The sequence below is a fragment of the Hornefia porci genome (assembly GCF_001940235.1).
Lineage (GTDB): Bacteria > Bacillota > Clostridia > Peptostreptococcales > Anaerovoracaceae > Aminicella > Aminicella porci.
Window position 1 is genome coordinate 2706619 of sequence record NZ_MJIE01000001.1, and the last position, 57671, is coordinate 2764289.

Consider the following 57671-nt stretch of genomic DNA (forward strand, 5'->3'; position numbering starts at 1 on the left):
CGCGCTGTGCCGACCGGGCTCCCGACCTGGGCGAAGGTCGTCATTGTGGTTGCGCTGGTGCTGGCGGCGATCTTTTTCCTTACGCTTGCGCTGGGCATTCTGCAGTACATCCCGGATGGGAAGGAAATAACCGAAATCAGAATATAAGGAGCAGACTTTATGGATTATAACAGACTTGCGGAGCTTTTGTTTCCGCAGATACAGAAAACGCCGCAGGAGTATGAGGCGATGTACCCGCCGAGGACTCTGCCGGAGGGGGCCAAAGTGACCAGACTGGGACCCAGTCCGACAGGCTTCATTCATCTGGGAAACCTCTACGGAGCCTTCGCAGATGAGCGGCTGGCGCATCAGTCCGGCGGCGTGTTTTATCTGCGGATTGAGGATACGGACGATAAGCGCTATGTGGATGGCGCGGTAGAGACTATTATTGACTCTCTGCGCTTTTTCGGAATTCAGTTTGATGAGGGCGCGACCCGCAGCGGCGATGTGGGAGACTACGGTGACTACACCCAGAGCCGTCGGGGACCGATCTATCAGTGTTTCGCGAAAAAACTCGTCTCGGAGGGAAAGGCGTATCCGTGCTTCCTTACTGAACAGGAAATCGGAGAGATCCGGGCGCAGCAAGAGGAAGAAAAGGTTACGCCGGGGATTTACGGCAGGTATGCCCGCTGCAGAGACTGGTCTCTGGAACAGGTGCAGGAGGCGCTTCAGGCAGGACGACCCTATGTAATCCGGCTGAAGTCCGACGGACGGGAGGCGGTCTCTGCGGAGTCAGGAGAGACCGCGGAGGTTCGGCGTGTGGAGGTTGCCGACGCGATCCGCGGCAGGCTGACTATGCCGGAGAATTTCATGGATACCGTGATTCTCAAAGCGACCGGGATTCCCACGTACCACTTCGCCCATGTGATTGACGATCATCTGATGCGAACGACGCACGTGGTGCGGGGGGCGGAATGGCTGTCTTCCCTGCCGGTGCATGTGGAGCTGTTCGAGAAGCTGGGCTGGGAAATGCCGGTGTACTGCCATACGGCGCAGCTGATGAAGCTGGACGAGCAGGGGAACCGGCGCAAGCTTTCCAAACGCGAGGATCCGGAGCTGTCTCTGGACTACTACCGCCGGCAGGGCTATCATCCGGAAGCCGTCCGCGAATATCTTCTGACGATCCTGAATTCGGATTTCGAGGAGTGGAGAATCGCCAACCCGGATGCTCCCGTCGATGATTTCCGTTTCACCACAGAGAAAATGAGCAGCTCGGGAGCGCTGTTCGATCTGAATAAGCTGAACGATATCAGCAAGGACGTGCTCCTGAAGATTCCCGCGGACCGGATTTATGAGTTCCTCGCCGACTGGAGCAGGGAATTCGCTCCGGAGTACAGTAATATGTTTGAGGATCGGGAGTATATGCTGAAGATTCTGGACCTCGGACGCGGCGACAAAAAACCGCGCAAGGATCTGGTCTACGCCCGTCAGATCGTGGAGTTCATCAGTTACTTTTTCGACGCACAGTTCAGGCGGGAGGATCCGCTTCCCGCGGAGGTTCCGCAGGAGGATGTGAACAGAATTCTGTCCTCCTACCTGTCCACATATGACCATTCGGACGATCAGAGCCGGTGGTTTGACAAGATCCGGGAGATCGCCACAGAGCTGGGATATGCGGCAAAGCCGAAGGATTTCAAGAAGCATCCGGAGGAGTACAAAGGCCATGTCGGACACGTTTCCACCGTGATTCGCATCGCGCTGATGGGACGTGCCCAGTCTCCTGATGTCTGGACGATTCAGCAGATTATGGGTGAGGAAAAGGTCCGCGCCCGCATTTCGGATTACATGAAGTAGCGGAAAGCACCGCGCGCCCGGCTGAGAGTCATGAAGCCGGAGGCGCGCAGAAAATAAACGGCCGGCGCATCGGGGCGGGGGAGCCCGCCTGATGCGCCGGCCGTCCTGTCAGTGCGCCCGACGGGCGCACGCTCCGGTTCCGGCAGTCGCGGCCGATTACATTTTCTCGTGGCCGATATGCTCGAACTTAGCGCCGACTTCATAGTCGCTCAGCGCTTTATGCAGAATCTCGACCTGCGACTTGATGTAAGAAACGATCTCACCCTCAGTCGCCTCTACATTGTGTCCCTTCAGATAGAGCTTCATGGATTCTCTGATGACGATATAGCATATCTCGTTGTCCAGTCCTGAAATGACCATGTTATCAACCGCATTGATATAAGCTTTTTTCATCATTTCCTGCTTGTCTTTTGTGTCCATAATAATAAACCCTCCTAAATATTGCGTATTAGTTTTACATATTGATTCTATCATACTGTTCCGAATTGTGCAATTAATTTTGGCGCAATCCGGGTACACATCTGATTCAGGTATAATCCGGATACACGAAGTCTACCCAGAAAAGCCGATGTGTGATAAAATAGAGAGAACAAACGGAGGAAACTATGTCATTTACACATCTTCATGTACATACGGAATACAGTCTTCTGGACGGCGCGGCCAGAATCCGGGACGTTGTGGCGCGGGCGAAGGAGCTGGGAATGGATTCTCTGGCCATTACGGATCACGGCGTCATGTTCGGCGTCATCGATTTCTGGCGGGAATGCAGGAAACAGGGGATTCATCCCGTTATCGGCTGCGAGGTATACACGGCTGCGCGGGGGATGGAGGACAAAGAGCCGGACAAGGATAAATATCAGGGCCATCTGGTTCTGCTGGCGAAGGACAACGACGGTTACCGGAACCTGATTAAAATCGTCTCCAGAGGCTTCACGAAGGGCTTTTATTACAAGCCGCGTGTGGATAAAGATCTGCTGCGGCAGTACAGCGGCGGCATCATTGCGCTGTCGGCCTGTCTGGCAGGGCGGGTGCAGAGCTGCCTGCTCAACCGCGATTATGAGGGCGCGAAGGCAGAAGCGCTGGAGCTGAGAGATATTTTCGGCGAGGATAATTTCTACCTCGAGATTCAGGACCAGGGACTGGATGAGGAAGCCTTCATCAATCCGGAACTGATACGTCTCAGCAGAGAAACGGGAATCCCGATGGTCTGCACCAATGACGTTCACTATGTGAACCGGGAGGATGCGGAAGCGCACGATATTCTTCTGTGCATCCAGACCGCGACGAATGTTTATGATGAAAACCGCATGCGGTTTGCCAACGACCAGTTCTATCTCAAGAGCGAGCAGGAAATGCGGGAGATTTTCCGTGAGCTGCCGGAGGCGGTGGAGAATACTCACAAGGTTGCTATGCGCTGCAACGTGGAATTTACCTTTGGCGAATATCATCTGCCGGAGTTCCTGCCGCCGGAAGGGAAGACGAATAAGCAGTACCTGCGGGAGCTCTGCGCGGACGGCCTTCACGAGCGGTATGACGAGGTGACGGAGCAGCTGCGCGGCAGACTGGATTACGAGCTGGGAGTCATCGAGTCCATGGGTTATGTGGAATATTTTCTCATCGTCTGGGACTTCATCAACTACGCGAAGGAGCACGGAATCATGGTGGGTCCGGGCAGGGGCTCCGCGGCGGGGAGCCTGGTCGCCTACTGCCTGCGGATTACGGATATCGATCCGATACGGTACAATCTGATTTTCGAGAGATTCCTCAACCCGGAGCGGGTGAGCATGCCGGATATCGATATCGACTTCTGTATTGAGCGCCGGGGCGAGGTGATCGATTATGTCCGGCGGAAATACGGCGAGGAGAATGTTTCCCAGATTATCACCTTCGGAACCATGAAGGCCAAGGCGGTTGTCCGGGATGTGGGCCGGGCGCTGAACCTCCCCTACGCCGATGCGGACCGGATCGCCAAGGCGATTCCCTTCGATCTGAAGATGACTCTTGACCGGGCGCTGGAAATGAGCCCCGACCTGAAAAAAATGTACGATGAGGATCCCACTGTCCGCAAGGTGATTGACATGTCCCGGAAGCTGGAGGGAATGCCGCGTCACGCTTCAACGCATGCGGCGGGCGTGGTGATCTCGCGCCTTCCGCTGGATGAATATGTGCCGCTCTATATGTCCGACAAAGGCGTGGCGACGCAGTTCAACATGACCACCATCGAGGAGCTGGGTCTTCTGAAGATGGATTTTCTGGGGCTGCGGAACCTGACCGTGATTCGTGACGCGCTGGCGATGATCCGCCGTAACCACGGGGTGAGCATCGATTTCGCCAGGATGGGATACGACGACAAAGCCGTGTACGAGATGATCGCCGCCGGAAATACGGAAGGCATCTTCCAGCTGGAAAGCGGCGGCATGACCGGTTTCATGAAAAATCTGAAGCCCACCTGCTTCGAGGATGTTGTTGCGGGAATTTCTTTGTACCGGCCGGGACCGATGGATTCGATCCCGCGATACATCGACAACAAAAAAAACCCCGACAGGATTCAGTATGTGACGCCGGAGCTCGCGCCGATTCTGGACGTAACCTACGGCTGTCTGGTCTACCAGGAGCAGGTCATGCAGATCGTCCGTGATCTGGCCGGCTACAGCTACGGCCGTTCCGATCTGGTGCGCCGCGCCATGAGTAAAAAGAAGCGGGACGTGATGATGGAGGAGCGTCAGTACTTCATCTACGGAAAGGAAGACGAACAGGGGAACGTGGAGATTCCCGGCTGCCTGCGGAACGGCATCAGCAGAGAAGCGGCAGAGGCGATATTTGCGGATATGGAGACCTTCGCGCAGTACGCGTTCAATAAGTCCCACGCGGCGGCCTATGCGGTGGTCGCTTATGAGACAGGATATCTGAAGAAATATTATCCGGTGGAATTCATGGCGGCTCTCCTTTCCAGCGTGATGGGAGATACGGGTCAGACCTCTAAATACATCCGCAACTGTGAGGAGATGGGGATCCGGGTGCTGCCGCCCGATATCAATGAAAGTGAGAAGAAGTATACTGTGGTGGACGGAAAAATCCGCTATGGTCTGCTCGGCGTCAAGAATGTGGGAGAGCATGCCATCGATGAGATCATCCATGCCCGGGAGACAAAGGGGCTCCCGAAGGATATCTTTCAGTTTATCAGCAACATCGATGTCGGCATAGTGAACAAAAAAGCAGTGGAATCGCTGATCAAGGCCGGCGCTCTGGACTGTCTGAATCCCAACCGGGCCGCACACCTGGCCGTTTACGGTCAGCTGATGAGTTCGGCGCAGAACGAGGCGAGGAAGAATCTTGCGGGACAGATTTCCCTGTTTCAGATCAGCGGCGAGGAGATGTCCGCAGGCATCGGAGGGCGGAGTCTCCCCGACGTCCGCAATTTTGAGCCGCGGATGCTGCTCTCTCTGGAAAAGGAAATGCTGGGGGTCTATATCACCGGTCATCCTCTGAACGCTTACTCGGACCGAATCCGGAAACTGGTGACCGTAACCAGTCAGGATCTGGAGGCAAGCGTTGCAGGAGAAGAGGAGCAGGAAGAGGGCGCGATACGGGAGGCGGGATTCGACAGCGGAGCTGTTTCGGATCTTTATGACGGCATGAAGGTGGTTATGGCCGGCATGATCGCCGGAAAAAAGAATCTTGTAACCAAGAACAACAAGCTGATGGCCTTTGTGGATCTGGAGGATCTCTACGGCATCACTGAAGTCGTCGTATTCCCGAACGTCTACGAACGGTGCCAGGACAGCATTGCGGACGATGCCGTGGTGGTCGTCAGAGGAAAACTGAATTTCAAGGAGGGAGAGGTTCCCAAGGTTCTGGCGGATTCTGTGGTGAGCATGGATGAGGTGGAACGGCGGGCGCGCGGAACAAAGGGTCCCATGGTGAAGATCCGGATTCCCGCGGACGTCCGGGAGCCACGTGTTCTGAAACAGCTGGAGCAGATTTTCCGGGAGGATCGGGGAGACACCGAGGTGCTGATTTATTTACAGAACGGAAAGATCGTGCGGAGCAGTGCAGGCGTTAAAATGAGTGATTATCTGATTGAGGAGCTCAATGGAATCGTGGGAGCGTCCAACGTCAAGATGAGCACAGGAAAGGAGCAATAGATAAATGAAGAGGATAGGAGTTCTGACGTCCGGCGGAGACGCGCCGGGAATGAATGCCGCGATCCGGGCGGTCGTGAGATGCGGAATTGAGCGCGGGCTTGAGGTGTACGGAATTTCCCGGGGATATTCCGGCCTGATCGACGGAGAGATCGAGCAGATGAACCGGCGCTCTGTAGGTGATATCATGCAGAGGGGCGGTACGATTCTGAAAACCGCGCGGAGCAAAAGATTCATGACGGAGGAGGGAATCAGACACGCGGCGGCCATGCTGGACACCTTCGGCATAGAGGGACTGGTGGCCATCGGCGGCGACGGGACGCTCCACGGGGCGCAGGAGTTGTCAGAGCTGGGCGTGAAGGTCATGGGACTGCCGGGAACCATCGATAACGATCTTGCCTATACGGATTACACGATCGGTTTTGATACAGCGGTGACAACCGTTCTGGACGCCATCTCCAAGGTGCGAGACACATCCTCCTCTCACGAGAGAAACACCATCATCGAGGTGATGGGCAGGCGCTGCGGCGACATCGCGCTGTACGCCGGCCTCTGCGGCGGAGCCGAGGAGATTCTGGTACCGGAGATTCCGTATGATATCAACGCACTCTGCCGGAAAATCGTCATGTCCGCAAACCACGGAAAACTGCACAGCATCATCATCAAGGCGGAGGGCGTGGACATCGGCTCCCAGGAGCTGACGCAGGAGATCCAGGAACGCACCGGCCGGGAGACCAAACTGGTTGTCCTGTCCTATCTGCAGAGGGGCGGGAGACCGACGATGCGGGACCGCCTGCTGGCGACGATGTGCGGTGCAAAAGCGGCGGAGCTTCTGGCAGAGGACTCCGAGAGCAAGGCGATCGGCACGGTGGACGGTCAGATTGTCGCTTACGACCTGGCTGACGCGCTGAAGATGGAAAAGGAATTTAATCAGGATATGTACCGCCTGATCGAGGTGCTGAGCAAATGAACGCGGTCGTCGTCTATTATTCCCGCTACGGGTCAACGGAGAGGTACGCCCGGTGGATTGCGGAGGAGCTGGACGCGGATCTGATTCCCGCAGGGAAATGCAGGTTCAGGGATCTGGAGCCCTACGATACGATTGTGTACGGAGGCGGGATATACTCCGGAGGCATCCGGGGAATCGAGCTGATTACAAAGAACTGGTACAAAGGGCTGAACGAAAAAAGAGTGCTCTGCTTCGGCGTCGGAATCACCATTGAGGAGGAGGCCAACAGGAAGCAGGCGATGGAGATCAACTTCGGAAAACGTTTTGTGACAGATGCGGAGGAAGATAAAGACCGTCCGGAAGAAGCCGATCCCGACCTGAAGGAGCTGCTTCGGGTGAAGCTTCTGCCGATTCCGTGCTGGTTTCTTCCCGGGGCGTTTGACCCGTCGCGGCTGCGGCGTTTCGACAAGGGCGTCATGAAACTGGTGCGGAAGATGATGGCGGACGATCCCGCGAACGCGAAGATTCTGGAGTATATCGACCGGGGCTGCGATCTGGTGGACAAAAGCCGAATCGGGGAGATTGTCGCCGCCGCAAAGGACGGGCGTGAGGACGAATAGACGGAACAGATGGTGCGGGCTGCCGAAGCCCCGGGATTTTCGATGATTTCCGTCTTCCGGGGGCTCCGGAATCTCCAGCGGATCCGGACTCCCGGGCCGTTTTACAGATCGATGCCGATATCGTTCCCGATGATCTGACCGAAGCCTATCGCATTGTCACCGAACCGGCTGCGAATCGCGTCCATCGTGCGCTCCACAGATTCGGCTTTTTCACGGGAGGCGTTTTCCTCCCGGAAAAGAGAGAGCTGTTCTTCTCCTGTTTCATCGCACAGGCTGATGGCAGTCAGCGTGATGAGGCGGATCGGTTTCTGCGAGGGCCAGAAGCTCCGGATCAGTTCCATGGCGGTTCTCCGCAGCTCGTCGGCCAGGTTGGTGGGGTGCGTCAGCTGAGTCTGCCGTGAGACTGTTTTCAGCTGTGTATCCTTAATGTCCACCCTGACGCCGCCGGCCCTGAGCTGATATTTTCGCAGACGGCCCGCCACGGTGTCGGAGAGACGGGTCAGAGCGGTGAGGATATCGTCCTCCCCTGTCAGATTGCGGCGGAAGGTGATGCCGTTGCCTACGGACTTGATTTTGTTCCTCTGATCATAACGCCTTACCGGAGAGTCGTCATCTCCTCGCGCGTAGGAGCGGAGCAGGGGTCCCTGCTTTCCGAGAAGCCGCTCCAGCGTGCGTGCGTCGGCCAGAGCAAGATCGCCGATTGTGTGGATATCAGCGGTTTTCAGGCGTTCCGCGGTGGCGAAGCCGACAAAGAACATTTCGTTTACCGGCATGGGCCAGAGAAGCTGCTGATAGTTGTCCCGGGTGATTTCTGTGGTAGCGTCCGGCTTCCTGTACTCGCTGCCCATTTTGGCGAAGATTTTGTTGTAGGAGACGCCGGCGGAAAGGGTGACGCCCAGCTCTTCCCGGACCCGCTGCCGGATGCGGTCCGCGATCTGCGTTCCGGATCCGAACAGGGTCTGGCTCGCGGTGACGTCCAGCCAGGATTCGTCGATACTGAAGGGCTCCACCATGTCCGTGTACTCCTGGTACAGACGGTTCAGACGGCGGCTGTATTCCCGGTATTTTTCGTGGTGGGGAGGGAGCAGCACCAGATCAGGGCATTTGCGTCTGGCCTGCCAGACGGTTTCCGCGGTGACCACGCCGCAGGCCTTTGCGGCCTGGTTTTTGGCCAGAATAATTCCATGACGAAGCTCCGGATCGCCGCTGACGGCTACCGGCATATCCCGGAGCTCCGGATGGTCCAGAAGCTCGACGGACGCGAAAAAACTGTTGATGTCACAGTGTAAAATAACTCTATCCATGCTTTGATTATAGCACAAAGAACAGGAAGGAGACAGACCATGCTTGTGTTAAAGGTAAAATATACGGCGAAGCCCGGAATGCGTCAGGCGTTTCGTGACGCGGTGGAGCGCGAGAAAATCGACGCGGCCAGCCGCGGCGAGGAGGGCTGCCTTTTGTATGAATATACGGAGCCGGACGGACGTCCCAACGACCTGATGCTGGATGAGGTATGGGAGGATGAGGAGTCGCAGAAGGCGCACTGCGCGACGGCTCATTTCAGGAGACTGGGAGAGCTGAAGGAGCAGTATGTGGAGAGTACGCAGCTGGACCGCTATGATCTGGACCTGGAGACTATGCAGATGAATCTTGCGCGCAGAGGGTATATCGTCAGCGTCTTTGATACTGCGGAGGAAGCCGCAGAATATCTGGACGGCAGAATCGACGGAAAGAACGTCGGCATCGGCGGCTCCGTCACGCTGGATAAAATGGGGATGTACCAGAGGCTTTCCGCGCATAACAATGTGGAGTGGCACTGGCATCTGAAAGAGGGTGAAACTGTACAGGAGGCCCGGACGGCGGCGATGACGGGAGACGTGTATCTGTCTTCTGTGAACGGAATCAGTGAGGCAGGAGAGATCGTGAACATCGACGGAGCCGGGAACCGGCTGGCGGGAACGCTGTTCGGTCACAGCAAGGTCTATTATGTTCTGGGGATAAACAAAATCCGTCCGACTCTGGAGGATGCGATCGGCCGCGCCCGAAACATCGCGGCTCCGCTGAACGCGAAGCGCCTCGGATGTGAAACGCCCTGCGAGAAGAGAGGCGTCTGTTACGACTGTCAGGGGGCGGACCGGATCTGCCGGGCGATGACAATCACCTATGCGCCGATGATGGGGCAGGAAACAGAGGTCGTCATTATCAGAAAATTCCTGGGGCTGTAAAGCGCGTCGCACAGGAAACAATAACGCGGGAACAAATAACGATAATTTTTTCACAATATTACTGTTCCGGAACGGATAAGTAGTGTAAAATATAGGAGGGGACGATGTCGGGCATCTGCATTATAGGCGGCGGCGCCAGCGGAATGGCGGCCGCGATTACGGCAAAGAAATATGCGCCGGACCGGACGGTCATCATTCTGGAAAAGATGAAGGAACCCGGGCGGAAGCTGAAGGCCACGGGAAACGGCAGATGCAATCTGTCAAACGCGGAGTGTGACGGTTATATAAGGATATTGGATTTCTTCGGCGGAATCGGTGTGATGACCCGTACAGAGGAATCGGGCAGGATATATCCGTACAGCGAGGATGCGGCAGATGTGGTGGAGGCGCTGCGCGGACAGCTGAAGGACATGGGCGTCCGGACGGTCTGTCATGCAGAGGTGACCGCGGCGGAGAAGACTGCGGACGGGTTTCAGGTGTCCTGGAACGGCGGACGGCTTCTGGCGGACCGTCTTCTGATCGCCTCAGGCGGGAAGGCCGGACCGAAGTTCGGGAGCACCGGCGACGGATACCGCCTTGCCCGCGGGCTGGGACATACGGTGACCCGGCTGGCGCCGGCGCTGACTGCCGTTGAAACGCGGGAAAACCTGCGCGGACTTTCCGGCGTGAGAGAGAAGTGTGTCGTCCGTCTGCTCCGGCAGGGAAGTGTTCTGTGCGAGGAGCGAGGCGAAATACAGTTTACGGACTACGGCATTTCCGGAATATGCGTGTTCAATCTTTCCCGGTTTCTGGAGCTTCCGGAGGGACGCAGCCGGAAGGACGGATTCGACGGCTATGAGATCCGGGTCGACCTCCTGCCGGAGATTCAGGACGCGGAAGCGCTTCTGGCCCGGCGGGCAGGCACGGGAGTGCCGGCGGACAGGCTTTTGTGCAGCCTGATAAAACGGCCTCTTGCGAGGGAAATCAGCGCAAGGGCCGGAGACAATCTCCCGGAGCTGGCGCGTCAGCTGAAAGAATTCACGGTGCACCCTGCGGATCTTCGAGGATGGCAGTATGCGCAGGTCACCCGGGGCGGGGTGCCCTATAGCGAAATCGACCCGGAGACGATGGAGTCGAGGCTCTGTCCGGGGCTGTTCTTCGCGGGAGAGATTCTGGATTATGACGGCCCGTGCGGAGGGTATAATTTGCAGCACGCCTGGGAAACAGGAATCAGAGCAGGAAAGGGACTGGCAGGATGAAGGTAAAAAGATACAGATTAACACAGTTGAAACTCAGACTTGACGAATCACCGAATGTGATCCCCGAAAAAATCGCAAAGAAATTCGGCCACAGGGACATGCAGATCAGTGATCTGACCATCGTCCGGAAATCGGTGGACGCCAGGAAAAAATCGGATATCCGCCAGGTGTTCACGGTGGATTTCACAACAGACCGGGAGCTGGATCTGCCTGTGCCGAAGGATGTCAGTTACCGGCCTGTGCCGTCGGGGAAAGAGCCGATGAAGCACCGTCCTGTCATCGTGGGCCTCGGACCCTGCGGGATTTTCTGCGGAATGACGCTGGCGGAACGGGGATACCGTCCGGTGATCGTGGAGCGCGGATACGATATGGATACCCGGATCAAGGTGGTCAATGAGTTCTGGAACCGAGGAATCTTCAATCCGGAGTGCAACGTTCAGTACGGCGAGGGCGGCGCGGGAACCTTTTCTGACGGAAAACTGACGACGGGCATCCGGGATCCGCGGAGATTCAAGGTTCTGGATGAATTCATCGAGGCGGGCGCGGATCCGGAGATCCGCTATGTGCAGAAGCCGCACGTGGGTACGGACATTCTGCGCCATATCGTCCGGAACATGCGTTATAAAATTGAGAATATGGGCGGCGATGTGGAATTTGACGCCCGCATGAACCGCATTACCACGGAGGGGGACCGGCTGACCGGACTGGTGATTCAGCAGGGATATCAGCTCCGTCACATCGACGCGGACAATCTGATTCTGGCGATGGGTCACAGCTCGCGGGATACGCTGCGCAGCCTGCTGAAATCAGGTCTTCACATGGAGCAGAAACCGTTCTCCATCGGCGTTCGGATCGAGCATCCGCAGCAGATGGTGGATGAATCGCAGTACGGCAGCGAGGCGGGAAATCCGTATCTGCCTCATGCGACCTACAAGCTGGTGCATCACTGCGAAAACGGACGCGGCGTGTATACCTTCTGCATGTGCCCCGGCGGCGAGGTTATCGTGGCCTCATCGGAAACCGGAAGGGTGGTGACCAATGGAATGAGCTATCGACAAAGGAACAGCGGCGTGGCCAACAGCGGACTCCTGGTGGATGTGCGCACCTCGGACTTCGGCAGCAATCACCCCCTGTCCGGCATGGAATTTCAGGAAAAATATGAGGAAATCGCCTTCCGCAACGGTGGAGGAAACTACAAAGCGCCTCAGACGACATGGGCGGATTTCCGCGACAATACCGCAGCCGCACAGCCTGTCGTCGAGAGTCTTCCGGCCTTTGCTGTCGACGCGATCCGGGAAGCGATGCCGCATCTGGGACAGAAGCTGAAGGGCTTCGACGCCGATGACGCCAGGATGACAGCCGTGGAGACCAGAAGCTCCTCCCCGGTCCGCATCCTTCGCGATGAGCATTTCGAGAGCAATATCAAGGGGCTTTTCCCCGGAGGCGAAGGCGCGGGCTACGCCGGCGGCATCATGAGCAGTGCCGTGGACGGAATCCGGCTGGCAGAGGAGATAATCCGCCGCTATGCGCCGATGGAGTGAGCTCCTGCGGAATCTGAATATACAAAAAGAACACGCTGCAGAATACAGCCGGATGACCCGGCTGCTGCAGCGTTTTTTTTCTGAGTGCGCCCGGCGGGCGGCGCTGCTGACAAAGTGCCGTCAGAACCCGTCAAATCCGACGGGAGCTTAATGAGCAAATGAACGGATACTATTTCACCAGTACGTTTCCGGTCATTTCAGGCGGAACCGGGATGTCCATCAGCGTCAGCATGGTGGGTGCGATATCGGCCAGCTTTCCGCCGTCGGCCAGTTGGCGGGGCTCTCTGGAAATATGGACCAGCGGAACCTGATTCAGGGAGTGGGCGGTGACGACGTTGTCATCGTCGTCCAGCATGACGTCCGCGTTTCCGTGGTCCGCGGTCAGCAGAATCTGGCCTCCCTTTTCGAGAACCGCGTCTGCGATGCGGGGAACACAGTCGTTCAGTGTTTCGATAGCCTTCACTGCCGCCGGCATAATTCCGGTGTGGCCGACCATATCGGCGTTGGCGAAGTTCAGAATGATCACATCGTATTTATCTGCGGCGATCTGCTCCAGCACCTTGTCCGTAACCTCATACGCACTCATCTCCGGCTGGAGATCGTAGGTCGCCACCTTCGGCGAAGGCACGAGGATCCGGTCTTCTCCCGGATTCGGCGCTTCCACGCCGCCGTTGAAGAAGAACGTGACATGAGCGTATTTCTCGGTTTCCGCGATGCGCAGCTGCTTCAGACCCAGTGAGGAAATGTATTCGCCCAGGGTGTTTCTGTAGGTTTCAGGCGGATATGCAACGGTGACGTTCGGCATGGCTGCGTCGTAAGTGGTCATGCAGACGTAACTGAGATCCCGGATGATTTTCTCTCGTCTGAATCCGTCGAAATCCGGATCCACGAAGGTACGGGTGATTTCTCTGGCTCTGTCCGGCCGGAAGTTGAACATGATGACAGAATCGCCGTCTCTAACGACAGAGGGATTTCCGTCCTGATCCAGTACGGCGGCGGGTTGGACGAATTCATCGTTTTCGTCTCTGGCGTATGCGGCGTCGACGGCCTCCGCGCCGGAGGGAGCGGTGAGCCCGTTCGCGAGTGTCATGGTGTCGTAGGCCTTCTGCACTCTGTCCCATCTTTTGTCTCTGTCCATCGCATAATAGCGTCCCGCGACGGATGCGACGCGGCCGACTCCGAGAGACGCGAGCTTCTCCTCCAGCTGAGCGATGTATTTCTTCGCGCAGCGGGGCGGCACATCGCGGCCGTCCAGGAAACAATGGACGCTGATGTCCGTCAGACTCTGTTCCTTCGCCATATCCAGAAGGGCGAACAGATGGTCGATATGGCTGTGTACGCCGCCGTCCGACAGCAGACCGAAGAGATGGAGCGTGCCGCCGTTATTCTTCGCATGCTCCATGGCCTGACGCAGGGCCGGATTTTCATACATGTGCTTCGATTCGGCGTCCTTTGTGATGCGGCTCAGTTCCTGAAAGACGACGCGTCCCGCACCGATATTCAGATGACCCACCTCGGAGTTTCCCATCTGACCCGCGGGCAGACCGACCGCCTCTCCGCAGGCGTCCAGCCTCGTCGTCGGATATTCCCTGAAAATCCTGTCCAGTGCCGGCTTGTTCGCCTGTGCGATGGCGTTTCCGTGGACCTTGTCATTCAGGCCGAAGCCGTCCATGATCAGCAGCATTGTCGGTTTTTTATTGTTCATATCTGTCACCCCTTCATCGGAGCCGTCAGAGACTCCGGTATCTGAGAAATAATGGTCTTTTTCGCATTCCTGTAACAGTTGTATGATAACACAGCGGAGGCAAATCATCAATGTATGAACAGGAAAATTGTGATATACTATACAATGTAGGGAAATGCAGGAAGACGTCAGTAACACGGAGGAGCCATGACAGACTGGACACCACAGCAGAAGACAACCATTGACGAACGGGATCGGAACATCCTGGTGGCGGCAGCCGCAGGATCCGGCAAGACCGCGGTCCTTGTGGAACGAATTCGAAAGATGGTGACGGAAGAGAATGTCTCCATTGACTCAATGCTGATCGTCACGTTCACTAACGCGGCCGCGGCGGAGATGCGGGAGAAAATCCGAAGGGCGCTGAAGGAGAAGGCCGCCACGCATCCGGAGCTGCGCCGGCAGCTGGAGCTTCTGCCTCAGGCCAGCATCAGCACCTTTCATGCCTTTGCTCTGGAGGTGATCCGGCGATTCTTCTATCAGATCGACCGGGAACCTGATTTTACCATCTGTGATGAGGCACAGAGCGCGGTGATTCAGGAGGAGGCGCTGGACGAGCTTCTGGAGGCGGCCTTCGACGGAGCAGAGAAGGAGTTTTTCGAGTTTCTGGACTGGTACGGCTCTGAGCGCGGCAACGATGCGATTCGCGCTATGATACAGAATCTGTACCGAAGCCTGATGGCGCTTCCGGATCCGTTCGGAACGCTCGAGGAAAAGATCCGGGAGCTGTCTCTGTCTCCGGAGGAGTATCGTCAGACGAAGGCGATGCAGTTTCTGAATGCTGTTATTCTGAAGGATATGGAAGAGGCGGAGGAGGCGACCCTCGCGGCGCAGGAGTTGCTGGGGCAGGCGGGACTCGAGCGCCTGGCAGATAAATTCCGTCCGGACACTGAGGCGCATGAGACGATGCGGGACATGGCGGAGCACGGGGACTACAAAGGACTTCGGGAGCATCTGAGCGGTTTCCGGTGGACCTCGATACGGGCGAAGAAGGAGGAAAAGGCCGACTTTGACATGCTCAACGACGAGTTCAAGGCTTACAAGGAAAAAGCGAAAAAAGCCCGGACCCGTGTGGCGGATTTCCTTAAGGAGGATGTGGACAGCCGGATTGAAAGCGTGCGCCGGGCCGTCCCCGTAGCGCGGACCCTGCAGAAGCTGCTGAAGGAATACGACCGTATTTTCCGGGAAAAGAAGGCGGAACGAAAGCTCCTGGATTTCAGCGATATCGAGCACGACTGCCTGAAAATACTGAAAAACCCTGAAACCGCGGCGTTTTACAGAGACAGGTTCAAGTATATTTTCATCGACGAATATCAGGATACCAGCGTTCTGCAGGAGACCATCATCGGAATGATCCGCAGGGAGAATAATCTTTTCATGGTGGGAGACATCAAGCAGAGTATTTATAAATTCCGACTGGCGGAGCCGGAAATTTTCCAGTCGAAGTACGACACTTACGGGAAATGCCGGGACGGAAGCTCGATGAAGATCGATCTGAACCGTAATTTCCGCAGCAAGCCTTCCATTCTGAGCTGGATAAATGAACGGTTCCGGTCGATTATGGAGGGCTATGACGAAGACGCCTGTCTGTATCCGGGACTGGAGGCCGACGCCCGGTACTGCTTTGAGCCGGAGGTGAAGCTCATCGACACCTCGACCAGGGAGTACCTGGAGGACGAAGCCATCGCCGACCTGAAGAACAATGAGCTTGAGGCACTGGAGGTCTGCCGTCTCATCGAGGAGAACCTGGGGCGTGAGTATTGCGATTCCCGCACCGGTGAGCATAAGCGCCTGCGGTATCGGGATATGGTGATTCTGATGCGGTCGGTCAGCAGCAATGCGGCTGCGTATTCTGAAATCCTCCGGAGCCGCGGCGTACCGGTCTTTGTAGACGACAGCGACGGATATTTCGATACGATGGAGATTAACGTGTTCATGAATCTGCTGGCACTGATTGACAACCAGTATCAGGATGTTCCGCTGATCAGCGTGCTGCGCTCGGAGATTTTCGAATTTTCCACCGACCAGCTTGCAGAAGTGCGTAAGCGTCAGCCTGAGGGAAGCTACGCGGATGCTTTCCGGGCCGTTGCGGACGGAGACGATGAGTTCGCGGCGCGCTGCGGGGCGGTACTGCAGAAGCTCCGGCGCTGGAAGATCCTTTCCCGGGCGGTTCCGCTGACCGACCTCGTCTGGAGACTTCTGCTGGAAACCGGCTATTATATCGCCATGGGGGCAATGCCCAACGGAACGCAGCGTCAGGCTAATCTGCGCGCCCTCTGCGACCGGACAGAACGCTTCGAGGAGAACGGTCAGAGTTCTCTGTACGGATTCATGCGCTATATCGACAATGTGAAGAGAAACCGGGTCAGCATCGGTCAGGTCCGCCTGCTGGGTGAAAACGACGACGTGGTGCGGATTATGACTATCCATAAGAGCAAGGGCCTGGAATTTCCGATGGTCATTGTCAGCGGCATGGGAAAGAAGCTGATGTATTCCAGAGCGGGGGACAAGGTTTTGTTCCACAAAGACATCGGTCTCGGAATGTATCTGGAGGATCCGGAGCACAGCCTGGAGCAGCGTTCACTCCCTTATGACATTATCATCAGCAAGATGCGGCAGGAGGAATATGAGGAACATATCCGTGTCCTCTATGTGGCGCTGACCCGCGCCCGGGATATTCTGTATCTCACCGGGACGGTCCGGAGCGAGGAGGATTATGAGAAAGGGAAAGCTGCGGGCGCCCGGGGGCAGACGGATTATCTTTCGATACTGGACAGGATGCCCCGCACGGAATTCATCGACTGCAGGAAGCTGACGGAGCTGAGGGTGCAGGCGGAGGCGCCGGAGGGAACAAAGGACGATTCGGCGGCGGGGCCCGCTCTTGCGGAACGGGTGGAACAAAAGCTCTCCTACCGGTATCCGTATCCGGCAGCCCGGAAGCTGCGGTCCAAATATTCAGTGAGTACACTGAATGAGGAGGCGCACCGTCCGGTAGCGGCCCGGTCGGACGCGGACGAAGATCTGTATGCGGGAGATGGGGAAACTGAAAAGCCGGATCGGGACAGGGAGCCGGAGACGGTTCTTCCGGTTCCGAAATTTCTGCAGGAGGAGCAGAGGCTGACTGCGGCGGAAAAGGGAACCGTCTGCCATGGAATAATGGAACGGATTGATTTTCTCCGGGCTGCGGAGGAAGGGGAAGAATATATCCGGAACGCAATCGACGGGTTTGTGGAGGCGGGAATCTTCCTGGAAAACGAGCGGGAGGCGGTTCCGGTGTCTGAAATCGCCCGGTTTTTCCGGACCGGTCTGGGGGAACGGGCCGTCGCGGCCGCGAGGAGGGGAATGCTTTACAGGGAGCAGCCCTTTGACCTGATGATGGAGCGGGACGGAGAGAATATCATCGTACAGGGAATAATAGACTGTTATTTTGTGGAGGATGGAAAGATCGTTCTTCTGGATTACAAGACGAACCGGGTAAATCCCCGCGTACCGTTTGAGGAAGAACGGAAACGTATTTCAGAAATGTATCGGGAACAGCTGAGAATTTACGCCCGTGCGCTGGAGGAAGGCGGCGGGCGCAGCGTCGGAGAGGCGTATCTGTATCTGTTCTCAGTGGGAAAAGTGATAGGAGTGAGTCTATGAGCGTTGGTTTGGTAGTGGAAGGCGGCGGCATGCGGGGCATCTTTGCGGCCGGAGTGCTGGATTATCTGATGGATCAGGAGATCGTTTTTCCGAACATCATCGGCGTGTCGTCCGGAGCGACCCACGCGTGCAGCTATGCGTCGGGACAGCGGGGCAGAGCCTTTGAGGCCTTTACGGATTTCCTGGATGATCCGGAATTCTGCAGCGTCAGGAATCTGCGGAAAACAGGAGATTATTACAGCGTGGATTTTGTCTACCATAAAATCCCGGAGGAGCTGTATCCCCTGGATCAGGAGGGGATGGAGAAGAGAGGCGTCTGTTTCCGGGTCGTGACGACCAATTGCATCACCGGAAAAGCGGAGTATCCGCAGGTGAGTGACCTGCGGACGGATCTGGAATATATCCGGGCCTCCAGCGCGCAGCCGCTGGCGGCCAGAATGGTGCCGATAGACGGTTATGTCTATATGGACGGCGCCGCGGCGGATGCGATTCCGGTTCGCTATACGCTGGAAAACAATGAAAAGGCGGTAGTGATTCTGACGCAGCCGGAGGGCTACCGGAAAAATCCCCTGCAGCCGCTGATGCCGATGCTTAGGGCCAGGTACCGCCGGTATCCTCGGTTCCTGGAGACGCTGGCGGAGAGTAACAGGAATTATAACCGCACTCTGGACTATCTGGACGAGCAGATTGAGGCCGGAAAGGCGTTTGTCATCGCGCCGATGGGCCCGCTGAATATCGCGCCGACCCAGAAGGACCGCAGGAAGCTGAAGAGAGCCTATGACGAGGGATATTTTGTTGCGGAGGGCCTGGGCGAAAAACTGAAGGAATTCATCGGTGATATGTGAAATGGACAGGACAAATGAGCGCAGCAGCACGCGCGACGGCGGGCAGGGCACGAACGACAGCAGCACGCGCGACGAGCGCGGGGAACTGATGGAACTGACGCTGAAGCCCGTCGCTTATATCGAATCGGATTTTCATGAGAAATTCGGTATTCCAAGGCAGTCCGGACTGGCGTCTGAACTCACGGCAACGGTTGTGTTTACGTCGGAATTCCGATCGCCGGAAGCGGTACGGGGGCTTTCGGAATATTCGTATCTGTGGCTGATCTGGGGATTCCACGCGAATTCCCCGCGAAAGGACGGGAAGATGTGGTCGCCTACGGTGCGTCCGCCGCGCCTGGGCGGAAATACGCGAGTGGGAGTTTTTGCCACCCGCTCTCCCAACCGGCCCAATCCCATCGGGCTGTCTTCTGTGCGGATCCGGTCAGTAGACGCCGCCGCGGGGCGGATTCTGGTGAGCGGCGCGGATCTTCTGGACGGCACGCCGATTTATGATCTGAAGCCCTATGTTCCATATGTCGATTCTCATCCTGACGCACCGGGAGGATTTACCGACCGGATAGAATACAAAAAGCTGTCGGTGAATTTTCCGCCCGAACTGCTGAACAGAGTTGAACCGGAAAGACAGAATGGACTGATTCAGGTTCTGGAGCAGGATCCCCGGGACGCGTATGAAAAGAAGCCGGGGCACGTCTACGGAATGAGCTTTGGAGAACAGGATATTCGATTTACCGTCAGCGGAGACCGTCTGACGGTTGTGGATGTGGCTGACCGCGGCAGCCGCCGTGTGAAGCAGAGGCCTGCGGCGCACCGCAAAAAGTGACTTCTGCGGCAAAAAACAGAGCCGCCGCATCCGCGATGAAGGTTTATGACTCTCATCATTCATTCGCGTGATGCGGCAGCTCCGCTGTTTCAGTGTGTGCTCGACAGATGAATATACCTGAAGTGCTCTGTGACAACCCGAACCCCGAAGCACGGGCGATTTACATAAAATAATGCGAGGCGTATTCAAAGAATTCATCCTTCAGCGGTTTATCGGCAACCGCTTCATTGTTTTCCAGATAGATGGTCCGCTCGCATTGAGGTCCGTCGATGGACAGCAGGTGCACCTGGTCAGACTTCTGTGACCAGCTTCTGACCGGCCAGAACCCGATTCCAAGTCCGGAGGCGATCATCCCCTCCAGCGCCTCCACGCTGCCGGAGGAGTAGATGATGTGTGGCCGGAAGGACACCATCTGGCAGTATCCGTTCAGGAACGCGCTGAACTGACCGTTCTCCTCGGGGAAGATGAAATCCATTCCCTTCAGTTCATTCAGGCTGACTGAGTCCTGATGTGCCAGAGGATGACTTTTACTGACCGCGATCATCACCGGCTCGGAAAGGAGCGGTACGCTCTTCACGTATCTCAGTTTTTCCGAAGCTGAGGTAATGCGGATATCCCAGCTCATATCGTTTTCGCCCGCATCAGACAGCCGGAACATCGCCTGTGTATGGCTGGTGCGGAAATCGTTGATTACATCCAGAAACAGCTGGGGGACAGACTGGAGATTCAGGTGAATAACGCTGTGTTCAGTGTTCTTTTCACGTGCGATACTTTCGGACATATCGTCCAGCGCCCGGATCAGAGGAGCAGCCTTCTCATACAGCCGTTTTCCGTCTGCCGTCAGAACGATATTGCGGCCCTTGCGCTCGAACAGGCGGATTCCCAACTCGTTGCTGAGACGCTTGACTGCCTGGCTGATGGCCGGCTCGGCCACATGCAGTTCTTCGGCGGCGCGGGTCATGTTCTGGTATTTCGCAACTGCGATAAAATATCGGATTCTGTTATACTCCATTGCTTCTCTCCACTTTTTCTGCTTTTTCCTGACGGACTTCAGCGATACCGGAACATTCGGTTTCCGCGTTCGCCCGGCGCTGACGACAGTTTGGAAGTGCCGGAACAGACGTGATTATCGTCCGTGTCGTTTTTTGGTTGTCCTCGGATTAATTTAATTATGTCATAATGTTCTTAATATGTCCTTATCTAATTATTAATAATTCTTAATTAGTGCCTGCCCATCAGATCCGTCGGACCTGACGGGCGCTGACGGCAGGCCGCCGGCAGTGCCGCGGCGCGTCATTCAACGGCAGTGTGCGCCGGCAGCATTTGAACTGTCGATATGACAAAAAGAAGAGGACTGCCGTTATGACAGTCCGCCTTCTTTGGATTTTCTTTTATTTTACTTGCGACTGATAAATTATGCTTCCAGGTTGGCAAGAGCTTCCTGCTTTTCCTTCTCTCTGGCCTGCATAACCTTTTCGTATTCTTCGTCGGTCATCTTCATCATGGTGATGCCGGTGAATCCGTAGAAGATGGAAACGAGCGGATTGATCAGGTTCAGGAACGCATAGCGTCCATAGCCTCCGCCCGGGCCGCCCCAGGTCTTGACGCCCAGGAACTTCTGCATCGTAGCGCCGCAGGTGTTCCACGGGACGAGGCAGGATGTGATTGTACCGGAGTCTTCCAGTACACGGGAGAGGTTTCTCGGTGCCAGACGTCTGTCCTCATAGGTTTCCTTGTACATTCTGCCCGGCAGAACGAGGGACAGGTACTGGTCTCCGGCGATAACGTTCATAATGATGCAACTGATAACGGTAACGGTAACCAGTCCGCCGGTTCCCTTTGCAAAGTGCAGCAGGGACTGTGCGATTTCGCCCAGCATTCCGGAGGCGTCCATGATGCCTCCGAAGCACATTGCGCAGAGGATCAGGTTGATGGTCCACATCATGGAATCCATACCGCCCTTGTCGTCAATCAGTTTATCAATATTGTATTCGCCGATGATGGCGTTGCTCAGACCCTGCTCTTTAGCAAGAGCTGCGAAGTCTCCGGCGTCCATTGCCAGGAAACTGTCCGCATCGTAGGATGCGATCTGATCCGCCAGTTTGTCCTGTGCCTGTGTGTAAGCGTCGGTGAATCCCGGTACGGAATAACCGTAGTGCAGGAGTCCCGGCCACTCAGCCAGACTGATTCCGTTGAAGATGGAGCCGATCAGCATACCGGCAACGATACCGCCCATGATGCCCGGGATCGCAGGGATCTTCAGAGCAACGATGATGATAACCAGAATCGGCGGGATCAGCATCCACAGGTTCAGCTTGAAGTTGATCAGGCAGGCCTGTCTCATCGGTTCAACGATGTCCAGGTTGTTTCCGCTTGCTCTCATACCCAGAATCAGGTAGATGACCAGAGCGATGATCAGAGACGGCGTAACCGTGTAGACCATGTGGCGAATGTGATCGAACAGCGTGGCGCCCGCCATGGCAGGAGCCAGATTGGTGGTGTCAGACAGCGGCGACATCTTGTCTCCGAAATAAGCGCCGGAGACGACAGCGCCGGCTGCCATGCTGGACGGGATTCCGAGACCCGTCGCAACACCGATCAGTGCGATACCGATGGTTCCGGCGGTGGTCCAGGAAGAACCGGTCGCCAGAGATACGATACAGCAGAGCAGACAGGCTGCGAACAGGAAGATGCTCGGCTTCAGAATCAGCAGTCCGTAGTAGATCATCGCGGGAACGACGCCCGCGGCGACCCAGCATCCGATCAGCAGACCGACCTCAGCGAGGATCAGAATGGCCTGCATGGAGCGGTTGATGGAAGCCAGCATGCCGGCCTCCAGGAATGACCATTTGTAGCCGTTCAGAGCGGCCACAATCGCGGCAAATGTCGCAGAAGTAAGAAGTGCGATGTGTACCTCGCCATAGTCACAGGCGAGTGCATCCCCAAATAATTTTCCAAGGATGCCCAGACAATACATTAATACGATCAACGTGAAGAAGAAACATAATAATGCTTGCCATAGAGGTATCTTTCTACCCATAATAAGTCCTCCTCAATAAGACAAGTAAAATAAAAAACCCATAAACAATTACAATACTAAGTATATTCTCATGGGTTTTCATATTCCAATATCAATTAATAATCAAAGTTTTCTGAACGGTAATTTTCCGTTATTATTTTGTCACGTTTGGGAAACAAAGCGTAATGGAATAAAGGATTCCGTCGTTGTGAATCTCGCAGCTGCCGTTCATTTTCTCCATCATCGCGCGGATGTTGAGGACGCCGATACGGGTGCTTTCATGACGCTCCTCGTGCCTGCTGATCGTGTTTTCAAAGGTGATGAGGGAAAAGCCGTCCTCCTCTGCGACCCTGAGTATGACGGGTCTGTCGGCGTCGGCGTATTTCAGTATGTTGGAGAGAATATTATCTGCGATTCTGCTGATGTATTCGAAGGATACCTGTGCGGTGGCCGCCGGCCAGTCTAGCTCCGCTTCAAGACGAAAGCCGTGAGAAGTAAGGTTTTCGGAGATGTCCGACAGCAGATCCTCGAAAATAATGCGGAAGGGCTCCGGATTTTCCAGATTGACATGCTCCTCTCCGGTCACCAGGAAGCGCTCAAAAAGCTGATCGGACAACGCCTTGATCCGCTCGGTTTTTTCCAGTGCAACATGGAGATAATGATCGTGCTGCTGCTCGCTGCTGTACTTTTTCTCCACAAGAAAACCCAGATAGAGGAGCAGTGTGGTCAGAGGCGTCCGCAGGTCATGCGCCATCCGCGTGACCAGCTCGTTGTTGGCGTGAACCAGATTTTCCTCACGGATCATGTTGTCCCGGAGCGTAATGCGCATCTGATCCAGGCCGCGGGCGAGCAGCGCCAGCTCGTCGTTTCCGGGAACCGTGATTTCGTGTTCCATCCCGCCGCTTTCCAGAATGCGGATGTCCTGCTCCAGCCGGGTGATGTGGTTTATTTTGCGGCGCACAAAATAAAGGAACAGGGCGATGAACACGATGGAGCAGAGGATCAGCTCCAGAATCATGGCCAGAACATAATACTGATAAGTGACCGCATAGAAAAGGTAGAGATCCGCCTTTCCGTCTGCGAAATTCAGCGAGTAGTGCCGCAGATTCCGGTAGGTGACGCCGCCGGAGCTGACGTTCCCCTCTGAATTGTAAATCTGTTTATGACCGTTGTAGATATAGGCGAAGGTACTGCGCTGCGTGTTGTCCCACTCTTTAATCGAGCTGACGTCCTTCAGCTGAAGGTCGCGGTCTGTGACAAAATGCTGCAGGCTGGCCGCCTTTTCCGCCGTTTTCTGATCCCAGAGTCTGGTGTCGTTCAGATGCTGATCCAGAAACGCGCTGCTGATTTCATGCATACAGAAATACAGAAATCCCGATACCAGAAGAGCGATCAGAATACCAAAAAAGGCTTCCCTCTGTAATCCGTTGTTCAGTCTATTCAAAACGGTATCCCTTTCCCCAGACGGTTTTTATATGCTGCGGATTCTGCGGATCCGCCTCGATTTTGACTCTGAGCTTTCGGATGTGCACCATGACGGTGCTGTTGGAGGAGTAATAGTAGGGCTCGTTCCAGATGCTTTCATAGATATTCTGCGCGGAAAATACTTTGTTCGGATGCTTCATCAGCAGAAGAAGGATCTGGTATTCTTTGTCGGACAGATCCACCTTGTCCTCGCCGACAAAGGTCTGGTTGAAGTTTTCCGAGATCCGCACTCCCGAACGTTCGATGTACCGTGCGGAATCCTCCGAATCGGCGGAGTCCTTTCCTTTGTACAGATGATAACGCCGCAGCAGCGCCTTGACTCTTCCCAGCAGCTCTGAATAGGAGAACGGTTTGACGAGATAGTCGTCGCCGCCGGCCATGAGACCGATGAGCTTATCCGACTCCTGCCCCTTCGCGGTGAGGAAGAGCACGGGAACAAAGGATTTTTTGCGAATCTCCTCGCAGGTTTTCAGACCGGAGATTCCCGGTAGCATAATATCGAGGATGACCAGGTCGGTTTCCTCAGACAGGAGCTTCAGTCCGTCTTCGCCGCTTCCGGCTTCCGCTATCTGATAATCTTCACTTTCCAGAAGGATGCGGACGCCTTCGCGGATGTCGGCGTCGTCTTCAATCAGCAGAATCTTGGATGGCATAGTACTTTCCTCCCTCAGTTTGTTTTTTTCCGTGAAGCGTCGATCACAATGGTTCTTACCTTGCGGCAACGCCGCAGAGACGGCGGATTGCCGGGCTGTCGAATCCGCCGGCATATTAATCAGTCAGAACCATTATACCACAGCTTCCCGGAAACTGCGCAAGGATTCTTTTGTGCCCTGTGAAAAACGCATCACGATCCGCGAAGACGCCGGACGGACGATACAGCAGAAGGACAGGAAAAAGACCTGTGAAAAACGCCGTCCCCGGCGGTGCGCCCCTTGTTTTGTGGCGGAATAAATGTTATCCTTGAATCAGAGTGATATGCCGGAGTGAGGAGAGGAGCAGTATGAGAGGAAAGAGATTAGTGGCGGCGCTGACCGCGGTCATGGTGGCGGTTCTGCTGACGGGCTGCGAAAGTGTAGGGGACAGGATAGGAGCGGGAAACTATGTGAGACCCTATTCAATGACAAAAAGTGAAAAGGAGCTGACGCAGCTTCTGAAGGGTGACGATGATTATACCGTTATCGGGCAGTTCAAGGTGGGCGATGAGTATAAATCGATTCAAATGGGCGCCGATGTATATAAGAAGGGAAAACTGTCTGAGACGAACGGAAGCTCTTTTTCTGCGCCTCTGGATTCAAAGGATTCACGGAGCGGAAAGCTTGCTGTCGTGGTGAGGGATCGGATGGTGCATCTGGCAGAGTCCAACGGAGAGGGCATGGCCGGAAGTTCGCGGGATGCCGCGATTTCAAAGAAGGCGACGGAGAAGGACTGGGGCGAAAGCAGCAGTGAGTTTACAGAGCCGGCAAAGGTATCGGACGGCAAAAAGATCTACCTGATGAGTCTGGTTCTGACGGATTCCGATCAGGTGGAAACTTATTCGCCCGAGGATATCGCGCAGCATCCGGAAAAGGTAAGGGATTATCAGTATGTTTATCTGTTCTACGTTATTTTCAGTAAAGACTCGACAGGGAAATCAGCGGACGGAACGGATAAAGAATGAGGCTGCTGCGGCATCGCTGATTATCCACACCGCCATGTGGATTTGATTGTATACAATTTCGGCGAGCCCTGTGGAAAAGTGTATGAAATGTGTTGACTGAGCGGATTCAACGATGTTGAAAGGAAGAGAATGAGAAAAAATCTGAAACCGAATATCGAATATGCTGAAATTTTCTGGACGCATTGGAGCGTGTATTGTGTGGTCGCCAGCTTCAGCTCGGTGTTTCTGCTTGCCAACGGATATACGAATACGGAAATCGGGACGATGATCGCGGCCGGAAACCTTGTATCTGTAGCGGTCCAGCCGGTTCTCGCCAGTGTGGCGGACCGGTCCGAACGGTTCGGTGTTTTTCCGGTCTCCATCCTTGTCACTGTCATTGTAATGCTGTTTGAAGCAGTCACGCTGATTCTCAGCGGGAGGAGTTTCCTCCTGTCGGCGGCGTACGTTCTGATGTTCGGTTTTCAGGCCAGTCTGCAGCCGCTGCTGAATTCTATGGAGGCCAAGCTGGCGCGCCGCGGGATCGGTGTGGATTACGGAATCTGCAGAGCCATGGGGTCTCTGGGATATTCAGTGATGTCCGCAGTGCTGGGCGTTCTTGTGGTCAGCGCGGGTGTCCGTGCGCTTCCGGTCGCCGGAGAAATCTGTCTCCTGCTGCTTCTGGGCGGGCTGCTGCTTCTGGGCGGCCGTTTCCGGAAAGCGGGCTCGACGGCTTCCGCGGGCTCTCCGGACATAAAGGAAAAGGGCAGTATCTCCATGGGGGAGTTTATCCGCAGGCACAGGGTTTTCCTGGTCATCAACATCGGAATTCTCCTTATCTTCTATGATCATCAGATTATCAACTTCTTTATGCTGCAGATCTTTCAGAATGTAGGCGGAGACAGCGGGAACATGGGTCATTACTATTCGATTATGACGATCCTGGAACTGATTCCGCTCATTGGATTTACCTGGCTGACAAAACATTTCCGGTCATCTTTTCTGCTGAAGGTCGCTACGATAGGCTTTGTGCTTCGCGGTGTTTTCATGCTCCTGGCACATACGCCGACGGCGATGATGCTCACTCTTGTGGTGCATCCTTTCGGATTTCCGCTTTTCCTGCCCGCGGTGGTCCGGTATATCAATGAGATAATGGATGAGCGGGAGGCAGTGCGCGGCCAGTCTCTGTATGTGATTATGATTACTGTCAGTGCGGTCGCTGCGAGCTTCAGCGGCGGCGTGATACTGGATACCCTTGGCGCTGACGCGCTGCTGTGGATCTGTGCGGTCACCTGTGTAATCGGAGCGGCGATCATTCTGCCTCTGCTGGACCGCGCAAAAACTGACAGCGCAAAAACTTTGTAAACAAAATGCAAATCGGAGGTTGAAAAAAACTCTGATCCGTCGTATAATAATTCAGGACGCGTTTCGGTCTGCTAGCTCAGCTGGGAGAGCACCTGGGTCACAACCAGGTTGTCGTGGGTTCGAGCCCCGCGCAGACCACCACTTGAAACCCCTTGCAATTTCAACAGTTGCGAGGGGTTCTTTTGTATTTCCGCCGGCCCGTTGACGAACATGTGCGTCAACGGGTCCGGGCTTCTGCGCATTTCGGGGTTTTCGCGGGAGATCGCGGGAGATTTTGTCGCCGGGAAGATGCTCTTGTCAGCCTGCGGCCCGTAATATATAATATTCAGTACAAAAACTGTTCTGATGCAGACGGCCCCTGTCCGTACATGCGGGCCGGAGCATGGAAAGGGGAAGGCGTATGGATATGCTGGATATACTGAGAGAGAGACGCAGTATTCGTAAATATACGGGGGAACCCGTACCGGAAGAGGCGCTTGAGAAGGTTCTGGCGGCCGGCCTGCTTTCCGCATCGAGCAAAGGCAGGAAACCGTGGGAATTCATTGTGGTGAGAGACCGGGAACGACTGAAGCGTATGAGCCGGTGCCGTGTCGGCGCCGCAGGGATGCTGGCAGGGGCGGACTGTGCCGTGGTCGTGATCGGCGATGAACAGAAAAGTGATGTGTGGATTGAGGACTGTGCGGTCGCCATGAGCAACATGCACACGACGGCGGCGAGTCTGGGACTGGGAAGCTGCTGGATTCAGGGGAGAAGCAGGGAAGCCGCGGAGGGCGGCACGACGGAGGATTTTCTTCGTTCAATTCTGAATTTCCCGGAGAACTTCAGACTGGAGGCGGTCTTGTCTCTCGGAATGCCCGCGGTAAAGCCTGCGGCGTATGAGCTTGAGACGCTGCCGACGGACAAAATCCACCGCGAGGTTTTCGGTGGATGAGTGCCGGAAAAACTGACAGCGGTGAATCATATTTGTCAGGAAAAAACGAGGAGGAAAACGATGAAGAATATGAAGAAAATGCTTGCGATACTGATGACTGTGGCGCTTGCGGCCGTTCTGTGCGCCTGCGGCGGACCTGAGCCGACGGAGGTGGCAGATTCGTTTATGACGGCGCTGCAGAAGAACGATACAAAGACGATTAAAACGGTTTACGCGGGAGAAAGCATCGATCTGGAGCTGGCGTTTGAAGACGAGAGCGGAGATGACGGCTCGTCCGGCGGTTATTCGTCAACTCTGGAGAAAATTGTGGGAAACAAGCTGACCGGCTTTGACTATAAACTCAGCGATGAAAAAATCGACGGAGACAAGGCTTCTGTGAAGGTGAAGGTCACGACTTATGCGTTTGGAGACGCGCTCGAGGGCTTCTATCAGGATTACCGGGACAAGGTGCTGAAGCAGGTTCTGGCAGGGGCCTCCGACAAAAAAATAGGGGAGATGTCCCAGAAACTCCTGGAAAAACGTCTTAAAGCAATGAAAAAGAATTACACCGGGACATTTACACTGCATCTCACAAAGAAAAGCGACGGATGGGTAATCGACAAATTCAAGGACGACGGAGACTTTTACAACGTCATGACCGGCGGGACTGTAGATGCGCTGAAAAAGATTGAAGAGATGTTCAACAATACGACGGAATGACCGGAACAGACAGCTCTCGGGATTGAATCAACTGAACCTGAAAGGACTGACTTTCCCGAAATGAATGGTATCGGACGGGAATCCGCCGGAGGCCGGGTTGACGCGCAATATAAAAAGTGCAATAATTTAAGTGGAATTGATAATGTTTTCACTATCCGGATTTTTTCAAATGCAGGGCGCGGTCGTTGACCCGGTTTTCGTTATGGCCCGACGTCACGGCGTACCCGGGGAGGAGGGAAGTATGGTAAGTTTTATTGTCTGTCTGACGGTTCTTATTATCGGTTATTTCACCTATGGCAAGGTCGCGGAGAAGGTCTACGGACCGGATGAGCGCGAAACGCCTGCTGTGCGCATCAACGACGGGCTGGATTATGTCGTGATGCCGAAATGGAAGCTTTTTCTGATTCAACTGCTGAACATCGCAGGACTGGGTCCGATTTTCGGGGCGCTGGCCGGCGCTGAGTGGGGACCGGCGGTGTTCCTGTGGATCACCCTGGGAACGATTTTCGGCGGCGCGGTTCACGATCTGGGCGTCGGATTCATGAGTATGCGCCATGACGGTCTGTCCATTTCCGAACTGACCGGAATGTACCTGGGAAACATCATGAAGCAGGTCATGCGCGTGTTCAGTGTGATTCTTCTGGTCATGGTCGGAACAGTTTTCGCAGTCGGGCCTGCCGCGCTGATTGCGCTTCTGATCGGAAAGCAGATTGACGGTGACAGCATCTGGACGAACACCTATTTCTGGCTTGCTGTCGTACTGATTTACTATTTCATCGCAACCTTTGTTCCCATCGACAAAATCATCGGAAATCTGTACCCGGTTTTCGGCGTGTGTCTGATTATCATGGCACTCGGAGTTTCTGTTGGGATTTTCACCCACGGGTATACGATTCCGGAGATTACGCTGAGGAGTATGCATCCCGCCGGCACGCCGATCTGGCCGGTGATGTTTGTGACGGTCGCCTGCGGTGCGATTTCCGGATTCCACGCTACACAGTCGCCGCTGATGGCGCGATGCTGCGAAACAGAGAAGGAAGCGCATTTTGTATTCTACGGAGCCATGGTATGCGAGGGGATTATCGCTCTGATATGGGCTGCCGCCGGCTGTGCGGTCTATGCGCGCACAGGCGGACTGATGACCGGACTGTTTCAGATTATGAACGATCAGGGACAGGCCGGCACTGTCTATGATGTCTGTGCGAAAACGATGGGCGGCGCGGGAATCGTCCTCGCCATGATCGGCGTGATCGCCTGCCCGATTACCTCCGGGGACACATCTTTCCGGGCGGCCAGACTGGTAATCGCAGACTGGTTCAAACTCGATCAGGATTCGTACAAAGTCAGGCTGGCCGTTACTCTGCCGCTGCTGACGGCAGGCGCACTGATCAGTCAGCTCAACTATGATGTGGTGTGGCGGTACTTCAGCTGGTCCAACCAGACACTGGCGATGATCGCTCTCTGGACGATCGCCATGTATCTCTATAAAAATCACCGGTTTTACTGGATGGCAGTGATTCCGGCGACGTTCATGTCCGCCGTTTCGGTCACCTACTTCTGTTTCGCGAAGGAGTGTCTCGGCCTTTCCACTGCGATTTCCTACCCGGTCGGAATTGTGGTCGCGCTGATTTTCCTGGGGATCTTCCTCTCAAAGAGTGTGTTCGGCAGGAAGGACGACAGACTTGCGGCGTAGCGGAAAACTTCGCGGCTCTTGCCGGACTCCGGCTTAATCTGCCGGCCCCTTCGACAAAAGCTTTTTCGCGCACAAAGAAAAGAAAGATATAGAGAGCGGAGCATATAAAAAGCCCTGATATTGTTGAAATACCAGGGCTTTTCAGGCGGCGGAGAATAAAGTGCTGCGTCTGCCATCATCTCATTGGCAACATCAGTGATGTGGATATTGAAATGTGTCAGTACTTCTTCGCCGCTCTGAACGCAGCAAAAGCTTCCTTGGCATTACGAATCTTGCCTTCCATTGCTTCCTGATATCCTCTATCGAGTTTCGCATGGATCTCTTCCTCTGTCATCTGTGTTGCATCTATATTCGCAGGCGTTTTTGAAAAGCGAACTGGACAAGCAGCTCCAGCAGGGGCTGATTGCGGGAAAGCATCCGCAGGTTCTGGCCAGAGACATCCGGAAGGCGTTCAATGTCTCCCGATCCGACGCAGAACGGCTCATGAGAACGGAACTCGCCAGGGTACAGACGGATGCGCAGATGAGATCGTTTGAAGAAAACGGCTTTGAATGGTATATGTTTCTGTCACTGGGAAGCGGGGCTTGTGAGGTGTGCCGGGCGCTGAACGGAAAGAAGTTCAAAGTGAAGGACATGCTGATTAGCGAGAACGCTCCGCCCATGCATCCGAATTGCAGATGCAGCACTGCGGCCGCAATGGGCGATGAGGAGATTGCAGAGATACGAGGCGGCGAGAAGTCGGGAAGCACCGGAACGATAAGTAGTACCAGCGAAAGAGAACGCGCATATGCATATATTCAAGATGATGGTAAAAGGGAGCCGGGGCATGTCAATTTGCCGTTAGTAAGTACAAAGAAATATCATGATAAATATGATAATCTTACAAGGCAAAAGGATGTAAATGAAAGTCTTTACAGCGAATCGATGAAAATTCTCAGGGATCGTAATAACACTGAATTTGAAGATATTGTTGCGATTGATGCAAGAACCGGAGATAGGCTTGTAAAGAATTGCGCTGCCTTTGCAAACGGAGTAAAACATCGGTGTGGCTTTAGTCGGAAGGAGCAGAACTGGCTTGAGGGAGAGGAGGGTCGTATGAGGTGTTGCACAACCATCCAAACAATTCGCTTCCATCTAGAGACGATATTCATAAGTTATTTGAACGAGGTAAGCAGTCTGCATCAACAATATGCAGCCATAATGGGGACGTGTATCGGCTTGAGAAATTAAAACCGTTTGAAAATATTGCTGACATAGAGAAAAAGATGTATACTTACACTAAAGAAAAGTTTAATGTTTTTTCTGATGACAAGATTGAATATAAATGTTCGATGACGATGATTTACAAGTTATCAAGGAAAGGCTATTTAAAATTTACGAAAAGGTGATTATATGGTAATTCAAAAAACTGAGGTAAGGCCTGAAGATATATGGGATGATTATATCGATGATAGTAAAATGCCATCGCCGGAAGAGGTTGAGAATTTTCCGGACACAAAGGAACTTGATAAAAACTATCATGAGGGTGTTGACCAAATACTAAAGGAATTTGGGCTTTAATAGGCACGGCAGCACAGGCACCGTGTTTTTTTTCGTGGAGACGAGGAACAAACGAATTGTCCAGCTGTGTTTACAAGATATTTAAGAGGAAATATTATGAGATCGCTGATGCCTGAGAAACTATTAGAAGAACAAGATCGGCTATACCATGAATATATGGACAGTACCGAGGATTGTACGATACTCGAATATATATTAAAACATGGGACCGAAGAAATGAGAAATTATTTAGAAAATGAAATAAAAGAAAAGAAAGAAGCTCGCGCAAAGGGTGTGATTTTGAATTGAAAGAGAGGCGCGTAAATGGCATACGATGACATGGAAGTTGCAATGTATAAGATTCTGGCGTATCTTTAGAGGAAAGAGGAGGGCAACGGCATGTTAGAAAAATCTGATCTTAAAGAAATTGGGAAGAAGGCGTTGGCTGAAATGTTTGGGATAGAATTTGTTAAGAAATATGGTCAAAATATTTGCCTATGCATGGACAGGGTCGTGGCTGATGAGCCTTTCAGTGTTGCAGCTACCGCAGATACAAACCCACCCAAGGACTTTAGAATTGGAGACGAGAGCGAGAGCGAATATGTTGCCTTTGTTACGATAAACCCTAAAACCGGGGAGGTCTATAAGGATTATTCCAATAGTCGGTTGCCCCAATTAAAGTGATAAGAAAGCGATTAGGACTGGGTGCGGCGGCACTCTACGGGTAATCAAAGTTTTTTAGGGTTTGTCAAAGTTTTTTGGGGGAAAGCATTAGGGTCAGATGTCATTCGTTATGGTCTGTCGTTAGGGACAGTCTGTGGGGTCGTTCATTAGGGGCGAACTATGGGGTCTGAACAAACAAGAACTGAACGGAAAATCAAGCGGAGGATCGATAAGTGATCTCCGCTTTGAATTGCAACGATTCTGATGTCAGTTTTCTTAATGAGAGTTTAGGTTAAAGTACCAGACGTGGGAAGGGTTCGTCTTCATTTTGTTCAGAATGAGCATGGTTTCTGAAATAGATGAATTCATCCCATAGATTCATCCAGGACAGGAATCCGTACAGGCAGTTTAATTCCGTTGTTTGAAAATCGAGATCCGTTTCAAGATCGAGGATATGTTGATGCAGTTCTTGATAGGTGGTCATCTCAAATCACCTCCCTTATTGATGTCAAGAAAGGCTTCGTCCAGTATTCTGCTGGCAGCAATGAAGTCACATGGAAGCCCCGCTTCATTGAGGATCCTATCCGGGTTGTTAAAAGGACTGTTGCCTTCAGCCACCCAGTGCCGAAGGGAAAGAAGCTCGTCCTTTGAGCAGTCGTACATTTCGAGAATCGACTCGAGCTCAGCGTTCAGGACGCGCTGTTTACTCTTAGGAACTGTGTTCCGGTATCTTAAAGAACGAGGCCGGTCTTGTCCGACAGGCTCGCGTCCGTTTAATTGGGGATCGTTTCTTGAAGCAAAGAGGAACCGATTCCGAAAATGGTTGAAATTACGGAAACCCCGCCCCATCCGTTTCAGATCTTTGGCCTTTCTGTTCGTGGATTCGATAGGACCGTTGGACAATCTCGAAATGATAGCGCCCCCGTTTTTATCAAGCCGTTCCATCAGAACGAATGAGTTGATGATAGGTTCCCTGTGTCGTTTCAGGAGTCTGGAAAAACGGATAAAGATGTCGTGATCGCAATGGGCGTAGTCATTGATCAGTTGATTCAATTCGATTGCCGCCTTTTGAGGCTTGCCGGCATTTACTGTGTTGAATCGCACATAACGCTCTTTCAGATCATGGAGTTCTTTCAACGCGGGATCAATGAGAAAAAAGCGTTCCTTGTAATCGGAGGTTCTCATCAGGCATCTGAAGTGCCGGTCCATGTGTGGTTCCTCGTGATATGTGATGGAATCTGCATTGGAAAGTAAAAGGAAACGGTAGTGCTTCAGCAGATACAGTTCATCGGACATTGGAAGCCTTACCTGGTGTCCGGCCTTTTCCGACAGTTTTTTCTGCCGTATTTCGTCACGCTCTCTGATCGTATTCTGCAGATCGCGTATGAAATCCGCAAGTTCTTTGACGATCCACTGGATCACATGGAAAGAATCTACGACAGATACTGCGTTCGGAAAGTATCTCTCAACATAGCGAAGATATTCATTGTTCATGTCCGTGATGAGATATTGAACGGCAAAACGTTCTTCCTTTGGAATGGATGCGAAGTATGGTTCAGTCACATTCTGCCTGCGGCTTTCGAGCAGATCAATCACTTCTCCTGTATGAAAATCCTGAACGACCAGCGCATATTGACATATCTGATCGATGTCGAGATGAACTTCGTCGATGCTGATCGCATCCGTCAGGGCAATCCTCTTCATGTTGACATACCGGTCAAATACGTTGATGGCGTATGTGTCAGAAGTGTTGAACTTCCTTGCGATATCTGCGGCAGACTTAGTCAGATCCCGGAATTCATTGACGATGAGAAAGTCGGCTGCGTTTGTGTTCCGACGGTGTTTACTTATGAAATTAAAAGATTCATTTTCTTCATATCGACATTGCCCGTTCGTACAGCGCCAGCGCCGCTGCTTCAGTAAAAGGACTAACTGATACGTGTCCTGCAATATCGGATGATTGACCCTTCGGATCCTGATCCCTCTGGAATGCATTCGAAAGCTGCACCGGGGACAGAATCTGATCTCCGGTGGTGTCGACAACGTAACCGTTTTGACACGTCCCTCTGTGGAGATGTCCTCGATTGTTATTGCAGGGTCTTCTAATTCAAGAAATCTTATGATATCATTCATGTATGCTCCTTTCATTTTAAAATCGTTGCAGTTATATGATAAATGAAGAAGCATGGAGGAGGCAATCACGGCCTCCTCTAATCATTTTGAGTTCTTTTGCCCCTACGCACTGCCCCCATTGTCAGACCCCACGGAAGGAGCCCACTGTTAGACCCGAATGAACAGAGACCCTAAAAAACTTTGATTACCCCACTCTACCCCCGTGGCAACACGGGGTGTTTTTGTGCAACGAAACGGAGGGAAGATAAATGACGACAGATAAAGAATTGATCCACATGATTCAGAGAAGTGCATTGACCATTTACGAACACGCAGAAAAGATGGCTGGGAATTATTCAACGCAAACAGGGCTTGATATCGGAATCAGAATACGCTTCGGGGAGTTGGTCGAAATCACGGTTGATCAGACGCTTCTTCCGGAAGGCTTGTATGACAATATGACAAATTGGAGGAACTATGAACATACCGGAGAAAATAAGAGTGCTGCATCAGACTTACCGGGTAAGCGAAGTAGATAACCTGCACGACGGAGCTGACGATCTGTACGGTCAGGTCCGGTATCTGGAAGAGCGGATTCTGCTGAACAGCGGCGCATCAGACGAGGCGAAAAAGGCAGCACTGATGCACGAGACGATAGCAGAAGGACTTGTGGCAATAAGAAATAACAGAGATGTGTTACTGGAAATCAAAGATTTGATAAAGGAGTATGTCAAATGGCAGTTTTTCTGATTGTGCCGAATGTAAAAATTTTATAAATGATGAAAGATGAGATACATGTAAATGCAAAGCGTTTTCTGAAGGCATTTCTCCTGAATGTTTTTTAAAAGGAAATCCCAAAGAGGTTAGAGAATGCAATAATGGCATTGGGTTTGAGTCTGACGAGGCGTCGGAGGATCAGGTGTCCAGATGCCAAAGGTTTATGATAACCTCGAGGGTATGTGTTATGAAAAATGTTGACACTGCCTCCGAAAAAAATGTTGACAGTTTCTGCTCGCTGCTTTAAAATGGATAGTGCTTGGGGAATTAGCGCAGCTGGGAGCGCGTTTGACTGGCAGTCAAGAGGTCACGGGTTCGAGCCCCGTATTCTCCACCATAGGTAATGATGAAAAGCCTTGAAAATAACCGATTGGGTTGAATTTTCAAGGCTTTTGTCATACATAAAGGTTTTCAAATGCTTGCAAATATGCTCAAGAAACTGCCACACTTTTACCATACTTTTTATGCATCCATAAAGTCGATAAACCGATTCAGCGCTTTCGTCTCATCTGCTTCATAAACATGATTATAAATATCAATGGTGGTCTTTACATCGGAATGCCCTAACCGATCCTGCACTGTAGACAGCGTGCCTGCATCTTCGTCAAGGTCTGACCATTTTAGTGCCAGTGCCTCACCGCGGCGCATACCGGTATATGTGGGCAGACGGAAAAATGCATACCACATCGGAGACAGGCGTTCCTGTGCCAGTGTTAAAAGATGTATGCAGTTCATCTTTACTATTTGTTCGCAGATAGACTGTTTCGGTCTGTTTTTCATAGGTTTATCACCTCACGACCTACAACCCGAGATTTTTCTTCAGCGCGTCCTGAAGCACTTGCGAGAAGTTGATGTTGTTTTCGAGTGCTGCGGAGTTAAGCCATTCCGGAATCGAAAGTGTTTTCTTTACGGATTTGTTGTTATTCCGCTTCTGATATTCAATCGTGTCACAAGCAATATAGTTCACAAATTCGTTAGCCTTAATTTTTATATCAGTATAATCGCTTGGCGTCGGAATAATCTTTCCGCTTTTTTCATAATCGAACAGAGTGAATGCCAGAACGTCACTTGCCATATACAAAGCGTCGTTCATATCGTCGCCCCAGGTGTAGCAACCATCGAGATCAGGAAAAAGAACAGAGTAGCCTTTTTCTTCTTTTGTAAAAATTGCTGGATATGCGTATTTCATATATATACCTCCTCATTATGTGTAGGGGGAGTGGGGATTATTTAAGCCCCGCATCCCTCATTATCGCGTTCTGTGTGCCTTTAGGAATTTCTTTGCTTGAGTGTCTCGGAACTCTGAAATCCTTTCCGGCTATATCGCTGTGCCATTTGTCATGCTCTTTACCATGTTCTACGAGGAGTAGGTAATCCTCATATGGTAATTGTTCCCTACGGTATTGTTTGATAACCGTAGTTGTATTAAACTCGGATTTTTTTTTATTCAAATCATTTCAAATTCCCCCTTGACATATCACCAAATTGCTTCCACCAGCGCATTCTCGTTGTGATCGAGGGCAGGATCCAGACCGAAAGTTACCAGAACAAGAACGGAGATACTGTCTATACGACGGACGTCGTTGCATCAAGAGTAGAGTTCCTGGAATCCAGAAACGCTGCGCAGAGATCATCAGAGCAGAAGAGACAGCCCGCGGGTCGGACGGATCAGAGACCAGCATCAAGACAAGCGGAGACGGAACGCCGAACCTGCAGGTGATCGACGGTTCGAACGCGACGGGAATCATTGATCCGACCACAGGACTGCTGCAGGAGGGATATGCAGTCCTCAGCAGGGACACGGACAACCAGAAGGTTCTGAAGGATGCGTACTTCAGAACAGGAATCACCGTAGTTAGAGATTACGAGGAGCGCACACAGGAGGAGTTCATAAGTCACGCTCCGGCGCCGCTTCTTGTACCGATCATCTACCGGCCGGACGCCAGACGGCCCTTCGGTCACAGCCGGATTTCCCGTTCCTGCATGAACTTGCAGAATCAGGCGAGAATGACGCTGACGCGGGCCAATGTCACAGCGGAATTCTACAGCCATCCGCAGCGGTATGTGCTGGGTTTGGACGAAGATGCGGAATTTGACAGCACTAAAGCGTCTATTTCCTCATTCCTGGCATTGGACAGAGGCGAGGACGGGAGCAATCCGCAGATCGGTCAATTTACACAGCAGAACATGGAGCCGCACATCAGCCAGTTCAAAATGTATGCGGCAGCATTCGCCGGGGAGACCGGACTGACAATGGATGATTTAGGATTTGCAACAGAGAATCCATCGTCAGCGGAAGCTATCAAGGCAAGCCATGAGACACTCCGGCTGACCGCCAGAAAAGCGCAGAGGACATTCGGATCCGGATTCATGAATGTGGGATATCTGGCGGCGTGCCTTCGGGATGATTACGCGTTTAGCAGAAACGCCGTGTATCAGACAACACCGCGCTGGGCACCGATATTCGAGCCGGATGCGTCCCAGATGTCGGGGATCGGCGATGCAGCCATCAAAATCAATCAGGCCGTTCCGGGGTATTTCAACAAAGATAGCCTGGAGCAGCTGATCGGAGTGCGCGCAGGAGCGGAGGCAGGCAATGGAGACACAGAAGAATGACATTGTTCCGGAACTGTATGAACGGATTCACAAAGATTTCAGGTCGAGGGTTGCTATCAATCCGTGGATTCGTGCGTTCCGGAAAAAACTGAAAGCCGGAACGGCGACACAGAAAGAGGCTTCGCATTATGCTATGTTAATCGGAAGAACTGCCGGTGAAGCACTGGCAAATGGTTTGACCGAAGATAATCTGCCGGATGGGAAGATATATTGGAACATTGCGAAGCGGACGATTGAACCGATTCTTCGAGAGTCTACAGACATGGTGAATGACGCGATGGTCAGCATTATCGATGTGACGCATAAAAAGAAGCGTATTGGCATTAAACCGCAGAGAGCGGAATTTAATCAGGATCGGTGCGATGCGATCATGAACAAGATCGTAAACCTGTCCTTATTGGAAGATGACGATGAGCAAGAAGCAGGACAAAATTAAAGATACAATTCTACGATCCACAGAAAATTCAGTAGCCAGTGTTGCTGATGACAACGTGAAGGCGAACATGGAAGTTGAAACAGGAGCAGGAATGGAGCCGAAGATTCTACGATCATCAGATGGCAAGTGCTGCGCCTGGTGCAGCAGCCTGGTTGGTGAATATTATGAAGACGAAACTCCAGATGATATCTATGCAAGGCATGACAACTGCAACTGCACGGTGACGTATATCTCCGAGAAGGGATATCAGGACGCGTATACGAAGAAATGGATTGACCAGCAGGAGCTGGATGCACGACGAACAAGGATCAAGGAAAACCAAACATATGCGAAGAAAATGGAAGCAGAACGAGATATAGGCAAAGTGAAAAGAATTGCTGAAAATGAGAAAGATGACATTTTGCCAAATATAGATAAAGCCGAGATTCCATATAAGAAGATATCGGGATATCTACTACTTCCTGGCGCAAAGCATTCAAGAGAATTTTTTGATTTAGGATACACTGAGCAAGACGCTGAGCAACTTTATAGTGATATTATGAGAGAGATAGAGAAAAATAAGGCAAACGAAATTTCTGGAAAATTTTATGGTAATAGGCGAAGATATTCTGTTATAATAACACTAGGCAAGACAAAGAAAAGAAAATTTATAACTGTTTGGCAAATGATAGATGGCATTCCGACATTTATCACAGCTCACAGAATTTGATAGAGGGTGAAAATTATGGATTCGTTCGCAATTGGTGACAAGGTATTGATAAAAGAAAGCAAACAACTTGGCTATATTTGTGATGATATAGATCGTGAAGAGGGACATTATATTGTTGATTGTTACGATTTTATGAACTCAGATAATCCAAATAAATATTTGATTGATGTTGAAGAAAAAAACATTGTAAAAACAAGATAAATGTGTGATAATATATAGACAAGAGAAAGCAGCTTAGAGGTTGAAAAGTATCCGTCTCCAACGCGCCACCACTTGGTGGGTCGAGAAATGCGGGCGACACAGACGGTCCCGCCTAAGCTGCTTATTCATTTAAATCACATATCAGGAATTTTATACCTCGCGGACACCGCGAGGTTTTATTATGGAGAGGTGAAAACGGGAGGTAAAAATGGATAAAACAGAAGACGACCGAATTACAGGTTTTTTAATTAACTTAAGCAAATTAAATGATCTTTATGGAATTACAAAGGTGGAGCTGTATGGTGGATATAATCTCGATATTGAGGGTTTTACAAAGGACGATATTGAAGTCAGATATCATCTGCTCCGGGAAAGAGTAATAGCACTCGGTGTGCTAAAAGAAATTAAGGAATAAGGAACCTTGCGGCAACGCAGCGGGAGAAACGATATGAAACACATAAGAGCACCGGCAAGACAATTGAACTGAAAGAGGGGAAATGGCAGACAGAATCGGACGCCAGAGAAGCACGAACTGCTGGACGGATCGATTGTATTCATTGAAGGGCAATCATTAAAAAGGATTTTGAGTAAACATGGAAAAGAGTTTGATTTAAAAGAATTTGACATAATAAGAGATACTATTGCATCGCCGGACTGCATAGCGCTAAATGACTCACATCACAAGAAATCATTGCTACTATACAAGGAAATAAAATGGAGTAACAAGAGTATAATGGAATGTGTGTTTATCAGAGAAGGGAAAAATATTGTTATTCATTATCATAAAATAAACAAAAGGAAAATTAGGAAGTTAAAAAAAGAAGGACAAATCATTGAAAACAAGATAAATGTGTGATAATATATAGGCAAGAGAAAGCAGCTTAGAGGTTGAAAAGTATCCGTCTCCAACGCGCCACCGATTGGTGGGTCGAGAAATGCGGGCGACAAAAGACGGTCCCGCCTAAGCTGCTTATTCATTTAAAACACATATCAGGAATTTTAAACCTCGCGGCAAACGCGGGGTTTTGTTAGTGCGCCCGGCGAGCGCACGTTCTAAAGGGTGAAAGTCCCGAATCCGCCCGGCAGTGGGAAGGATACAGCCGAGGGCAAGGGTGTCCATCGTGAGGTGGAATCTGAAGGAAGTCGGATGTGGGGAAAATACTAACCCATGGGCAAACCTCTGGCCTGACGAACAGAAATCGCATATGAGGCTCTGTATGAGGATAAGGCTGCTAAACAGGTCAAAGTCCAATTACTGCACGGAATCATGCAGTGTAAATGCGGCAGGTAGATGGAGGAAAAGAACGTGTGAGTACCCGGGGAGGTCTCACCAGCAAGGAGACTTGTAGTAACAACGAATGGTGAGAAGTCAGCCGAAGCCATAGTAGCGGGCCAGTCCGTGAAGGGCCGAATCAATAGGAGTCTTGAGTACGACCGGGAAAGGAGGAACGAACTTGAGCACAGAAAACAAGAAAGAAAGCTGCCTGCAAAGGGATAGCGCGGAACGTAAAGAGTATGCAGGAGCGCGCCGTTCATTCCGCCGGATATGGAAGGAAAGGGACAGTGCAGAGCCGGGACTTCTTGAGGCGATACTGGACAGAAGAAATATGAATAAAGCCTACAAGAGAGTGAAGGCAAACAAGGGAGCGCCGGGTGTCGATGGAATGACCATCGAGGAGGCACTGCCTTACTTGCGGGAGCATAAAGATGAACTCATTGGAAGGATATTACGTGGGAAATATACCCCGTCTCCGGTGAGGAGAGTCGAGATCCCGAAACCAAACGGTGGAATACGAAAGCTTGGTATTCCAACTGTCATTGACCGTATCATCCAACAGGCCATCAGTCAGAAACTCATGCCCATCTACGAGCCGAAGTTTTCGGACGGAAGCTATGGCTACCGGCCGGGACGAAGCGCAAAGGATGCGATAAACAGAGTGAAGGAATATGCGGAGAAAGGATACCGCTATGCGGTTAGTCTTGATCTCAGCAAATACTTTGATACGCTGAATCATGAGCGGCTTCTGAATCTGCTGAGAAAGGATATCGATGATGAGAGAGTCATTCAGATCATCAAAAGGTACCTGAAGAGCGGAGTGATGGTGAACGGTGTGGTTATGGAAACAGAGGAAGGTTCGCCCCAGGGCGGAAACCTTTCTCCGCTTCTGGCCAACATTTATCTGGATGAGTTTGACAAAGAGTTCGAGAAGCGCGGGGTACCATGTGTACGCTACGCAGATGACATTGTATTGCTGTCGAGAAGCGAAAGAGCCGCAAAGCGGCTGCTGGAAACGAGCACTTCATATCTGGAAGGGAAGCTGAAGCTGACCGTGAACAAAGAGAAGAGCAAAGTTACCAGTGTTTTCGCTATCCGAAATTTTAAGTACCTCGGCTTCGCACGGGGAAGGAACGGAAGCGGAATATACGTTCGCGTTCATGCGAAGTCGTGGAGAAAGATGAAGGCTAAACTGAAAGATCTCTCTTCCCGGAGATGGGTTCAGAGCGTCATTCCGGCATTGCACAGAATCAAGGTGTACATGCGCGGATGGCTAAATTATTACGGCATAGCCGCAATGAAGAACAGCATCGGAAAACTCAATGGATGGCTGTACCACCGAATCCGGATGTGCATCTGGAAGATGTGGAAACGGCCGCGGTCAAAGATGAAGTATCTGATGAGACTGGGAATCCCGAAATACTATGCCTATATGACGGCAAACAGCCGCAGAGGGTATTGGTTTACATCGGCGACCAGCACAGTCAACAGAGCTTTGTCGAAAGAAATACTGGTACACATCGGATTTTATGATCTATCCGAAGCATACCAGCGAATGCACATCAACTATTGAAAGCGCCGTATACGCGAACCGTACGTACGGTGCTGTGAGAGGACGGGGGAAAACTCCCCCTCCTACTCGATTATAGAGAAAACGCTGCAATAACGCAGCGTTTTTAAGTGTGTGCTGCGGAAATGCAGCGGGAGATTTGATCAAAATGTTCGAAATGGATAAAAAGACGATGAAACGTATTACAGGATTCATTATCGATGTCAGAATGCTTCAGGATATTGATGGCATCACTCGGATAGAACTACATGACGGAAATCGTATTACCATAGAGGGACTTACTACAGATAATATTGAGGTTACATACAATATATTCAGAGAGAGAGCAAAAGAGATAGGCCTGTTGAAAGAAATGACGGAGTAATAGCATGAAGCACATAAGAGCACCGGCAAGACAATTGAACTGAAGGAGGGGAAATGGCAGACAGAATCGGACGCCAGACCCCTACAGAGAGCTTTGTTTTACCTTACCAGAAGACAGACGGAGCAGAAGCCATAGAATGTTACGGGAAATCCGGAAGACAGGCAATGGACTGGCAGAAACTGCTGGTCTATGACATTCTGGCACGTGAAGAGGATAACCAGTGGACACATATGAAATACGGGCTTTCCGTTCCCGGACAGAACGGAAAGAATGAGGTCATCGCAATTCGTGAGGTTTACGGTCTGCTGCACGGAGAAAAGATTCTTCATACGGCGCACCGGACAGACACCTTTCATACCGCATGGGAACGCCTGCTGGCGAGCCTGAGAGGCAAGCTGTTTGTCGGAATCAAATACGGTCCGGGAGGCACGAACGTAGCTGTATCAATTGCAGTGAAAACGACGGATGGACGCGTCTTTGTTGAAGCGATAGATTGCCGGCCGATCCGCGCGACGAACCGGTGGATCATGGAATTTCTGCGGGAAGCATCGTGGGCAAAGGTCGTGATCGACGGTCAGAACGGGCAAAAGATTCTTGCCGATCTGATGAGAAAGAACCATATGCGCAAGCCGTCACTGGCCGACCTTGTGGCGAACTGTGAGCACCGCGCAATCGGATCACATGGAGGATTCGAATACAAGTCAATCCATCCGGAACGGGAGATCGCACTGATGGACTATCTCTGCACCGTTATTATTCAAATATATAAATTCTGAATAATCGCCCCCCATGTGGCGTTTTTTCATTAATGCGCTTTTTAATGCGATTACCTTTTTTTTCAGAGAAGGGGTTGACAGACATGTATTAATGTGTTAGTGTACTAAGTACATAATACAGTAACACAGATCGCGATCATGTGTCACGGGATGGAGGAAATCAGGAGGAAATAAATGGAATGGAAATTTGAAGGAGGTCAGCCGATCTATTCACAGATTGTTGACCAGATGAGCATGAAGATCGCCAGCAACGCCTTCAGACCCGGTGACCGCCTTCCGTCGGTGCGGGATCTCGCGACAGACGCGGGAGTCAACCCGAACACGATGCAGCGGGCGCTGGGAGAGTTAGAGCGGCGGGGACTGGTGTTCTCTGAGAGAACCGCCGGGCGCTTTGTAACAAAGGAGGAAAAAGTCTTGAAGGAATTACATGAGAAGCTGGCAGAAACGTATATCGCAGAGTTTTTTGAACGGCTCCGCAAAATCGGCATGACGGATCAGGAAATCCGGGAAGCTGTGACCAGATGGAGCCGGGAGACAGGGGGAGAAGAAAATGGGAATCATTCAATGTAACGGTCTGACAAAGTATTATGGCGCAGTGCCTGCGCTGAAGGGAATCGATCTGGATATCGAGGCGGGGCAGATTGTAGGGCTGCTGGGTCCGAACGGGTCCGGGAAAACGACCTTTATCAAACTGGCAAACGGTCTGCTGACGCCGAACGGGGGAGAGCTCCGGATTAACGGGAACACACCGGGACCGGCGACGAAATCAATCGTCGCCTATCTGCCGGATCAGGAGTTTCTGCCGGGATATATGAAGGTGGAAGCGCTGATGAGGTATTATGCGGATTTTTTCCGGGATTTCAATGAGAGCAAGGCGATTAAAATGTTCCGGTCGCTGGGGATACAGCCGGACATGACGATTCGCAGCATGTCAAAGGGGACCAGAGAAAAGGTGCAACTGGTGCTGTGCATGAGCAGAGAGGCGCAGGTATATCTTCTGGACGAGCCGATCGGAGGGGTGGATCCGGCTGCCAGAGATTACATCCTGCGGACGATCATCTCCAACTACAACTCGAGGGCTGTGGTGATGATCTCGACGCATCTGATTTCCGATGTGGAATCGATTCTGGACGACGTGATATTTATAAAAGAAGGGGACATCGTTCTGCACGGGAAGGCGGACGATATCAGAGCAGAAAAAGGGATGAGTGTTGATGCTTTGTTCAGGGAGGTATTCAAATGTTAGGGAAATTGCTGAAATATGAGATTCGTGCTGTGGGGCGTATCATGCTCCCGCTGTATGCGGCGCTGCTGATTTTGTCTGTGGTATTCGGGGCGTTAATGGCGTCAGACCCGGACATGGATATGTATAAGACGATTATAGCGTTTACAACGCTGTTGCTGGTGCTGGTTTCCACGATTGTGGGCATCATGACGCTGGTAATGATCGTCCAGAGGTTTAACAAAAATATTTACGGCAGTGAGGGTTATCTGACTCTTACCGTACCGGCCTCTATTTCGACGCATATCTGGAATAAAACCATTTCAGCCCTGATCTGGTTTTTCTTCTCCGCAGTCGCGGGCGTCTTTGCACTGGTATTCATGATGGTGCCTGTGATGGGCGTGGGAAATGTAGGGATGGCCATTGAGACGATCAGAAAAGTGAAGGTTGATATTACGCCTCTCGACATCGTGAGCATCATTATTATGGCGGTGGTTATCGCCGGCAGTCTCGCGCTGCGGATTTACGCGTCGATCAGCGTAGGGCATCTGGTGCCCAAAGCGCAGAATGTCAGCGGGATCGCGGCCTTTATCGGTTTTACGATCATCGAGGCGGTCGTTCTGAATACCTTCGGGATGGATTCCTTTACCAACATGTCGATGTCTGTCGCAGGCAATATGCCTGAAATCGGGATGCATGTCTTTACGCCTCAGTCGCTGGGACTGAGCGTCTTCGGCCTCGCGTTCGGCGCGATATATTACGTCATTACATGGGGAATTATGAAATACCGGCTGAATTTGCAGTAACAAATGAATTTATAATAACAAAATACTTCGAAATGATCAGGGGACGCCGCATCCGGTCCGGGACGCAGGCGTCCCTTTATGATACGTGGGGGGAGATTTTGTCAGCGGATGAACAGAATTCCTGCACTGTGTTTTATTTTGTGAACAAAATAACATGAACTGCGAAGTGAAAAAAACAGTTGTTGAAAGTTTGACAAAGCATTGTCAGAAAATTATCTAATTAACAGAAAATTTTGTTAAAATCTAAACTATGCTTGTACTCTGAAAACTCTTGTACTATAATTTGTACAAAAGGAAGAAGACCGAAGGGTCCAAGGAGGTAAACTATGGATAAGGTTAAATTACAGGATGAGTACGAGCTTTTTATCGGCGGAGAATGGAGAAAGGCTTCAGACGGTGCGACCTTCAAGACAACGAATCCGGCGACCGGTGAGGTTCTGGCGAGCTGCGCGGAGGCGACCAGGGAGGATGTGGATCTCGCTGTGAAGGAGGCGTGGAAGGCGTTTGACAGCTGGAAGAAGACGACTGTGAATGAAAGAGCGGTGATCCTGAATAAGGTTGCGGATATTATCGATGAGAACAAAGAATTTCTTGCTACTGTAGAGTCCATGGACAATGGAAAACCGATCAGAGAGTGTCTGGCTATTGATATTCCGATGTCTGCGGATCACTTCAGATATTTCGCGGGCTGCATCATGGCTGAAGAGGGCAGTGCGACGATGCTGGGCGAGGATACGCTGAGCCTGATTCTCAGGGAACCGATCGGCGTGGTCGGACAGATTGTTCCGTGGAACTTCCCGTTCCTGATGGCGGCGTGGAAGCTGGCGCCGGTACTGGCAAGCGGCTGCTGCACCGTATTCAAAACGTCGAGCTCTACGCCGCTGAGCGTACTTGAGCTGGCGAAGCTGACGCAGGATGTGATTCCTAAAGGCGTATTCAACGTGATTACCGGCAAGGGCGGAAAATCCGGACAGTATATGCTGGAGCACCCGGGATTCCGCAAGCTGGCGTTCACAGGCTCCACTGAGGTGGGCAGAGACGTGGCGCAGGCCGCTGCGGACCGGCTGATTCCGAGCACGCTGGAGCTTGGCGGAAAATCTGCGAACATCTTCTTCGAGGACTGCAAGTGGGATATGGCGATGGACGGTCTCCAGCTGGGCATCCTGTTCAACCAGGGGCAGGTCTGCTGCGCGGGTTCCAGAGTCTTTGTTCAGGAAGGCATCTATGACAAATTCGTCGCGGAGGCAGTGAAGAGATTCAATGCGGTCAAGGTCGGTGATCCTCTGGATCCTGAAACGCAGATGGGCTCGCAGATTAACGAGATCCAGCTGGGCAAGATTCTGAATTACATTGATATCGGAGTTTCCGAGGGAGCGACCGTGGCGTGCGGAGGAGAAAGAGCCAGGGAAGGCGCGCTGGCGAAGGGCTGCTTCATGAAGCCGACGCTGCTGACGAATGTGACGAACAATATGAGAGTCGCACAGGAAGAAATCTTCGGACCTGTCGCGGTGGTCATCAAATTCAAGGATGAAGAGGATGTCATCAGGATGGCGAATGACAGCTCCTACGGACTGGGCGGCGCTGTCTGGACGAGAGACATCAACCGGGCGATTCGTGTTTCGAGAGGAATCGAAACCGGACGCATGTGGGTGAACACCTACAATTCGATACCGGAGGGCGCTCCGTTCGGAGGCTACAAGGAATCCGGAATCGGCCGTGAGACGCATAAGGTGATCCTGGAGCATTACACGCAGATGAAGAACATCATGATCAATCTGTCCGAGGCTCCGTCAGGATTCTATCCGGAACCGTAATACACAGGCTGTATAGTCTCTGTAAATTAATCTATCGAAAAGGGAGGCTGCGGGAAGCGGGTAATCGCTTTCCGCAGCCTCCCTTTCCATGCACGGTCTGCAAAACTTGTCCGCGCCTATTTCAGCGCTTTCAGCAGTTCCTTCAGATACGTCCAGGTCCTCTTTGTGGAGGAAACGCTCAGGCATTCCCCCGGAGAATGAAAGTCCCGGCAGTCCGGTCCGAAGGAAATCACATCCAGATCGGGAATCGTTTCCTTCAGGATTCCGCATTCCAGACCGCCCTGCATCATGACGCGGGTCATATCCCGTCCGAAAAGCTCACGGTAGACCGCGACGGCCTTTTCCCGAAGCGCGGATTCCGGATCATAGCTCCAGGGAGAATAGGAGTCAAAGGTTTCCCAGGAGGCTCCGGTCAGCTCTGCGAGGCAGGCGAGCTTCTCTACGATGTCATCGATGGTGGAGGGGTAGTCGCCGCGGACCTCTGTTTCCAGATACAGCTCGTGTTCCCGTTCCTCGATGTATCCGAGATTCAGGCAGCTTTCCACCACTCCGGGGAAGACTCCGTTCATCTGCATGATTCCGTCCGGATGAACGCTCAGCAGCGCCAGGATCCTGCGAAAGTCCTCCGATGTGTATTTCAGTCCCCGCGCGCCGGCTGCGTTCAGCTGTATGGAAAGCTCCGGGCAGGTCTGCTGATATTCCTGAAGGAAATCGGCCTTCATGTCGTTTACGGTTTCCGTCACATCGTCCCTGGTCAGGATGACAGCCCGGCTGTCTCTCGGAAGCGCCAGCCGGAAGGAACCTCCCTGAAGCTCCGCGAGGGAAACCTGATGCTGCCGCTCCAGCTTTCGGAGGAGCCGGATCAGCAGCTGGTTGGCGCTCCCGTAGCCCCGGTGAATATCTTCGCCGGAATGTCCTCCGTGCATGCCGGCGATTACGATCTCAAAGGCCATGCCGTCCTCGGGGACAGCCTTTGTTTTCTGCACCGGAAGGTGCAGTCCGACCGCGGTGCCGCCCATGCTTCCGAGAATAATCTGATTTTCGGAGGCGTTGTCCAGATTGATCATCCTGCGTCCCTTCAATGAATCTGCATTTACAGATCCTGCGCCCAGGAACGTTGTTTCCTCTTCTGACGTCAGAAGAAGCTCCAGAGGCGGATGCTGAATCTCTTCGGACTCTGCCGCCGCGAAAGCCAGAGCGACGCCGATGCCGTCATCCGCGCCGAGTGTCGTCCGGTCAGCGCGCAGAGAATCTCCCTCCAGAATGAGCCGGAGGGGATCTGCGTGAAAGTCATGATCGCTGTCCGGCTTTTTTTCACAGACCATGTCGGTGTGTGCCTGAAGGATAACCGGCTCCGAGTTTTCATAACCCTTCGTCGCCGGAACTCTGACGATAACGTTTCTGCTGACCGGATCCATTTCCGCCTCGAGCCCCCGTTTTCTTCCGCGTTCCGTCAGATATGCGGCAATATGTTCCTCCCCGCCGGAGGGTCTGGGGATCTGAGCGATATCTTCAAAAATCGCCAGTGGAAGCTGCTCTTCATTGTATTCAAATAATCGTTTCATCTGTTTTCTCCGTGTAATTTCTTCAGGCCGGTCCGATGTTTTTTCTGCGTGCTTCTTTCGCGTCAGCCTGATGCTCCGGCCACGTCAGCCCGATGCTCCGGACACGTTTCAACCGGCCTTTGCCGTGCCTGCAATCAGTGATATCCGATCTGCACCGCGATGACCAGAAAAACGCACGCTGCGACGGCCCATACCGCCCAGATCGGCGCCAGGAAGCGGAACCACTTTTTGTACGGGATGTGGCAGATCGCCAGCGCAGCCATCAGCTCTCCGCTGGTCGGGGTAACTACATTTGTAAAGGCGTCACCCATCTGGAACGCCAGGACAGCCACCTGCCGGTTCAGTCCCAGAACGTCTGACAGAGGCGCCATAAACGGCATCGTGACCGCGGCCTGTCCGGAGCCGGACGGAATCATGATATTCAGGAGATCCTGCAGGACGAACATTCCGCTGGCGGTGACGCTGTGAGGCAGATCCTGCAGCAGATTGCCCATGGCCCAGACCATGGTGTCCATGATTCCGGCGTCAGTCAGAATGTTGGTGACGGCCTTGCACATTCCGATAATCAGAGCGGCCCAGAGGAGATTGGAGCAGCCTTTGACGAACTGCTCGGCGACCGTGCTCGGCCCGATTTTTCCGATGATCGCCACAAGCACCATGACGATCAGAAAAATGGCGGACATTTCATCGATATAGAAGTGGAGCCTGATGATGCAGAAGGCAACGGCCACAAAGGCTCCCGCGAACACGACCAGAATCAGCGCTTCTCTTCTGGTCATGGGCTGCACCTCTCCAAGATCCAGCTGCTCCGCGTATTTTCGGTCGGTTTCCAGCATTTCGTTGCGTTCCGGATGGTTCCGGACCATACGCGCGTGGCGCATGACCATGATGCTGGTCAGCGTGGCCAGAACCGCCCAGACGATCCAGCGGTACCACATTCCGGAGAACATTCCGAGTCCGGAGATGTTTTGAGCGACGCCTACGGTGAACGCGTTCATCATGCCTCCCGCATAGCCGACGGCCGAGGATACAAAGAGAAGGGCGACTGCGGTGATGGAGTCAAAGCCCACCGCAACGCAGATGATATACATCAGCGGCAGAAACGCAAGATATTCCTCGCAGCAGGCCGCCGTTGCGGAGATCAGAGAGAACAGGAAAATGCTAACCGGAACCAGCAGCATCTCTTTTCCCTTCAGTCTGATGACCAGGTTGGATAGTCCCGCGTGCAGCGCGCCGGTGTATTCCACGACCTGGAAAACGCCTCCCATAATCAGCAGAAAGAAGATGATGTCGCCGGCTCCCTGCAGCCCCTTTGTAAAGGACATGAACAGATCGAACCAGCCCAGCGGCTTCTGCGTTACGAAGCGGAATGAGTCCATATCGATTTTGTCGTAATCCGCGCCCTTTACCGCGATGCGGTCAAAGGAGCCGGCCGGAATCAGCCAGGTGGCGATCGCCGCGATGACGATAATAACCGCCAGAATTACCATCGGATCTACCGATTTTTTCTGTTTTACCGTCTCCGGCGGGCTCAGCATTTCTTCTTGTTCCATTGTTTTTTCTTTTTCCATTCTGTTCCTCCATGGTATGTCGTATGCACAAATATTTATTGCGTGATCAGCCGCCGAATACGCTCGAAATATCGGTAATCCAAAGAGCGTATTCGGCGGTGCGCCGCGGTGCTGCTGACAGACAGCCGCCAGCGTCCGTGAAGTCCGACGGGGACTTCATTAGCAGGCACTAATTAATGCGTGCTCAGCTACCGAATATGCTTGAAATATCAATAATACAAAGAGCATATTCGGTAGCCTGCCGCAGGGTTTTCGGGCGTTTCATCCAAAAAATCCTGCGGCAGAGGGATTCGGAAACGGCCGAATCCCTGAGCACAAGCATCAATTAGTGTCTGCCGGCGCACTCTTCCATATGGATGGTGCGCCGCGGCGCTGCTGACAGACAGCCGTCAGCGTCCGTGAAGTCCGACGGGGACTTCATTAGCAGGCACTAATTATACCATAGAAATTTTATGAGGGTCAACAAAGAAGCCGACGTAACGTATGAAAAAAGAACCCGAAAAAAACCGGGCGCAAAGCCGGGCGCGGGATACGAAAAAGGGCCGCTGCAAATATGCAACAGCCCCTGTTGTTATCTGTGGAACAAGATTATACGATACCCTGCAGCATCATTGCCTTTGCGACTCTTTCAAATCCGGCAATGTTCGCGCCCTTGACCAGGTCGTAGCCCAGGTTGTATCTCTCGCTGGCTTCTGCGGACTCTTTGTGGATGTTCACCATGATGCCCTCCAGCTGATTGTAGACGTCCTCCTTGGACCAGATCAGATGCTCTGCGTTCTGCGCCATCTCCAGGCAGGAGCATGCTACGCCGCCCGCATTGGCCGCCTTGGCAGGTCCGACGATGATTCCGTTCTCCTGCATGTAAGCGATCGCCTCGTTGGTGGTCGGCATGTTGGAGCCTTCGCAGTAGAACTTAGCTCCGCTGGCTACGATGTTTTTCGCATCCTCCATGTGAACCTCGTTCTGGGTCGCGCACGGAATGTACAGGTCAGCCTTGACCTCCCACGGTTTCTTGCCTGCGACAAATTTGGAACCCGGGAATTTGTCTGCGTAAGGAGCGCAGATGTTCTTTCCGGAGGCTCTCAGCTCGAGCAGGAAGTCTTCCTTCTCTCCGGTGATTCCGTCTTCGTCCAGGATGTAGCCGTCCGGTCCGGAAATCGTGATGACCTTCGCACCCAGCTGATTCAGCTTCTGGATGGTTCCCCAGGAAACGTTGCCGAATCCGGATACGACGACGGTCTTGCCCTCCAGGGACTCGCCGCAGTGTTTCAGCATCTCTCTCGCAAAGAAGACGATACCGTATCCGGTCGCCTCGGTTCTTCCGGCCAGTCCGCCGTTCTCCGTGCCCTTGCCGGTCCAGGTTCCGTCATAGACGTTGGTCAGTCTCTTGTACTGTCCGAACATGTAGCCGATTTCTCTTCCGCCTACGCCCAGGTCGCCGGCAGGTACGTCTGTGTTCGGTCCGATGTGGCGGAACAGCTCCGTAACAAAGGACTGGCAGAATCTCATGACTTCCGCGTCTGATTTACCGTTTGGATCAAAATCAGCGCCACCCTTGCCGCCGCCGATCGGAAGACCGGTCAGACTGTTCTTGAAGATCTGCTCAAATCCGAGGAACTTCAGGATTCCGGGATAGACGTTCGGAGCGAATCTCAAACCGCCTTTATAGGGGCCGAGAGCGCTGCTGAACTCGAATCTGTAACCTCTGTTGACATGAACCTTGCCGTTGTCGTCAACCCAGGGAACTCTGAACTGCACGCCTCTTTCAGGCTCGATCAGACGCTCTACCAGACCAGCTTCAATGTACTCAGGATGCGCTTCCAGAACCGGTTCGATGGAAGTGAGAACTTCCTCTACGGTCTGAAGGAATTCCGGCTCGCCAGGATTCTTTTCCTTCGCAATATCAATGTACTGCTGAACTAAATTTCCCATTTTGATCTCCTCTTTTCTCTTATTAAATATAGTTTCAAAATGCGTATACATTAATGGACAACTCAAATATAACACTTTAGATTTTTTTGTCAATGGAAGAAAGAGCAAGATTTTCTGATTCTTTTGTTTTTCTTGACGAACACAGATTTGATGGCTGATTTTGTTGCCACATATTTTCTTTTGCGGTATAATAATCTAATGTATGTTCATGAAATTCCCGCCGGACTTTCATGGACGATGACAAAGGTCAGTTAACAGTGCCGCGGCGCATATGCCGACTGTGATTTGTGCCGGCGCACACTGAGTTCAGAAAGGAAGTGAGGACATGGAAAACGTTCCGGACGGCAATCGAAGCAGCGTACCGTTGTGCAGCAAAACAAATCCTGACCTCACGGCAGAATACGACTGAATCATGCTTTGTACCGCGAAAGACTGCCCGCGGCCCGCAGCGCATGCTCTCCCGTGTTCCCCGTGAGAGGGGAATACTGAAGAAGGGAGAACAATCCAATGGATAATTACGAAGACAAGGACCTCATGCTGGAGGAATCTCTCGACAAAATCATGGAACTGCTGGTGGACAAACAGTATTTCCGGGCCAGAGACGAGCTTCTGAAATATAATGAAGCGGATATCGCAGAGCTGCTGGAGGAGATCATCGACGACAGCGGAATCCAGATGGCGGTGATTCTGTTCCGGCTGCTTCCGAAAAACATTTCAGTTGAGGTTTTTTCCTATCTGCCGTCGAACGATCAGGTGGATATCATCAACGAGATTACAGATAAGGAAATCACCTATATCATCCAGGAGATGGACTTCGACGACAAAATCGACGTTCTGGAGGAACTGCCGGCCAACATCGTAGACAAGATCCTGGAGAAAGCGCCGAAGAACGAGAGAAAGCAGATTAACACATTCCTGAACTATCCGGAGAACAGCGCGGGAAGTCTGATGACGCCGGAATATATTTCGCTGATGAAGGACTGGACCGTTCGGGAGGCGCTGGAGCATATTAAAAAAGAAGGAATCGATGCGGAAACCATTTATACCTGCTACGTCAAGGATACGGGGCGGAAGCTTATCGGCATCGTGTCGCTGTCCACGCTGGTGGTGACGGATGACGCCGTGAAAATCAAGGATATCATGGTCACGGACTACATCTATGAGGATGTGGACGACGATCAGGAGGAGGTTTCCGAGGATTTCAAGAAATACGGATATCTGGCTCTGCCGGTGGTGGACAGTGAACACCGGCTGGTCGGCATCATCACCTTTGACGATATTCTGGACGTTATGGAGGACGAGGCGACAGAGGATATCGAGCGTATGAACGGCGTCATCGATTTCGATGATTCGGACCGGGGGTATCTGGATACGTCGGTGTGGCAGCACGCGCTGAACCGCCTGCCCTGGCTGATCATTCTGATGGTGGCGTACATTTTTACCGGACGTATCGTGACCAACTTCGAGACGTCGCTGTCCAAGGTAATCGAGCTGGTGGCGTTCATGCCGATGCTCATGGGAACCGGAGGAAATACGGGATCCCAGGCGGCGACGCTGATTATCCGGGGCCTGGCCACGGACGAGGTGGATACGGACGACGCGCTCCGGGTGCTCTGGAAGGAAATGCGTGTCGGCGTGATCATCGGCGTGATTCTCAGCGTGCTGAACTATCTGAGAATCTATTTCATTGACGGAATCCATAATCCCGGCATCGCTCTGACGGTCTGCACCTCGATGGTGTTTATCGTCATCTTTGCCAAAATCATCGGGAGCATGATTCCGTTGATCGTCAAGAAGATTCACCTGGACCCGGCTCTGATCGCCAACCCGGCGATTTCCTCTGTGTCTGATGCGGTGGCGCTCAGCATTTACTTTGCGATGGCGCAGATTTTCCTGCCGATATGACCGGCCGGAAATCGTCGGCAGCAATACAGTACGACAGGACTGAAGCAGAAACCATGACAGTGGAGGTGTGACATGACGGAAAACTATGAAATCACAAAGAAAACGGTTCATAAGCTGCTCCCCCGGAGGTCTCCCTATATTCATAAGGGTGACTGCGGTCGGGCGCTGATTCTGGCCGGCGCGTCAGGTATGGCCGGTGCGGCGGTTCTCGCTGTCCGTGCGTCAATGCGAAGCGGCGCGGGGCTGACTTATATCTGTACGCCGAAGGCAAATTACCAGGTGCTGCAGACCGCGGCTCCGGAGGCAATCTGCGTTGACTGGGACAGGGTGGCCGATAAGCTGGCCGGGAGAGGGAACGACCCCTGGAACTATGACGTGATCGCGTTCGGTCCGGGAATGGGAGTGTCCGCCTCCGCCAGGAGGATGCTGAAGGCGATTCTGCTCAGCTACGACGGTCCTCTGGTTATCGATGCGGACGGACTGAACCTGCTGGCCAGAGAACCTGAGCTCACGGGCTTCGCACAGAACTACAGCGGGGAACTGATTCTGACGCCCCATGTGGGAGAGGCGAAACGTCTGCTGGAGGACGTGAACCTGGATCAGACCACCTCGCGGGAGGAGATGGCGGAAGCGCTTGTGAGGAAATTCCGCGGAATTGCGATCCTGAAGGGTGCCGGAACGCTGGTCGCGCGGTACAGCTCCGCGCTGAAGACCGGAGCAGTTACGGCCTGGCGCAATACCTCAGGGAATCCGGGAATGGCCACAGGCGGAGCCGGAGATGTGCTGACCGGCGTGATAGCCGCACTGACGGCGCAGGGGCTTTCCCCCTGGGACGCGGCGAGAGCGGGCGTGCTGATTCACGGGGCGGCCGGAGATCTTGCGGCGGATGACAAAGGCGAATACGGCTTGATCGCCAGCGATATCGTGGAGGAGCTGCCGTATGCAATAGATGAAATTATCAACATGGATGTAACAGGAGACGAAGATGAAGAGAGAAAATCGTGAGTACTATGAGAACATCGCCGCCAGGGTGCGGATGGATGTGATCCGGGCCGTCTACCACGCCGGTTCCGGGCATCCGGGCGGCTCCCTGTCTGCGGCGGATATTCTTACGGCGCTGTACTTCGGAGAGATGAACATCGATCCGGAGAACCCGAAGATGGAGGGACGGGACCGTTTCGTTCTCTCCAAGGGACACGCGGTTCCGGCGCAGTATGCGGCGCTGGGCGAGCGGGGATATTATCCGGTGGAGGATATGATGAGTCTGCGCAAGCTGGGAAGTCCTTTCCAGGGGCATGGAAACATGCTGAAGGTGCCCGGCGTGGAGATGTCGACAGGCTCTCTGGGACAGGGCTTTTCCGTAGCCGCGGGCATGGCGATCGGGAACAAAGTCAACGCCGACGGCTCTCGCGTTTATGTGCTGCTCGGCGACGGCGAGCTTCAGGAGGGCATCGTCTGGGAGGCCGCGATGGCGGCCGGCCATTATAAGCTGGACGACCTCTGTGCCATCGTGGACTGGAACGGTCTCCAGATCGACGGCGAAAATGACAGCGTTATGACAGTGACGCCCATCGCGGAAAAGTTCCGGGCCTTCGGCTGGCATACAGCAGAGATCGACGGTCATGATTTCGATCAGATCTTCGCGGCTCTCGACGAGGCGCGGGAAGTGAAGGGACAGCCCTCGGTGATCATCGCCAGAACCGTGAAGGGCAAAGGCGTGTCGTTTATGGAGAATCAGGCCGGATGGCACGGCAAGGCGCCGGACGAGGAACAGGCGAAGAAAGCGGTTGAAGAACTGGGAGGTGAATGGTAATGGCAGATAAGATTGCGACAAGAGCCGCCTACGGCGAATTTCTGGTAGAGGAAGGCGCGAGAAACCCGGATCTGATTGTAATGGACGCTGACCTTTCCGGTTCCACCAAGACAAAGGACTTTGCGAAGAAGTACCCGGACCGCTTTTTCAACGCGGGAATCGCGGAACAGAATCTGATGGGAATGGCGACGGGAATCGCGCTCTCCGGCAAAACCGTGTGCGCGTCCACCTTCGCGATGTTTGCCAGCGGAAGAGCCTTTGAGATCATCCGCAATTCAATCGGTTATACGGGAGCGAACGTCAAGGTCTGCGCGACCCATGCGGGAATCACCGTCGGAGAAGACGGGGCCAGCCACCAGACCTTTGAGGATCTGGCGCTGATGCGGACCATTCCGGGAATGACGGTGGTGTCACCCTGTGATGCGGCCAGCGCGAAAATTCTTCTGAAGCAGGTCGTGGACATGAAGGGACCGGCCTATGTCCGTCTGGGAAGAGCCGGCGTCCCGGTATTCTATGACGGGGACGCGGAGCTTACGCTCGGAAAGGGCAATCAGCTGCGCGAAGGAAGAGACGTTACCGTAATCGCGAACGGCATCATGGTGGCTTCCGCGATGGACGCGGCGTCCCACCTGGCGGAGGAAGGCATCGACGTGCGCGTTATCGACATGCACACCATCAAGCCGCTGGATACGGAGATCATCCGCAGAGCGGCAGAGGAGACCGGAAAAATCGTGACGGCGGAGGAGCACTCCGTAATCGGCGGACTGGGAAGCGCCGTGGCGGAATTCACCTCCCGCGAGTGCCCGGTGAAGATCGCAATGGTGGGGCAGCAGGATGTTTACGGAGAATCCGGAAAGCCGGATGAACTCAGAGATAAATATGGTATGACGGCTCGGGATATCGTTGCGGCGGTACGGGCGCTCTACTGATATTCAGCTTTTGCAGAGAACGGGGGCTGTGTCATCAGGCGAATCATCGCAGGTGCGCAGCCCCTTTTTCGCGGCCGGAGCGTCTTGCTGCGCGGGCGGCGCAAATTCACGGCCGGAGCGTCTTGCTGCGCGGGCGGCGCAAATTCGCGGCCGGAGTGCCTTGCCGCGCGGGCGGCGTAATCCCTTCGGCCGGCGCACCCCGGCTTTTGTTCCTGCCCCCGGGGAAGACCGCCTTCACAAAACCTTCATACGGAGAAGGTTTGCAAAACGGAAAAAACATGGTATACTATACGAGTTATTAAGAAAACTTAAGAAATACTCCAGGTACAAAGGACAGCATTTTATATGATAACATTTACAAACGTAACGAAGATGTACGGAGAGAATGTTGGACTGGAGAACGCCAGTGTCAACATTGAAAACGGAGACTTCGTATTTTTGGTTGGTCCCAGCGGCGCCGGGAAGTCCACGTTTATCAAGCTTATTCTGAAGGAGCTTGACGCGGACGCCGGAAAGATCCAGGTCGGCGAATACGATGTGACCAACCTCTCGAACCGTCAGATACCGCAGCTGAGACGGAAAATCGGAATCGTGTTTCAGGATTTCCGCCTGCTGCCGAAGAAAACCGTATTTGAAAATGTGGCTTTTGCCATG

The 57671-nt window shown here is 52.8% G+C and carries 56 protein-coding genes and 2 tRNA genes (2 of these 58 only partly in view); 43 read left to right on the forward strand and 15 right to left on the reverse strand.

The window, feature by feature from the left end; translation table 11 throughout:
• Both BHK98_RS12515 and BHK98_RS12520 read left to right on the forward strand, forming a co-directional pair.
• Window positions 1-147, forward strand: the 3' end of a protein-coding gene (locus BHK98_RS12515) for a PLDc N-terminal domain-containing protein (RefSeq protein WP_075714687.1). Its footprint begins 336 nt before the window's first position; the window shows 147 of its 483 coding nt (coding positions 337-483); its start codon lies beyond the left edge, outside the window; its stop codon occupies window positions 145-147.
• Window positions 148-159: 12 nt separating this feature from the next.
• On the forward strand, window positions 160-1833 hold the full coding sequence (locus BHK98_RS12520; RefSeq protein WP_075714689.1) for a glutamate--tRNA ligase: 1674 nt from the start codon (window positions 160-162) through the stop codon (window positions 1831-1833).
• Window positions 1834-1989: 156 nt separating this feature from the next.
• Here the strand turns inward: BHK98_RS12520 and BHK98_RS12525 are convergent, their stop codons facing one another.
• Entirely contained in the window at window positions 1990-2253 is a 264-nt protein-coding gene (locus tag BHK98_RS12525) for a hypothetical protein (RefSeq protein WP_075714691.1), read from the reverse strand.
• A gap of 185 nt (window positions 2254-2438) precedes the next feature.
• On the opposite strand from BHK98_RS12525, the gene BHK98_RS12530 reads away from it, so the two are divergent.
• Genes BHK98_RS12530 through BHK98_RS12540 form a run of 3 tightly spaced genes read left to right on the forward strand, consistent with a single transcriptional unit; the run spans window position 2439 to window position 7544 of the window.
• Window positions 2439-5978 (forward strand): DNA polymerase III subunit alpha, encoded by a 3540-nt coding sequence (locus tag BHK98_RS12530; protein ID WP_075714693.1) that lies wholly within the window; start codon window positions 2439-2441, stop codon window positions 5976-5978.
• A gap of 4 nt (window positions 5979-5982) precedes the next feature.
• Window positions 5983-6945, forward strand: a complete 963-nt coding sequence (gene pfkA / locus BHK98_RS12535; RefSeq protein WP_075714695.1) for a 6-phosphofructokinase — start codon at window positions 5983-5985, stop codon at window positions 6943-6945.
• Window positions 6942-7544 carry a flavodoxin domain-containing protein gene (locus BHK98_RS12540; protein ID WP_075714697.1) on the forward strand — a complete coding sequence of 201 codons (603 nt, stop codon included), beginning with the start codon at window positions 6942-6944 and terminating at the stop codon, window positions 7542-7544. Before pfkA ends, BHK98_RS12540 begins: the two co-directional genes overlap by 4 nt.
• Window positions 7545-7645: 101 nt before the next feature.
• Here the strand turns inward: BHK98_RS12540 and dinB are convergent, their stop codons facing one another.
• Window positions 7646-8848: a DNA polymerase IV gene (dinB, locus tag BHK98_RS12545; RefSeq protein ID WP_075714699.1), complete on the reverse strand. Its 1203-nt coding sequence runs from the start codon at window positions 8846-8848 to the stop codon at window positions 7646-7648.
• 39 nt (window positions 8849-8887) lie between these two features.
• Here dinB and BHK98_RS12555 point away from each other — a divergent pair, with 39 nt between their 5' ends.
• From BHK98_RS12555 to BHK98_RS12565, 3 genes are all read left to right on the forward strand, one after another.
• Window positions 8888-9769, forward strand: a complete 882-nt coding sequence (locus BHK98_RS12555; protein ID WP_083628310.1) for an LUD domain-containing protein — start codon at window positions 8888-8890, stop codon at window positions 9767-9769.
• A gap of 104 nt (window positions 9770-9873) precedes the next feature.
• The gene (locus tag BHK98_RS12560; RefSeq protein ID WP_075714701.1) at window positions 9874-11007 is read left to right on the forward strand and encodes a BaiN/RdsA family NAD(P)/FAD-dependent oxidoreductase; all 1134 of its coding nucleotides are present in this window, start codon (window positions 9874-9876) and stop codon (window positions 11005-11007) included.
• Window positions 11004-12548 (forward strand): NAD(P)/FAD-dependent oxidoreductase, encoded by a 1545-nt coding sequence (locus BHK98_RS12565; RefSeq protein ID WP_075714703.1) that lies wholly within the window; start codon window positions 11004-11006, stop codon window positions 12546-12548. The genes BHK98_RS12560 and BHK98_RS12565 overlap by 4 nt, the downstream gene beginning before the upstream one ends.
• Before the next feature lie 169 nt (window positions 12549-12717).
• Here BHK98_RS12565 and gpmI read toward each other — a convergent pair whose 3' ends face one another.
• Complete coding sequence (gpmI, locus tag BHK98_RS12570; protein WP_075714705.1) at window positions 12718-14253, reverse strand: 2,3-bisphosphoglycerate-independent phosphoglycerate mutase; 1536 nt, start codon at window positions 14251-14253, stop codon at window positions 12718-12720.
• Window positions 14254-14439: 186 nt separating this feature from the next.
• Here gpmI and addA point away from each other — a divergent pair, with 186 nt between their 5' ends.
• Genes addA through tsaA form a run of 3 tightly spaced genes read left to right on the forward strand, consistent with a single transcriptional unit; the run spans window position 14440 to window position 19596 of the window.
• The gene (addA, locus tag BHK98_RS12575) at window positions 14440-17931 is read left to right on the forward strand and encodes a helicase-exonuclease AddAB subunit AddA (protein WP_075714707.1); all 3492 of its coding nucleotides are present in this window, start codon (window positions 14440-14442) and stop codon (window positions 17929-17931) included.
• Complete coding sequence (locus BHK98_RS12580) at window positions 17928-18776, forward strand: patatin-like phospholipase family protein (RefSeq protein WP_075714709.1); 849 nt, start codon at window positions 17928-17930, stop codon at window positions 18774-18776. The genes addA and BHK98_RS12580 overlap by 4 nt, the downstream gene beginning before the upstream one ends.
• A gap of 1 nt (window position 18777) precedes the next feature.
• The gene (tsaA, locus tag BHK98_RS12585; protein WP_465250953.1) at window positions 18778-19596 is read left to right on the forward strand and encodes a tRNA (N6-threonylcarbamoyladenosine(37)-N6)-methyltransferase TrmO; all 819 of its coding nucleotides are present in this window, start codon (window positions 18778-18780) and stop codon (window positions 19594-19596) included.
• 160 nt (window positions 19597-19756) lie between these two features.
• Here the strand turns inward: tsaA and BHK98_RS12590 are convergent, their stop codons facing one another.
• The 4 genes from BHK98_RS12590 to BHK98_RS12605 form a co-directional block, all read right to left on the reverse strand.
• Entirely contained in the window at window positions 19757-20608 is an 852-nt protein-coding gene (locus BHK98_RS12590; protein ID WP_075714711.1) for a LysR family transcriptional regulator, read from the reverse strand.
• Window positions 20609-21010: 402 nt separating this feature from the next.
• Complete coding sequence (locus BHK98_RS13895) at window positions 21011-22636, reverse strand: Na+/H+ antiporter NhaC family protein (RefSeq protein WP_083628312.1); 1626 nt, start codon at window positions 22634-22636, stop codon at window positions 21011-21013.
• A 133-nt stretch (window positions 22637-22769) separates the two neighbouring features.
• Window positions 22770-24059: a histidine kinase dimerization/phospho-acceptor domain-containing protein gene (locus tag BHK98_RS12600; protein ID WP_075714716.1), complete on the reverse strand. Its 1290-nt coding sequence runs from the start codon at window positions 24057-24059 to the stop codon at window positions 22770-22772.
• Window positions 24052-24753, reverse strand: a complete 702-nt coding sequence (locus BHK98_RS12605; protein ID WP_075714718.1) for a response regulator transcription factor — start codon at window positions 24751-24753, stop codon at window positions 24052-24054. Before BHK98_RS12605 ends, BHK98_RS12600 begins: the two co-directional genes overlap by 8 nt.
• Window positions 24754-25100: 347 nt before the next feature.
• Here BHK98_RS12605 and BHK98_RS12615 point away from each other — a divergent pair, with 347 nt between their 5' ends.
• The 10 genes from BHK98_RS12615 to BHK98_RS12655 all read left to right on the forward strand — a co-directional run bounded on the left by BHK98_RS12615 (window position 25101) and on the right by BHK98_RS12655 (window position 32644).
• Complete coding sequence (locus BHK98_RS12615; RefSeq protein WP_075714721.1) at window positions 25101-25757, forward strand: hypothetical protein; 657 nt, start codon at window positions 25101-25103, stop codon at window positions 25755-25757.
• Window positions 25758-25886: 129 nt separating this feature from the next.
• Entirely contained in the window at window positions 25887-27098 is a 1212-nt protein-coding gene (locus tag BHK98_RS12620; RefSeq protein WP_075714723.1) for an MFS transporter, read from the forward strand.
• 65 nt (window positions 27099-27163) lie between these two features.
• Window positions 27164-27239 (forward strand) — tRNA-Val (locus BHK98_RS12625).
• 265 nt (window positions 27240-27504) lie between these two features.
• Window positions 27505-28029, forward strand: coding sequence for a nitroreductase family protein (locus BHK98_RS12630; RefSeq protein WP_342718843.1), 525 nt, complete (start codon window positions 27505-27507; stop codon window positions 28027-28029).
• A 60-nt stretch (window positions 28030-28089) separates the two neighbouring features.
• Entirely contained in the window at window positions 28090-28728 is a 639-nt protein-coding gene (locus tag BHK98_RS12635; RefSeq protein WP_075714727.1) for a DUF4878 domain-containing protein, read from the forward strand.
• Window positions 28729-28969: 241 nt separating this feature from the next.
• Complete coding sequence (locus tag BHK98_RS12640) at window positions 28970-30421, forward strand: carbon starvation CstA family protein (RefSeq protein WP_075714729.1); 1452 nt, start codon at window positions 28970-28972, stop codon at window positions 30419-30421.
• Window positions 30422-30757: 336 nt separating this feature from the next.
• Entirely contained in the window at window positions 30758-31651 is an 894-nt protein-coding gene (locus tag BHK98_RS12645) for a minor capsid protein (protein ID WP_245796929.1), read from the forward strand.
• A gap of 162 nt (window positions 31652-31813) precedes the next feature.
• Window positions 31814-31981, forward strand: a complete 168-nt coding sequence (locus BHK98_RS13580) for a hypothetical protein (RefSeq protein WP_158024502.1) — start codon at window positions 31814-31816, stop codon at window positions 31979-31981.
• A gap of 96 nt (window positions 31982-32077) precedes the next feature.
• Complete coding sequence (locus BHK98_RS12650) at window positions 32078-32269, forward strand: hypothetical protein (RefSeq protein ID WP_075714733.1); 192 nt, start codon at window positions 32078-32080, stop codon at window positions 32267-32269.
• Window positions 32270-32359: 90 nt separating this feature from the next.
• Window positions 32360-32644: a hypothetical protein gene (locus BHK98_RS12655; protein WP_075714735.1), complete on the forward strand. Its 285-nt coding sequence runs from the start codon at window positions 32360-32362 to the stop codon at window positions 32642-32644.
• 271 nt (window positions 32645-32915) lie between these two features.
• Here the strand turns inward: BHK98_RS12655 and BHK98_RS12660 are convergent, their stop codons facing one another.
• Together BHK98_RS12660 and BHK98_RS12665 are read right to left on the reverse strand one after the other, a co-directional pair.
• Window positions 32916-33107 carry a hypothetical protein gene (locus BHK98_RS12660; RefSeq protein WP_075712099.1) on the reverse strand — a complete coding sequence of 64 codons (192 nt, stop codon included), beginning with the start codon at window positions 33105-33107 and terminating at the stop codon, window positions 32916-32918.
• Complete coding sequence (locus BHK98_RS12665; protein ID WP_158024447.1) at window positions 33104-34756, reverse strand: ISL3 family transposase; 1653 nt, start codon at window positions 34754-34756, stop codon at window positions 33104-33106. Before BHK98_RS12665 ends, BHK98_RS12660 begins: the two co-directional genes overlap by 4 nt.
• 248 nt (window positions 34757-35004) lie before the next feature.
• Here BHK98_RS12665 and BHK98_RS13420 point away from each other — a divergent pair, with 248 nt between their 5' ends.
• The 3 genes from BHK98_RS13420 to BHK98_RS12675 all read left to right on the forward strand — a co-directional run bounded on the left by BHK98_RS13420 (window position 35005) and on the right by BHK98_RS12675 (window position 35849).
• Window positions 35005-35274, forward strand: a complete 270-nt coding sequence (locus BHK98_RS13420) for a hypothetical protein (RefSeq protein ID WP_143404596.1) — start codon at window positions 35005-35007, stop codon at window positions 35272-35274.
• Entirely contained in the window at window positions 35213-35485 is a 273-nt protein-coding gene (locus tag BHK98_RS12670; protein ID WP_075714737.1) for a hypothetical protein, read from the forward strand. The genes BHK98_RS13420 and BHK98_RS12670 overlap by 62 nt, the downstream gene beginning before the upstream one ends.
• A gap of 288 nt (window positions 35486-35773) precedes the next feature.
• Window positions 35774-35849, forward strand: a tRNA-Ala gene (locus tag BHK98_RS12675).
• Window positions 35850-35974: 125 nt separating this feature from the next.
• Here BHK98_RS12675 and BHK98_RS12680 read toward each other — a convergent pair.
• Genes BHK98_RS12680 through BHK98_RS12690 form a run of 3 tightly spaced genes read right to left on the reverse strand, consistent with a single transcriptional unit; the run spans window position 35975 to window position 36963 of the window.
• Entirely contained in the window at window positions 35975-36292 is a 318-nt protein-coding gene (locus BHK98_RS12680) for a site-specific integrase (RefSeq protein ID WP_075714739.1), read from the reverse strand.
• A 19-nt stretch (window positions 36293-36311) separates the two neighbouring features.
• Entirely contained in the window at window positions 36312-36701 is a 390-nt protein-coding gene (locus BHK98_RS12685) for a type II toxin-antitoxin system HicB family antitoxin (RefSeq protein WP_075714741.1), read from the reverse strand.
• Window positions 36702-36738: 37 nt separating this feature from the next.
• Window positions 36739-36963 (reverse strand): type II toxin-antitoxin system HicA family toxin, encoded by a 225-nt coding sequence (locus tag BHK98_RS12690; RefSeq protein WP_245796899.1) that lies wholly within the window; start codon window positions 36961-36963, stop codon window positions 36739-36741.
• A 59-nt stretch (window positions 36964-37022) separates the two neighbouring features.
• Here BHK98_RS12690 and BHK98_RS13260 point away from each other — a divergent pair, with 59 nt between their 5' ends.
• The 14 genes from BHK98_RS13260 to BHK98_RS12765 all read left to right on the forward strand — a co-directional run bounded on the left by BHK98_RS13260 (window position 37023) and on the right by BHK98_RS12765 (window position 47302).
• Window positions 37023-37232 (forward strand): single-stranded DNA-binding protein, encoded by a 210-nt coding sequence (locus tag BHK98_RS13260; RefSeq protein ID WP_245796900.1) that lies wholly within the window; start codon window positions 37023-37025, stop codon window positions 37230-37232.
• Window positions 37193-38128 carry a phage portal protein gene (locus BHK98_RS12700; RefSeq protein ID WP_465250961.1) on the forward strand — a complete coding sequence of 312 codons (936 nt, stop codon included), beginning with the start codon at window positions 37193-37195 and terminating at the stop codon, window positions 38126-38128. The genes BHK98_RS13260 and BHK98_RS12700 overlap by 40 nt, the downstream gene beginning before the upstream one ends.
• Window positions 38109-38564 carry a hypothetical protein gene (locus BHK98_RS12705; RefSeq protein ID WP_075714743.1) on the forward strand — a complete coding sequence of 152 codons (456 nt, stop codon included), beginning with the start codon at window positions 38109-38111 and terminating at the stop codon, window positions 38562-38564. Before BHK98_RS12700 ends, BHK98_RS12705 begins: the two co-directional genes overlap by 20 nt.
• Window positions 38539-39273 carry a VG15 protein gene (locus BHK98_RS12710; RefSeq protein WP_075714745.1) on the forward strand — a complete coding sequence of 245 codons (735 nt, stop codon included), beginning with the start codon at window positions 38539-38541 and terminating at the stop codon, window positions 39271-39273. Before BHK98_RS12705 ends, BHK98_RS12710 begins: the two co-directional genes overlap by 26 nt.
• 15 nt (window positions 39274-39288) lie before the next feature.
• Window positions 39289-39474 (forward strand): hypothetical protein, encoded by a 186-nt coding sequence (locus BHK98_RS12715; protein ID WP_075714747.1) that lies wholly within the window; start codon window positions 39289-39291, stop codon window positions 39472-39474.
• A gap of 208 nt (window positions 39475-39682) precedes the next feature.
• Window positions 39683-39889, forward strand: coding sequence for a hypothetical protein (locus BHK98_RS12720; protein WP_075714749.1), 207 nt, complete (start codon window positions 39683-39685; stop codon window positions 39887-39889).
• A 168-nt stretch (window positions 39890-40057) separates the two neighbouring features.
• Window positions 40058-40330 (forward strand): hypothetical protein, encoded by a 273-nt coding sequence (locus tag BHK98_RS13585; RefSeq protein ID WP_075714751.1) that lies wholly within the window; start codon window positions 40058-40060, stop codon window positions 40328-40330.
• A gap of 598 nt (window positions 40331-40928) precedes the next feature.
• The gene (gene ltrA, locus BHK98_RS12735; protein ID WP_075714755.1) at window positions 40929-42323 is read left to right on the forward strand and encodes a group II intron reverse transcriptase/maturase; all 1395 of its coding nucleotides are present in this window, start codon (window positions 40929-40931) and stop codon (window positions 42321-42323) included.
• A 145-nt stretch (window positions 42324-42468) separates the two neighbouring features.
• Window positions 42469-42684: a hypothetical protein gene (locus BHK98_RS12740; RefSeq protein ID WP_075714757.1), complete on the forward strand. Its 216-nt coding sequence runs from the start codon at window positions 42469-42471 to the stop codon at window positions 42682-42684.
• A gap of 53 nt (window positions 42685-42737) precedes the next feature.
• Window positions 42738-43460 (forward strand): hypothetical protein, encoded by a 723-nt coding sequence (locus tag BHK98_RS12745; protein WP_075714759.1) that lies wholly within the window; start codon window positions 42738-42740, stop codon window positions 43458-43460.
• A gap of 174 nt (window positions 43461-43634) precedes the next feature.
• On the forward strand, window positions 43635-44030 hold the full coding sequence (locus tag BHK98_RS12750) for a GntR family transcriptional regulator (RefSeq protein ID WP_075714761.1): 396 nt from the start codon (window positions 43635-43637) through the stop codon (window positions 44028-44030).
• A complete protein-coding gene (locus BHK98_RS12755) occupies window positions 44011-44706 on the forward strand; it encodes an ABC transporter ATP-binding protein (protein WP_075714763.1) in 696 nt (231 codons plus the stop codon). Before BHK98_RS12750 ends, BHK98_RS12755 begins: the two co-directional genes overlap by 20 nt.
• On the forward strand, window positions 44700-45488 hold the full coding sequence (locus BHK98_RS12760; RefSeq protein WP_075714765.1) for a hypothetical protein: 789 nt from the start codon (window positions 44700-44702) through the stop codon (window positions 45486-45488). The genes BHK98_RS12755 and BHK98_RS12760 overlap by 7 nt, the downstream gene beginning before the upstream one ends.
• A 326-nt stretch (window positions 45489-45814) precedes the next feature.
• Window positions 45815-47302 carry an aldehyde dehydrogenase family protein gene (locus BHK98_RS12765; RefSeq protein ID WP_075714767.1) on the forward strand — a complete coding sequence of 496 codons (1488 nt, stop codon included), beginning with the start codon at window positions 45815-45817 and terminating at the stop codon, window positions 47300-47302.
• A gap of 116 nt (window positions 47303-47418) precedes the next feature.
• Here the strand turns inward: BHK98_RS12765 and pepD are convergent, their stop codons facing one another.
• The 3 genes from pepD to gdhA all read right to left on the reverse strand — a co-directional run bounded on the left by pepD (window position 47419) and on the right by gdhA (window position 52370).
• Complete coding sequence (gene pepD / locus BHK98_RS12770) at window positions 47419-48867, reverse strand: beta-Ala-His dipeptidase (RefSeq protein WP_075714769.1); 1449 nt, start codon at window positions 48865-48867, stop codon at window positions 47419-47421.
• A gap of 134 nt (window positions 48868-49001) precedes the next feature.
• On the reverse strand, window positions 49002-50438 hold the full coding sequence (locus tag BHK98_RS12775; protein WP_245796901.1) for a YfcC family protein: 1437 nt from the start codon (window positions 50436-50438) through the stop codon (window positions 49002-49004).
• A gap of 588 nt (window positions 50439-51026) precedes the next feature.
• On the reverse strand, window positions 51027-52370 hold the full coding sequence (gdhA, locus tag BHK98_RS12780; protein ID WP_075714771.1) for an NADP-specific glutamate dehydrogenase: 1344 nt from the start codon (window positions 52368-52370) through the stop codon (window positions 51027-51029).
• A 507-nt stretch (window positions 52371-52877) separates the two neighbouring features.
• Between gdhA and mgtE the strand changes: the two genes are divergently transcribed.
• The 5 genes from mgtE to ftsE all read left to right on the forward strand — a co-directional run.
• Window positions 52878-54275 carry a magnesium transporter gene (gene mgtE, locus BHK98_RS12785; protein WP_083628316.1) on the forward strand — a complete coding sequence of 466 codons (1398 nt, stop codon included), beginning with the start codon at window positions 52878-52880 and terminating at the stop codon, window positions 54273-54275.
• Between the two features lie 72 nt (window positions 54276-54347).
• Window positions 54348-55280, forward strand: coding sequence for an NAD(P)H-hydrate dehydratase (locus BHK98_RS12790; protein ID WP_075714773.1), 933 nt, complete (start codon window positions 54348-54350; stop codon window positions 55278-55280).
• On the forward strand, window positions 55261-56088 hold the full coding sequence (locus BHK98_RS12795) for a transketolase (RefSeq protein ID WP_075714775.1): 828 nt from the start codon (window positions 55261-55263) through the stop codon (window positions 56086-56088). Before BHK98_RS12790 ends, BHK98_RS12795 begins: the two co-directional genes overlap by 20 nt.
• Window positions 56088-57017, forward strand: a complete 930-nt coding sequence (locus BHK98_RS12800) for a transketolase family protein (RefSeq protein WP_075714777.1) — start codon at window positions 56088-56090, stop codon at window positions 57015-57017. Before BHK98_RS12795 ends, BHK98_RS12800 begins: the two co-directional genes overlap by 1 nt.
• Before the next feature lie 345 nt (window positions 57018-57362).
• On the forward strand, window positions 57363-57671 hold the start of the coding sequence (gene ftsE / locus BHK98_RS12805) for a cell division ATP-binding protein FtsE (protein ID WP_075714779.1). 408 nt of this gene lie beyond the right edge of the window; 309 of the gene's 717 nt are visible here — the first part of the coding sequence; its start codon is at window positions 57363-57365; its stop codon lies off the right edge, out of view.

Bases quoted from the DNA above. Each gene is read 5' to 3' on its own strand.
- BHK98_RS12590 (WP_075714711.1), bottom strand. From the start codon at position 20,608: ATGGAGTATAACAGAATCCGATATTTTATCGCAGTTGCGAAATACCAG.
- BHK98_RS12710 (WP_075714745.1), top strand. From the start codon at position 38,539: ATGAGCAAGAAGCAGGACAAAATTAAAGATACAATTCTACGATCCACA.
- BHK98_RS12670 (WP_075714737.1), top strand. From the start codon at position 35,213: ATGAACATACCGGAGAAAATAAGAGTGCTGCATCAGACTTACCGGGTA.
- BHK98_RS12750 (WP_075714761.1), top strand. From the start codon at position 43,635: ATGGAATGGAAATTTGAAGGAGGTCAGCCGATCTATTCACAGATTGTT.
- BHK98_RS12525 (WP_075714691.1), bottom strand. From the start codon at position 2,253: ATGGACACAAAAGACAAGCAGGAAATGATGAAAAAAGCTTATATCAAT.
- pfkA (WP_075714695.1), top strand. From the start codon at position 5,983: ATGAAGAGGATAGGAGTTCTGACGTCCGGCGGAGACGCGCCGGGAATG.
- BHK98_RS12560 (WP_075714701.1), top strand. From the start codon at position 9,874: ATGTCGGGCATCTGCATTATAGGCGGCGGCGCCAGCGGAATGGCGGCC.
- BHK98_RS12765 (WP_075714767.1), top strand. From the start codon at position 45,815: ATGGATAAGGTTAAATTACAGGATGAGTACGAGCTTTTTATCGGCGGA.
- pepD (WP_075714769.1), bottom strand. From the start codon at position 48,867: ATGAAACGATTATTTGAATACAATGAAGAGCAGCTTCCACTGGCGATT.
- BHK98_RS12640 (WP_075714729.1), top strand. From the start codon at position 28,970: ATGGTAAGTTTTATTGTCTGTCTGACGGTTCTTATTATCGGTTATTTC.
- BHK98_RS12705 (WP_075714743.1), top strand. From the start codon at position 38,109: ATGGAGACACAGAAGAATGACATTGTTCCGGAACTGTATGAACGGATT.
- BHK98_RS12665 (WP_158024447.1), bottom strand. From the start codon at position 34,756: ATGAATGATATCATAAGATTTCTTGAATTAGAAGACCCTGCAATAACA.
- BHK98_RS12630 (WP_342718843.1), top strand. From the start codon at position 27,505: ATGCTGGATATACTGAGAGAGAGACGCAGTATTCGTAAATATACGGGG.
- BHK98_RS12620 (WP_075714723.1), top strand. From the start codon at position 25,887: ATGAGAAAAAATCTGAAACCGAATATCGAATATGCTGAAATTTTCTGG.
- BHK98_RS12655 (WP_075714735.1), top strand. From the start codon at position 32,360: ATGTTAGAAAAATCTGATCTTAAAGAAATTGGGAAGAAGGCGTTGGCT.
- BHK98_RS12540 (WP_075714697.1), top strand. From the start codon at position 6,942: ATGAACGCGGTCGTCGTCTATTATTCCCGCTACGGGTCAACGGAGAGG.
- BHK98_RS12680 (WP_075714739.1), bottom strand. From the start codon at position 36,292: ATGAAAAACAGACCGAAACAGTCTATCTGCGAACAAATAGTAAAGATG.
- BHK98_RS12555 (WP_083628310.1), top strand. From the start codon at position 8,888: ATGCTTGTGTTAAAGGTAAAATATACGGCGAAGCCCGGAATGCGTCAG.
- BHK98_RS12745 (WP_075714759.1), top strand. From the start codon at position 42,738: ATGGCAGACAGAATCGGACGCCAGACCCCTACAGAGAGCTTTGTTTTA.
- BHK98_RS13420 (WP_143404596.1), top strand. From the start codon at position 35,005: ATGACGACAGATAAAGAATTGATCCACATGATTCAGAGAAGTGCATTG.
- BHK98_RS12565 (WP_075714703.1), top strand. From the start codon at position 11,004: ATGAAGGTAAAAAGATACAGATTAACACAGTTGAAACTCAGACTTGAC.
- gpmI (WP_075714705.1), bottom strand. From the start codon at position 14,253: ATGAACAATAAAAAACCGACAATGCTGCTGATCATGGACGGCTTCGGC.
- BHK98_RS12660 (WP_075712099.1), bottom strand. From the start codon at position 33,107: ATGACCACCTATCAAGAACTGCATCAACATATCCTCGATCTTGAAACG.
- BHK98_RS12605 (WP_075714718.1), bottom strand. From the start codon at position 24,753: ATGCCATCCAAGATTCTGCTGATTGAAGACGACGCCGACATCCGCGAA.
- BHK98_RS12755 (WP_075714763.1), top strand. From the start codon at position 44,011: ATGGGAATCATTCAATGTAACGGTCTGACAAAGTATTATGGCGCAGTG.
- BHK98_RS12580 (WP_075714709.1), top strand. From the start codon at position 17,928: ATGAGCGTTGGTTTGGTAGTGGAAGGCGGCGGCATGCGGGGCATCTTT.
- BHK98_RS12685 (WP_075714741.1), bottom strand. From the start codon at position 36,701: ATGAAATACGCATATCCAGCAATTTTTACAAAAGAAGAAAAAGGCTAC.
- mgtE (WP_083628316.1), top strand. From the start codon at position 52,878: ATGGATAATTACGAAGACAAGGACCTCATGCTGGAGGAATCTCTCGAC.
- BHK98_RS12520 (WP_075714689.1), top strand. From the start codon at position 160: ATGGATTATAACAGACTTGCGGAGCTTTTGTTTCCGCAGATACAGAAA.
- BHK98_RS12760 (WP_075714765.1), top strand. From the start codon at position 44,700: ATGTTAGGGAAATTGCTGAAATATGAGATTCGTGCTGTGGGGCGTATC.
- BHK98_RS13580 (WP_158024502.1), top strand. From the start codon at position 31,814: ATGGTAATTCAAAAAACTGAGGTAAGGCCTGAAGATATATGGGATGAT.
- BHK98_RS12800 (WP_075714777.1), top strand. From the start codon at position 56,088: ATGGCAGATAAGATTGCGACAAGAGCCGCCTACGGCGAATTTCTGGTA.
- BHK98_RS12740 (WP_075714757.1), top strand. From the start codon at position 42,469: ATGTTCGAAATGGATAAAAAGACGATGAAACGTATTACAGGATTCATT.
- BHK98_RS12775 (WP_245796901.1), bottom strand. From the start codon at position 50,438: ATGGAAAAAGAAAAAACAATGGAACAAGAAGAAATGCTGAGCCCGCCG.
- dinB (WP_075714699.1), bottom strand. From the start codon at position 8,848: ATGGATAGAGTTATTTTACACTGTGACATCAACAGTTTTTTCGCGTCC.
- BHK98_RS12715 (WP_075714747.1), top strand. From the start codon at position 39,289: ATGGATTCGTTCGCAATTGGTGACAAGGTATTGATAAAAGAAAGCAAA.
- BHK98_RS12615 (WP_075714721.1), top strand. From the start codon at position 25,101: ATGAGAGGAAAGAGATTAGTGGCGGCGCTGACCGCGGTCATGGTGGCG.
- BHK98_RS12720 (WP_075714749.1), top strand. From the start codon at position 39,683: ATGGATAAAACAGAAGACGACCGAATTACAGGTTTTTTAATTAACTTA.
- BHK98_RS12530 (WP_075714693.1), top strand. From the start codon at position 2,439: ATGTCATTTACACATCTTCATGTACATACGGAATACAGTCTTCTGGAC.
- gdhA (WP_075714771.1), bottom strand. From the start codon at position 52,370: ATGGGAAATTTAGTTCAGCAGTACATTGATATTGCGAAGGAAAAGAAT.
- BHK98_RS12650 (WP_075714733.1), top strand. From the start codon at position 32,078: ATGAGATCGCTGATGCCTGAGAAACTATTAGAAGAACAAGATCGGCTA.
- BHK98_RS13895 (WP_083628312.1), bottom strand. From the start codon at position 22,636: ATGGGTAGAAAGATACCTCTATGGCAAGCATTATTATGTTTCTTCTTC.
- addA (WP_075714707.1), top strand. From the start codon at position 14,440: ATGACAGACTGGACACCACAGCAGAAGACAACCATTGACGAACGGGAT.
- BHK98_RS12790 (WP_075714773.1), top strand. From the start codon at position 54,348: ATGACGGAAAACTATGAAATCACAAAGAAAACGGTTCATAAGCTGCTC.
- tsaA (WP_465250953.1), top strand. From the start codon at position 18,778: ATGGACAGGACAAATGAGCGCAGCAGCACGCGCGACGGCGGGCAGGGC.
- BHK98_RS12635 (WP_075714727.1), top strand. From the start codon at position 28,090: ATGAAGAATATGAAGAAAATGCTTGCGATACTGATGACTGTGGCGCTT.
- BHK98_RS12795 (WP_075714775.1), top strand. From the start codon at position 55,261: ATGAAGAGAGAAAATCGTGAGTACTATGAGAACATCGCCGCCAGGGTG.